The 57,315-nt window shown below is 71.6% G+C and carries 54 protein-coding genes and 1 pseudogene; 22 read left to right on the top strand and 33 right to left on the bottom strand.

What is annotated here, in order from left to right; genetic code table 11:
• The first annotated feature begins 22 nt into the window (after positions 1-22).
• Positions 23-1,597, top strand: coding sequence for a DUF2142 domain-containing protein (locus tag M3666_RS14080; RefSeq protein WP_251155544.1), 1,575 nt, complete (start codon positions 23-25; stop codon positions 1,595-1,597).
• A gap of 102 nt (positions 1,598-1,699) precedes the next feature.
• On the opposite strand, the gene M3666_RS14075 is transcribed toward M3666_RS14080, so the two are convergent.
• Positions 1,700-2,656, bottom strand: coding sequence for a lysylphosphatidylglycerol synthase domain-containing protein (locus M3666_RS14075; protein ID WP_209685161.1), 957 nt, complete (start codon positions 2,654-2,656; stop codon positions 1,700-1,702).
• Between the two features lie 147 nt (positions 2,657-2,803).
• Between M3666_RS14075 and M3666_RS14070 the strand changes: the two genes are divergently transcribed.
• Positions 2,804-3,862, top strand: coding sequence for a hypothetical protein (locus M3666_RS14070; protein ID WP_209685159.1), 1,059 nt, complete (start codon positions 2,804-2,806; stop codon positions 3,860-3,862).
• Positions 3,859-5,064: a glycosyltransferase gene (locus tag M3666_RS14065; protein WP_251155543.1), complete on the top strand. Its 1,206-nt coding sequence runs from the start codon at positions 3,859-3,861 to the stop codon at positions 5,062-5,064. The genes M3666_RS14070 and M3666_RS14065 overlap by 4 nt, the downstream gene beginning before the upstream one ends.
• A 90-nt stretch (positions 5,065-5,154) precedes the next feature.
• On the opposite strand, the gene M3666_RS14060 is transcribed toward M3666_RS14065, so the two are convergent.
• Genes M3666_RS14060 through M3666_RS14050 form a run of 3 tightly spaced genes read right to left on the bottom strand, consistent with a single transcriptional unit; the run spans position 5,155 to position 7,932 of the window.
• A complete protein-coding gene (locus M3666_RS14060) occupies positions 5,155-6,462 on the bottom strand; it encodes a UDP-glucose/GDP-mannose dehydrogenase family protein (RefSeq protein WP_251155542.1) in 1,308 nt (435 codons plus the stop codon).
• A 53-nt stretch (positions 6,463-6,515) separates the two neighbouring features.
• Positions 6,516-7,064: a PH domain-containing protein gene (locus M3666_RS14055; protein ID WP_251155541.1), complete on the bottom strand. Its 549-nt coding sequence runs from the start codon at positions 7,062-7,064 to the stop codon at positions 6,516-6,518.
• A gap of 4 nt (positions 7,065-7,068) precedes the next feature.
• Positions 7,069-7,932, bottom strand: a complete 864-nt coding sequence (locus tag M3666_RS14050) for a biotin--[acetyl-CoA-carboxylase] ligase (RefSeq protein WP_251155540.1) — start codon at positions 7,930-7,932, stop codon at positions 7,069-7,071.
• A 74-nt stretch (positions 7,933-8,006) separates the two neighbouring features.
• Between M3666_RS14050 and M3666_RS14045 the strand changes: the two genes are divergently transcribed.
• Together M3666_RS14045 and M3666_RS14040 are read left to right on the top strand one after the other, a co-directional pair.
• Positions 8,007-9,602, top strand: a complete 1,596-nt coding sequence (locus tag M3666_RS14045) for an acyl-CoA carboxylase subunit beta (protein ID WP_066655068.1) — start codon at positions 8,007-8,009, stop codon at positions 9,600-9,602.
• The gene (locus M3666_RS14040; RefSeq protein WP_251155539.1) at positions 9,602-9,877 is read left to right on the top strand and encodes an acyl-CoA carboxylase subunit epsilon; all 276 of its coding nucleotides are present in this window, start codon (positions 9,602-9,604) and stop codon (positions 9,875-9,877) included. The genes M3666_RS14045 and M3666_RS14040 overlap by 1 nt, the downstream gene beginning before the upstream one ends.
• Positions 9,878-10,348: 471 nt before the next feature.
• Here the strand turns inward: M3666_RS14040 and M3666_RS14035 are convergent, their stop codons facing one another.
• The 4 genes from M3666_RS14035 to M3666_RS14020 all read right to left on the bottom strand — a co-directional run bounded on the left by M3666_RS14035 (position 10,349) and on the right by M3666_RS14020 (position 14,797).
• Positions 10,349-11,395 (bottom strand): hypothetical protein, encoded by a 1,047-nt coding sequence (locus M3666_RS14035; protein ID WP_251155538.1) that lies wholly within the window; start codon positions 11,393-11,395, stop codon positions 10,349-10,351.
• Positions 11,392-12,693, bottom strand: a complete 1,302-nt coding sequence (locus tag M3666_RS14030) for a sensor histidine kinase (protein ID WP_251155537.1) — start codon at positions 12,691-12,693, stop codon at positions 11,392-11,394. Before M3666_RS14030 ends, M3666_RS14035 begins: the two co-directional genes overlap by 4 nt.
• A 5-nt stretch (positions 12,694-12,698) precedes the next feature.
• Positions 12,699-13,415, bottom strand: coding sequence for a response regulator transcription factor (locus tag M3666_RS14025; protein WP_251155536.1), 717 nt, complete (start codon positions 13,413-13,415; stop codon positions 12,699-12,701).
• 122 nt (positions 13,416-13,537) lie between these two features.
• A complete protein-coding gene (locus M3666_RS14020; RefSeq protein WP_251155535.1) occupies positions 13,538-14,797 on the bottom strand; it encodes a class I SAM-dependent RNA methyltransferase in 1,260 nt (419 codons plus the stop codon).
• 14 nt (positions 14,798-14,811) lie between these two features.
• Between M3666_RS14020 and M3666_RS14015 the strand changes: the two genes are divergently transcribed.
• Together M3666_RS14015 and M3666_RS14010 are read left to right on the top strand one after the other, a co-directional pair.
• Entirely contained in the window at positions 14,812-15,621 is an 810-nt protein-coding gene (locus tag M3666_RS14015; protein WP_251155534.1) for a nucleoside triphosphate pyrophosphatase, read from the top strand.
• A gap of 79 nt (positions 15,622-15,700) precedes the next feature.
• Entirely contained in the window at positions 15,701-17,479 is a 1,779-nt protein-coding gene (locus M3666_RS14010) for a biotin carboxylase N-terminal domain-containing protein (RefSeq protein ID WP_251155533.1), read from the top strand.
• Positions 17,480-17,563: 84 nt separating this feature from the next.
• Here the strand turns inward: M3666_RS14010 and M3666_RS14005 are convergent, their stop codons facing one another.
• The 17 genes from M3666_RS14005 to M3666_RS13925 all read right to left on the bottom strand — a co-directional run bounded on the left by M3666_RS14005 (position 17,564) and on the right by M3666_RS13925 (position 34,361).
• Entirely contained in the window at positions 17,564-18,499 is a 936-nt protein-coding gene (locus M3666_RS14005) for a hypothetical protein (RefSeq protein ID WP_251155532.1), read from the bottom strand.
• Positions 18,500-18,771: 272 nt separating this feature from the next.
• Positions 18,772-20,418, bottom strand: coding sequence for a phospho-sugar mutase (locus M3666_RS14000; RefSeq protein WP_251155582.1), 1,647 nt, complete (start codon positions 20,416-20,418; stop codon positions 18,772-18,774).
• Between the two features lie 71 nt (positions 20,419-20,489).
• Complete coding sequence (locus tag M3666_RS13995) at positions 20,490-21,317, bottom strand: purine-nucleoside phosphorylase (protein ID WP_066655080.1); 828 nt, start codon at positions 21,315-21,317, stop codon at positions 20,490-20,492.
• Positions 21,318-21,349: 32 nt separating this feature from the next.
• Positions 21,350-21,628, bottom strand: a complete 279-nt coding sequence (locus M3666_RS13990; protein WP_066655082.1) for a PTS sugar transporter subunit IIB — start codon at positions 21,626-21,628, stop codon at positions 21,350-21,352.
• Complete coding sequence (locus M3666_RS13985) at positions 21,625-22,071, bottom strand: PTS sugar transporter subunit IIA (protein ID WP_066655083.1); 447 nt, start codon at positions 22,069-22,071, stop codon at positions 21,625-21,627. Before M3666_RS13985 ends, M3666_RS13990 begins: the two co-directional genes overlap by 4 nt.
• A 2-nt stretch (positions 22,072-22,073) precedes the next feature.
• On the bottom strand, positions 22,074-23,186 hold the full coding sequence (locus tag M3666_RS13980) for an adenosine deaminase (protein ID WP_066655085.1): 1,113 nt from the start codon (positions 23,184-23,186) through the stop codon (positions 22,074-22,076).
• Positions 23,187-23,317: 131 nt separating this feature from the next.
• Positions 23,318-24,607 carry a thymidine phosphorylase gene (locus tag M3666_RS13975; protein ID WP_066655087.1) on the bottom strand — a complete coding sequence of 430 codons (1,290 nt, stop codon included), beginning with the start codon at positions 24,605-24,607 and terminating at the stop codon, positions 23,318-23,320.
• Position 24,608: 1 nt separating this feature from the next.
• Positions 24,609-25,028 (bottom strand): cytidine deaminase, encoded by a 420-nt coding sequence (locus M3666_RS13970; protein WP_066658412.1) that lies wholly within the window; start codon positions 25,026-25,028, stop codon positions 24,609-24,611.
• A gap of 127 nt (positions 25,029-25,155) precedes the next feature.
• Complete coding sequence (locus tag M3666_RS13965; protein ID WP_066655089.1) at positions 25,156-26,442, bottom strand: ABC transporter permease; 1,287 nt, start codon at positions 26,440-26,442, stop codon at positions 25,156-25,158.
• Positions 26,439-27,785, bottom strand: a complete 1,347-nt coding sequence (locus M3666_RS13960) for an ABC transporter permease (protein WP_235426344.1) — start codon at positions 27,783-27,785, stop codon at positions 26,439-26,441. The genes M3666_RS13965 and M3666_RS13960 overlap by 4 nt, the downstream gene beginning before the upstream one ends.
• A complete protein-coding gene (locus M3666_RS13955) occupies positions 27,782-29,302 on the bottom strand; it encodes an ABC transporter ATP-binding protein (protein ID WP_066655091.1) in 1,521 nt (506 codons plus the stop codon). The genes M3666_RS13960 and M3666_RS13955 overlap by 4 nt, the downstream gene beginning before the upstream one ends.
• A gap of 95 nt (positions 29,303-29,397) precedes the next feature.
• Positions 29,398-30,468, bottom strand: coding sequence for a BMP family protein (locus M3666_RS13950; RefSeq protein WP_066655092.1), 1,071 nt, complete (start codon positions 30,466-30,468; stop codon positions 29,398-29,400).
• Positions 30,469-30,736: 268 nt separating this feature from the next.
• Positions 30,737-31,096: a hypothetical protein gene (locus M3666_RS13945; RefSeq protein WP_251155531.1), complete on the bottom strand. Its 360-nt coding sequence runs from the start codon at positions 31,094-31,096 to the stop codon at positions 30,737-30,739.
• A gap of 286 nt (positions 31,097-31,382) precedes the next feature.
• Positions 31,383-31,904 (bottom strand): hypothetical protein, encoded by a 522-nt coding sequence (locus M3666_RS13940; RefSeq protein WP_144411331.1) that lies wholly within the window; start codon positions 31,902-31,904, stop codon positions 31,383-31,385.
• 60 nt (positions 31,905-31,964) lie between these two features.
• Positions 31,965-32,360: a hypothetical protein gene (locus M3666_RS13935; RefSeq protein WP_209685131.1), complete on the bottom strand. Its 396-nt coding sequence runs from the start codon at positions 32,358-32,360 to the stop codon at positions 31,965-31,967.
• A gap of 161 nt (positions 32,361-32,521) precedes the next feature.
• Positions 32,522-32,893 (bottom strand): hypothetical protein, encoded by a 372-nt coding sequence (locus M3666_RS13930; RefSeq protein WP_066655099.1) that lies wholly within the window; start codon positions 32,891-32,893, stop codon positions 32,522-32,524.
• A gap of 181 nt (positions 32,894-33,074) precedes the next feature.
• Complete coding sequence (locus M3666_RS13925; RefSeq protein WP_251155530.1) at positions 33,075-34,361, bottom strand: alpha/beta hydrolase; 1,287 nt, start codon at positions 34,359-34,361, stop codon at positions 33,075-33,077.
• Positions 34,362-34,401: 40 nt separating this feature from the next.
• Between M3666_RS13925 and M3666_RS13920 the strand changes: the two genes are divergently transcribed.
• A complete protein-coding gene (locus M3666_RS13920) occupies positions 34,402-34,560 on the top strand; it encodes a hypothetical protein (RefSeq protein ID WP_209685128.1) in 159 nt (52 codons plus the stop codon).
• Between the two features lie 527 nt (positions 34,561-35,087).
• On the opposite strand, the gene M3666_RS13915 is transcribed toward M3666_RS13920, so the two are convergent.
• Complete coding sequence (locus M3666_RS13915) at positions 35,088-36,203, bottom strand: mannose-1-phosphate guanylyltransferase (protein ID WP_066655104.1); 1,116 nt, start codon at positions 36,201-36,203, stop codon at positions 35,088-35,090.
• Between the two features lie 238 nt (positions 36,204-36,441).
• On the opposite strand from M3666_RS13915, the gene M3666_RS13910 reads away from it, so the two are divergent.
• From M3666_RS13910 to M3666_RS13885, 6 genes are all read left to right on the top strand, one after another.
• Entirely contained in the window at positions 36,442-37,680 is a 1,239-nt protein-coding gene (locus tag M3666_RS13910; RefSeq protein ID WP_251155529.1) for a glycosyltransferase family 1 protein, read from the top strand.
• A gap of 78 nt (positions 37,681-37,758) precedes the next feature.
• Positions 37,759-38,208, top strand: coding sequence for a succinate dehydrogenase, cytochrome b556 subunit (gene sdhC / locus M3666_RS13905; protein WP_209685124.1), 450 nt, complete (start codon positions 37,759-37,761; stop codon positions 38,206-38,208).
• Positions 38,209-38,226: 18 nt separating this feature from the next.
• Positions 38,227-38,673, top strand: a complete 447-nt coding sequence (gene sdhD / locus M3666_RS13900; protein WP_251155528.1) for a succinate dehydrogenase, hydrophobic membrane anchor protein — start codon at positions 38,227-38,229, stop codon at positions 38,671-38,673.
• Positions 38,674-38,764: 91 nt separating this feature from the next.
• A complete protein-coding gene (gene sdhA / locus M3666_RS13895) occupies positions 38,765-40,558 on the top strand; it encodes a succinate dehydrogenase flavoprotein subunit (RefSeq protein WP_066655109.1) in 1,794 nt (597 codons plus the stop codon).
• Complete coding sequence (locus tag M3666_RS13890) at positions 40,558-41,331, top strand: succinate dehydrogenase iron-sulfur subunit (RefSeq protein WP_066655113.1); 774 nt, start codon at positions 40,558-40,560, stop codon at positions 41,329-41,331. Before sdhA ends, M3666_RS13890 begins: the two co-directional genes overlap by 1 nt.
• Positions 41,332-41,401: 70 nt before the next feature.
• The gene (locus M3666_RS13885) at positions 41,402-42,046 is read left to right on the top strand and encodes a glycohydrolase toxin TNT-related protein (RefSeq protein ID WP_251155527.1); all 645 of its coding nucleotides are present in this window, start codon (positions 41,402-41,404) and stop codon (positions 42,044-42,046) included.
• Positions 42,047-42,121: 75 nt separating this feature from the next.
• On the opposite strand, the gene M3666_RS13880 is transcribed toward M3666_RS13885, so the two are convergent.
• The 7 genes from M3666_RS13880 to ptsP all read right to left on the bottom strand — a co-directional run bounded on the left by M3666_RS13880 (position 42,122) and on the right by ptsP (position 49,634).
• On the bottom strand, positions 42,122-42,811 hold the full coding sequence (locus M3666_RS13880) for a DUF805 domain-containing protein (RefSeq protein WP_251155526.1): 690 nt from the start codon (positions 42,809-42,811) through the stop codon (positions 42,122-42,124).
• Positions 42,808-43,422, bottom strand: coding sequence for a DUF805 domain-containing protein (locus M3666_RS13875; RefSeq protein ID WP_081984944.1), 615 nt, complete (start codon positions 43,420-43,422; stop codon positions 42,808-42,810). The genes M3666_RS13880 and M3666_RS13875 overlap by 4 nt, the downstream gene beginning before the upstream one ends.
• Positions 43,423-43,486: 64 nt before the next feature.
• Positions 43,487-44,419, bottom strand: coding sequence for an NADP-dependent oxidoreductase (locus tag M3666_RS13870; protein WP_251155525.1), 933 nt, complete (start codon positions 44,417-44,419; stop codon positions 43,487-43,489).
• Positions 44,420-44,638: 219 nt separating this feature from the next.
• A complete protein-coding gene (locus M3666_RS13865) occupies positions 44,639-45,793 on the bottom strand; it encodes a mannitol-1-phosphate 5-dehydrogenase (RefSeq protein ID WP_251155524.1) in 1,155 nt (384 codons plus the stop codon).
• A complete protein-coding gene (locus M3666_RS13860; protein WP_022907882.1) occupies positions 45,790-46,227 on the bottom strand; it encodes a PTS sugar transporter subunit IIA in 438 nt (145 codons plus the stop codon). Before M3666_RS13860 ends, M3666_RS13865 begins: the two co-directional genes overlap by 4 nt.
• 75 nt (positions 46,228-46,302) lie before the next feature.
• Complete coding sequence (locus tag M3666_RS13855) at positions 46,303-47,859, bottom strand: PTS mannitol transporter subunit IICB (protein ID WP_251155523.1); 1,557 nt, start codon at positions 47,857-47,859, stop codon at positions 46,303-46,305.
• A 119-nt stretch (positions 47,860-47,978) separates the two neighbouring features.
• Positions 47,979-49,634, bottom strand: coding sequence for a phosphoenolpyruvate--protein phosphotransferase (gene ptsP, locus M3666_RS13850; protein WP_251155522.1), 1,656 nt, complete (start codon positions 49,632-49,634; stop codon positions 47,979-47,981).
• Between the two features lie 261 nt (positions 49,635-49,895).
• Between ptsP and M3666_RS13845 the strand changes: the two genes are divergently transcribed.
• The 8 genes and pseudogenes from M3666_RS13845 to M3666_RS13810 all read left to right on the top strand — a co-directional run bounded on the left by M3666_RS13845 (position 49,896) and on the right by M3666_RS13810 (position 57,126).
• Entirely contained in the window at positions 49,896-50,666 is a 771-nt protein-coding gene (locus M3666_RS13845; RefSeq protein ID WP_058728882.1) for a DeoR/GlpR family DNA-binding transcription regulator, read from the top strand.
• A gap of 75 nt (positions 50,667-50,741) precedes the next feature.
• Positions 50,742-51,014 (top strand): HPr family phosphocarrier protein, encoded by a 273-nt coding sequence (locus M3666_RS13840; RefSeq protein WP_066655121.1) that lies wholly within the window; start codon positions 50,742-50,744, stop codon positions 51,012-51,014.
• 139 nt (positions 51,015-51,153) lie between these two features.
• A complete protein-coding gene (locus tag M3666_RS13835) occupies positions 51,154-51,996 on the top strand; it encodes an exodeoxyribonuclease III (protein WP_209685117.1) in 843 nt (280 codons plus the stop codon).
• A 34-nt stretch (positions 51,997-52,030) separates the two neighbouring features.
• Positions 52,031-53,041 carry a tryptophan--tRNA ligase gene (gene trpS / locus M3666_RS13830; RefSeq protein WP_251155521.1) on the top strand — a complete coding sequence of 337 codons (1,011 nt, stop codon included), beginning with the start codon at positions 52,031-52,033 and terminating at the stop codon, positions 53,039-53,041.
• An 11-nt stretch (positions 53,042-53,052) separates the two neighbouring features.
• Positions 53,053-53,649: a GNAT family N-acetyltransferase gene (locus tag M3666_RS13825; protein ID WP_251155520.1), complete on the top strand. Its 597-nt coding sequence runs from the start codon at positions 53,053-53,055 to the stop codon at positions 53,647-53,649.
• Between the two features lie 12 nt (positions 53,650-53,661).
• Positions 53,662-54,783: a bifunctional diaminohydroxyphosphoribosylaminopyrimidine deaminase/5-amino-6-(5-phosphoribosylamino)uracil reductase RibD gene (gene ribD, locus M3666_RS13820; protein WP_081984948.1), complete on the top strand. Its 1,122-nt coding sequence runs from the start codon at positions 53,662-53,664 to the stop codon at positions 54,781-54,783.
• A gap of 29 nt (positions 54,784-54,812) precedes the next feature.
• Positions 54,813-55,436, top strand: a pseudogene (gene ribA / locus M3666_RS13815) (GTP cyclohydrolase II); the annotation flags it as partial.
• Between the two features lie 268 nt (positions 55,437-55,704).
• Positions 55,705-57,126: an MFS transporter gene (locus M3666_RS13810; RefSeq protein ID WP_251155519.1), complete on the top strand. Its 1,422-nt coding sequence runs from the start codon at positions 55,705-55,707 to the stop codon at positions 57,124-57,126.
• Positions 57,127-57,315 lie beyond the last annotated feature (189 nt).

Genomic DNA, 57,315 nt, shown 5'->3' with positions numbered 1-57,315 from the left:
CACCGCCCCGTAGGATCGACCGGTGTCGACCGGAACGGAACGCCGAGCAGTGACCGACGGGGCCGTCCCGCCCGTGTCCCGCCGCGAGCTGGTCGCGGTGGCGGTCGTCACGACCGCCTTCGCACTCTGGCTCGGCGTCTGGGCGATGGTGGTCCCCGCCTTCCAGGCCCCGGACGAGACCGCGCACGTCGACGCCGCCGTGCACCTCGCACTGGGCGAACCGTGGGTCGATCCCGGAGACCTGCGTGTGCTGAACGCCGTGCAGGCCGCGGTGGCACAGCAGGACGGAGTCCCGCACGACGAACGGTCGACCTTCTCCGAGCTGTTGGCGGGAGCGCCCGGGGCCTCGGGGACCGTCAACCAGATGACCCAGCACCCGCCCACGGCCTACGCGGCGTACGCGCTCGTCCTGCGTGCGGTGGACTACGGCGACCTGCGCTGGGACCAGGCCCTCCTCGTGCTGCGCCTGGTCGACGCCGCAGTCGTCGCGCCGCTCGCGGTGCTGGCCTGGGCCACCGTCCGACGGTTGACACGGTCTCCCCGGGCCGGGCTGGTGGGCGCTCTGGCACTCTTCGCCACGCCACAGCTCGCGTCCATCGCATCCTCCGTGTCCAACGACGCGCCGGTCCTGCTGCTCTCCGGGGTCGTGGTCTGGATCGTGACACGGGTCCTCACCGGGGACGTGCGCTTGCGGACGCTCGTGTCGCTCGGCCTCGTGCTCAGCCTGCTGGTCTGGACGAAGGGCACCGGTCTGCCCGCGGTGCCCTTCGTCGGACTCGCCGCGTTCATCGGAGGAGCCGGCGCTGCCACGCTCCGGACGCGTGTGGTCCGCGCCGCGGTACCGCTCGTGATCTGCGCGGCGCTCGGGTCCTGGTGGTGGCTGCACAACCTCGTGGCCTACGGTCGGGTCCAGCCGAACGGCTACTCCGCGATCCGGGGGCCGCAGGACTTCCCGCCCGGCGAGGGGCCGTCCGTCCTCCACTTCCTCGACGTCAGCTGGGGGACGCTCACCAGGACGTTCTGGGGCAGCCCCGGCATGCGTGCCCAGGTGAGCATCGGTGACCTCCTGACCGCGCTCCTCACGGTCGTCACCGTGGCGGTCGTCGCGCTCTTCGCCTTCCGAGCGGGTCCGCTCCGACGTCCGGCCGTCGTCCTCGCGGTGTTCCCCGCGCTCCTCGTGGTCGTGCAGACGGCGACGAGCGCCCGCGGGTACCTCACGACGACCGAGGTCGCAGCGACGCAGGGACGGTACTACTTCCCCGCACTGCTCTGCCTCGTCGCCCTGAGCGCGGTCGCGTGGCGACGGCTCGCACGGCGGGTCCACGGGCGCGCCCTCGTCACCGGTCTCGCGGTCGGCCTCCCCGCTGTCGGTGCGTACGGGCTCGTGGTCGTCGGCAACTGGTTCTGGAACGCGGCCGAGCTCCTGCCGACGGCGGCCGGGTCCGAGCGCTTCCGCACCTTCGCGCCGGTGCCGCCCGTCGTCGTCGGCATCGTCGTCGCGTGCGTCGCGGTCGGCGTCGTCGTGACCGTCCTCGCGATCAGCCGGCAGAGGTACCTCGCCGCGTCGTCCCCCGACGTCGGCGGTGCCACGACCTGACCCGCCGATCGGCCCCACGCGACCCGCGGGGCCGACGTGTGACCCGACCGCCGGTCCGGCCCGCCCTGTCGCCCGGGTGCCGTGCGGTGCCGTGCCGGTCCGTCAGACCTGTTCGGGTGTCTCCGCGTCGGGACCCACGGTGACGACCTTCCGTCGGCCGGAGCCGAACCAGGTCGGGATCGCTGCGGTCAGCAGGAACAGCGCGTCCACCGCGAGGCTCCAGATGCGTGTGACGACGACGACGACCAGGGCGACCGGGCCCGGCATCACGATCGCGAGCAGGAGCCCCTGGACGCCCTCGCGGACGCCGAGTCCGCCAGGAGCGAAGACGGCGAGCATGCTGATCGCGGACGCCATGCTCGCCGCGCCGATCACGAACGCGGCGTCCTGGACCCGCAGCGCCGGGTACACCGCGAGTGCGATGAAGTAGTAGGCGGTCCCGGAGATCACGGCGCCGAGGACGTACAGCCCGGCGCCGACCACCACCGTACCGAGCGCCGGCCTGACGTCGTCGTCGAGCGGTCGGCGTCGGAGGATCCGCAGTGCGAGCTGGATCAACCCGAAGAACACCCGCGGGACGAGGCAGACGACGCACCCCACGAACGCCACCACCATGAGGACCACGAGCCAGACGTCGAGGGAGTGCGTCCTGGGGTCGACCAGCAGGAGGACCAGGGCGAGCGCCAGGGTCGCCGCGATCTGCAACGCACCCTCGAGCAGTCCACTGACACCCAGACGCGCCTTCGACACGCCGTGCCGCGAGGCGAAGTAGACCTTGCCGACGATCCAGGTCGCTGCGCCCGGGATGTACCGCCCCATCCACGACTTCGCGTACACGAACGTGAGCGTCGTACCGCTGCCACGCAGGTCGCGGGCGCCGAGCCTGCGGAGGAGGAAGAACCAGATGCCGACGCCCCAGTACCGGAAACCGAGGCTGATGGCCGTCGCGAGTGCGACCCACCACCAGTTCCACTCGACGCCGGCCAGCTGCGCCCAGTCCACGCTCCGGACGTAGAGGAACACGAAGACGGCGAGGGCGACGTAGAAGACGATCGGCACGGCCCGCGTCAGGATCCGCTTCGCCCGAGCGCGCCGTCCTGCACCTGTCTGTTCCACAACACCCTCCACGATGACGCCCCAGTCTAGGTGACGTGCTCTCGGGGTCCGGTTCGTCCGGGGCAGGGCCCTGCAGTAACATCCAGCGGGATGGCCACCACCTACAGCTTCTACGGCATTCTCGACGTCAACCTCCAGACCGAGCACCGGGGATGGCGACGCTACTTCGACAACGAGTACGCGCGCATCGCCCGGCCGAGTGCCGACGCCCCCGCCGCACCGCTCACGGTGGACGTCCGCATCGCCGACCGCGCACCGAGCCGTGAGCCCGGTGACGTCCGTGGCACCGAGCGCTTCAAGGGGCTCTTCAGGTTCTCGTACGTCATCCGGGGCCTGGACACCGACCACGTGACGATCTGGTTCCGCAGCCACTGGCTCGACCGGGTCTACATGAACGCCATCGGCGTCTACCTGCAGGCCCAGGTCCTCGAGCCGATCATCTACGCGAAGCTCCTCGAGCGCGACGTCCTGCTCATGCACGCCGGCGGTGTCGCGTCCGACACGAAGGGGTTCCTGCTCCCCGCGTACGGCGGGACCGGCAAGACGACGCTCAGCATGTCCCTGATGGCCGCCGGGTACAAGCTCCTCGGGGACGACCTGCAGTTCGTCGACCTGCGCCGCGGTGTGGTGCACCCGTACCCGCGCCCGCTCCACATCTTCACGTACAACGTGCAGAACCTCGTCGGCGCGAAGGTGCCGTTGAAGTACTCGTCGGCGGTCTACACGAAGAACGTCATCCGGTGGTTCCTCGAACGCCTCCTGCGCCGCGAGTTCCTCATCTCGACCCGGATCCACGCGGACGAGCTCTACCCGGGCGAGGTGTTCGCGGACTCGGTGCCGTACACGGCGATCGGCTTCCTGCGGAAGACCGGACCCGGTGTCGAGTCCGTCCGGATCACCGACGAGAACGTCGACGAGCTCGCCGACGGCATCGCCGCGTCGGCGGACCTCAACGACAGCCTGGCGTCGATCCTGGAGCGCGACCCGCGGCTGGCTCCGATGCTCGAGCGGGAGCACCGGGTCCTCGTCACGCTGCTGCGGCAGTTCGACCGGCTGCTCTACGTCAACACGCGACAGATGGACCTCTCGTCGCCGGACGAACTCGTCCGCGAGCTCGAGGCGGGCACGCTCCGGCCGTCGGACGCATGACCCGCACCGCCGGGTCTGCCCGGCCCCGCCTGCTCGTGCTCGCGTCCACCTTCCCCGCCCACCCGGACGACGGCGTCCCCGCCTTCGTGCTGGACCTGGCTCGCCAGGAGGCGGTCGAGTTCGACACCGCGGTGCTGACACCGCGGGTCGCCGGCGCCGCCCGCTCGGAGACGATCGACGGCGTCCGGGTGCGTCGGTTCGCCTACTTCCCGCGGCGCTTCGAGGACCTGGCCGACGGCGCGATCCTGGACAACCTCAAGGCCGACCGGAAGCGTCTGCTCCAGGTCCCGGCACTCCTCGCGGCACAGTTCCTCGCGGTGCGTCGGGCCGTCCGCGCCGCACGTCCCGACGTGATCCACGCGCACTGGGCGATCCCCCAGGGGCTCGTCGCGGCACTGGCGGCACCCGGGGTGCCCCTCGTCGTCACGACGCACGGCGGCGACGTCTACGCGCTCCGCGCCGCGCCGCTGGTCCGGCTGAAGCGCTGGGTGTTCGGGCGTTCGGCGCACGTCACCACCGTCAACGACGAGATGCGGGCCCGCCTGACGGAGTGGGGTGTCGACCCGGCGCGGTCGAGCGTCGTCCCGATGGGGGTCGACCTCGCGCCCACGATCGCGGCCAGGGAGACCACCGTCCGGCGACCCGGGCACGTGGTGGCCGTCGGCCGGCTGGTGGAGAAGAAGGGCTTCGGCAACCTCGTCGAGGCACTCCGCGGTCTCGAGGGCGTCGACTGGTCGCTGACCGTCGTCGGCGACGGCCCGTGGCGCGAGCGCCTCGAACGACAGGCCGCGGGGATGCCGGTCACCTTCCTCGGGCAGCGCGGCAAGCGCGAGGTGCTCGCCACCCTGGCGTCCGCCACCGTCGTGGCCCTGCCGTCCGTACCGGCCGCGAACGGGGACCAGGAAGGACTCCCGGTGACGCTCCTCGAGGCGGCGGCGGTCGGCGCGGCGATCGTGGCCAGCGACCTCCCCGGCATCCGGGACGTCGTCCGCGACGACGTCTCGGGCCTGCTCGTGGAGCCCGGCGACGTCGACGCGCTGCGCGCCGCCCTCGAGCGAGCGCTCACGGACGCCGACGCCCGGGAGCGCCACCAGGCCGGAGCGACCGCCGCTGCGGCCGAGTACGCGACCGAGCGCATCGGCTCCCGCTACCGGGACGTCCTCCGCGCGGCCGTCGAGCGCCGCACCCCGCTCCGGGGCTGAACGCTCCCGGCCGGGTCCGCCCGTCCGGAAACGACCGACGGCCGCTCCCGGTGCGGGGAACGGCCGCCCGTCGTCAGCGGGGTCGGACCGCTAGCGGCCCATGCCCCGGTAGGTGAAGCCGGCGGCGGTCCAGGCCTCGCGGTCGAGGCAGTTGCGCCCGTCGACCACGACCGGCGACGCGACGAGCGAGGCGACCTCGGCCGCGTCGAGCGCACGGAACACCGACCACTCGGTCAGCACGAGCACGATGTCCGCGCCGGTGACCGCCTCGGTCGGCGATCCGACGTACTCGAGCTCCGGGTGCAGCCGACGGGCGGTCTCGATCGCCTCCGGGTCGTACGCCGCCACCGACGCGCCGAGCTCGTGCAGGCGTGCCGCGATGTCGAGCGCCGGGGAGTCGCGTACGTCGTCCGAGTTCGGCTTGAAGGCCAGGCCCAGCACGGCGACGCGCTTCCCGGTGACCGTCCCACCGAGCATCTCCGTGGCGAGGTCGACCGCGTGCGCGCGTCGACGGAGGTTGGTGGCGTCCACGTCGGCCAGGAAGGCGAGGGACTCCCCCACGCCCAGCTCGTCGGCGCGGGCCTGGAACGCGCGGATGTCCTTCGGCAGGCAGCCGCCGCCGAAGCCGAGACCGGCGTTGAGGAACTTCCGACCGATCCGGTCGTCGTGCCCGATCGCGTCGGCGAGCGCCGTGACGTCGGCGCCGGCGACCTCGGCGATCTCGGCCATCGAGTTGATGAACGAGATCTTCGTCGCGAGGAACGCGTTCGCGCTGATCTTCACGAGCTCCGCCGTGGGCAGGTTCACCACGAGGCGGGGCGTCCCCGCGGCGAGCGCCTGCGCGTACACCTCGTCGAGGGCCGCGACGGCACGCTCGCCGGCCTCGCCCTCCGGGACGCCGTAGACGAAGCGGTCGGGCGAGATGGTGTCCTGCACGGCGAAGCCCTCGCGCAGGAACTCCGGGTTCCACACCAGGGTCGCACCGGGGACCGCCGCCTCGACCTCGGCGGCCAGACGCGCGGCGGTGCCGACCGGGACGGTCGACTTGCCCACGACGAACGCACCGGCCGACAGGTGCGGCGTGAGCGAGGCGACCGCGGCGTCGACGTACCGCATGTCCGCGGCACCGGTGGGACCCTGCGGGGTGCCGACCGCGAGGAAGTGCACGGCGGACCCGGCGACCTCGGCCATGTCGGTGGTGAAGCGGATGCGACCGGACGCCAGGGCCTCGGTCAGGATCTCGGGCAGCCCGGGCTCGAAGAAGGGGGCCTCGCCGGCGGCGAGACGCTCGATCTTGGTCGGGTCGACGTCGACCGCGACGACCTCGTGTCCGAGCTTGGCCATGGAAGCGGCGTGCACGGCACCGAGGTACCCGCAGCCGATGACGGAGATACGCACGGGACGACGCTACCGGGTAACGAGGAAGACTCCCACTCCGGGCGCTCGGCACCTCACCGACCGGGGTCGCCCCAGGCGGGTCGCGAGGGTCCCCCGACGATCTCGTCCCAGTCCGGCTCGCGGTGCCGTCGGCGGGCCTCGTGCGCCTCGACCAGGTCGTGCAGCACGGCCACCACGAGGTCGGCGTGCGGGACGTCGGCGAGCACCACGGGCGTGTCCTCGCCGGGGAAGACGAGCACGTCACCGGACCGCCACACCCCCTGCAGGCCGCGGCGCCGCACCGTGACGTCGTACCCGCGGGAGTGCAGGAGCTCGCGACGGGTCCGGGTGCCGAGACCACGGACCACCACGAGCCGCCGGGTCGTCACCACGTACCGCTCGGACATCCACCGCAGCAGCGGGACGAGGCCGCCGAGCACGACGAGCAGGACCGTCAGTCCGGCGACGACCGCGTTCAGCCACGCGAGCTGTGCGCGGAACACGCCGAAGCCGAAGCCCCCTGCCAGTGCGACGACCACGACGAAGACGGCCGGACGGACGAGTCGGCGCGCGTGCGGCCGCAGCCGCGCGACCACGCGTTCGGGCGGCGGCTCGGCGGTCATGCCGTCATGCATAGCGCAGGTGGGTGAGGTCCCCCACCGCGACGCCCCTGGTTCGGCCGTCCCGATCCCGGATCGTGATGCGACCGTCGTCGTCGATGCCGGTGGCGTCGACCTCGTCGACGGTGCCGTCGGGCAGTTCCAGACGGACCCGGCGACCGATCGTGCCGCACGCTGCGCGGACGAGTGACCGGACGGCTCCGGCGGCCGCACCCCCGTCCACCAGCGCACGGACCGCCTCCAGGACGGCCGTCGTCCAGGCGGACAGCACCGCGTCCGCCAGGCCGTCGGCGTCACCGGTCGCACCGGCGACCGCCAACGACGTCGCGGTGGGCGTCGGCAGGGCGTCCTCCGGGATCGTCAGGTTCACGCCGGCGCCGACGACGACGCTGCCGTCGGCGGCGACCTGGCAGAGGATGCCGCACACCTTGCGTCCGTCGACGAGCACGTCGTTCGGCCACTTCACCAGGACACGCGGCTCCGGCGCGGGCGTCGCGTCGTCGGCGTCGGCGGCCGGACGGGAGGCCCTGGTCGCCGCGTCGACGTCGCCCAGCACGGCGGACACCGCGTCGCGCATCGCGGCGCCGGCGACCAGGGGCAGCCACCCGCGGTCGCGGTCGGCCAGGTCGGCGCGGACGAGCAGGCTCACCGCGAGCGTCTGCCCGGTCGGCGCGCTCCACGACCGGTCGAGCCGCCCGCGCCCCGCCGTCTGGTCGAGCGTGACCACGGCGCTGCCGTGCGCCCGACCGGGAGCGACGTCCAGCAGGTCGGCGTTCGTGGAGCCGGTGCGCCCGACGGCGTCGAACACTCCACCGGCGGCCTGGACGACGGCACGGGCACGCGGCAGGACCGGCGGGACGGGTGTGGACATGCACGCAAATCTACGGGCAGGAACCGTGGGGGTCCTCCAACCGGCCCCGCCGTGGCCGCCGGTAGGGTGAGCGGGTGACCACAGGAGACACCCCCGACCTCTCGACCACGGCCGGTCGCCTCGCGGACCTGCGCGACCGCTACCACGAGGCCGTGACCGCCGCGGGCGAGGCCGCCATCGCGAAGCAGCACGCGAAGGGCAAGGGCACCGCCCGCGAGCGCATCGAGCAGCTCCTCGACGAGAACTCGTTCGTCGAGTTCGACGAGTTCGTGCGCCACCGCACGACGTCGTTCGGCATGGACGCCAAGCGCCCCTACGGCGACGCCGTCGTGACCGGCGTCGGCACGATCCACGGCCGCAACGTCGCGGTCTACGCGCAGGACTTCACGGTCTTCGGTGGCTCCCTCGGCGAGGTCGCCGGCGAGAAGATCGTCAAGGTGATGCAGCACGCGCTGAAGACGGGTGTGCCGATCATCGGCATCCTCGACTCCGGCGGCGCCCGGATCCAGGAGGGCGTCGTCGCCCTCGGCAAGTACGGCGAGATCTTCCGCCTGAACACCCAGGCCTCCGGGGTCATCCCGCAGATCTCCATCGTCATGGGGCCGGCAGCCGGTGGTGCGGTGTACTCCCCCGCGCTCACCGACTTCGTCATCATGGTGGACAAGACGAGCCACATGTTCGTCACCGGTCCGGACGTCATCAAGACCGTCACCGGCGAGGACGTCGGCTTCGAGGAGCTGGGCGGCGCACAGACGCACAACGCCGTCTCGGGCGTCGCGCACTACCTGGCCGAGGACGAGACCGACGCGCTCGACTACGCGCGCTCCCTCGTCGGCTTCCTGCCGGACAACAACCTGTCCGACCCGCCGGCCTACGACGTCGCCCCGGAACTCGAGACGACCGACGCCGACCACGAGCTCGACGTCGTCATCCCCGACTCGACGAACCAGCCGTACGACGTCACGACGATCGTCGAGCACATCGTCGACGACGGTGAGTTCCTCGAGGTCCAGCCGCTCTTCGCCCCGAACATCATGGTCGGCTTCGGCCGCGTCGAGGGCCGCACCGTCGGCATCATCGCGAACCAGCCGCAGGCGATGGCCGGGACGCTGAACATCGACGCCGGCGAGAAGGCAGCCCGCTTCGTCCGGTTCTGCGACGCGTTCGGCATCCCGATCCTGACCCTCGTCGACGTCCCCGGCTACCTGCCCGGCACCGACCAGGAGTGGACCGGCGTGATCCGCCGCGGCGCGAAGCTGCTGTACGCGTACGCCGAGGCCACCGTGCCGCTCGTCACCGTCATCACGCGGAAGGCCTACGGCGGCGCGTACATCGTGATGGGCTCGAAGCAGCTCGGTGCGGACATCAACCTGGCGTGGCCGACCGCCGAGATCGCGGTGATGGGCGGCCAGGGTGCGGTCAACATCCTGTACCGGGCCGAGATCAAGCGCGCGGAGGAGGCGGGCGAGGACGTCGCCGCGGTGCGCACCAGGCTCGCGAACGAGTACACCTACAACGTGGCGTCGCCGTACCTGGCGGCCGAGCGCGGCGAGCTCGACGGCATCATCCAGCCGCACGCGACCCGGGTCTCGGTGATCAAGGCGCTGCGGGCACTGCGCGGGAAGCGCGCGTCGCTGCCGCCGAAGAAGCACGGGAACATCCCGCTCTGATGGGACGACACGCAGCTCACCTCCCGGCGGACTCCCCGGTGCCGGGCGGCGCCGACACCACGGTCGGCGCCGACGTCCGGCTCGTCGCTGGCGACCCATCGCCGGAGGAACTGGCGGCCGTCGTCGCCGTGCTCCAGCGACAGGCCGACGAGGTCGCCGCCACCGGTCGCGCCGAGGTCACCGAGTCACCACGGACCGGGTGGGACGCGTCCGCCCGTGGCCTCCGCCGGCCGCTCGAGCACGGCTCCGGCGCCTGGGGCCGCTCGTTGCGCTGACCGACGGTCTGCCAGCGGCACGCCGCACGTCCAACCACGGACCCCCGCCGTTCCCCGGCGGGGGTCTTGCGCATCCGGGGGTACCGGCGGCACGATGTACCCCTGTCGCACCGCGCGACCCGGTCGTCGACCTCGGGTTGCGGGGTGCACTTCCCGGTCGGTCTCCCCTCGGCCGAGGGACACCTCGACCGCGGAACCACCGGGAGGGCGTGGTTTGTCCCCCATAATGACGACTGACACGGCTTCGGGCAGCGGGCATAGTTGTCTGTGTTCGGTGTCCTTCCCAGAAGAACATCGTTGGTCGGTGGCCGACTAGGGTACGACGCCTCCGACCAGCTGCGAGCCAGGGCGACATTCGGGTTGTCGCTCAGGCTCGGGTCGTGAACGGGCCGGCCCCTCGGGACCGGCCCGTTCCCCGTTCCCAGGGGTCTTCCGCGCGCGTCTCGCTGGACGGCGGCTGTCGGTGCTGCCTCAGACCGTCGCGCGGCGCGGGATCTCGGTCCAGAGCACCACCGAGTCGTCCTCGTCGCCGTCGTCGTCCGATCCGACGCCGAGCGCCGCGGACTCGCTCGCCGCGGTGTCCAGTCGCAGCCCGACGATGGTGACCGCCGCCTCCGACCCCTCGGCCACCGTCCGGACGATCACGTTGTCCGCCTCGCGGGCTCGGCGCAGCGCACCGGCGATCTCGGCGTGCACCCGGCGGAGCTCGTCGATCTCCAGGTCGTCGAGGCCGCCGTCGTCGTGCAGCTGCACCGTGGCCCCACGCCGCCGCAGGCGCATGACCTCGTCACGGACGTCGTCGGACAACAGCGACCGTCCGCGGATCTCGTCGCGGATCGCCTGCTCGAGGTGCAGGCACTCGGCCCGTTCGGCGTCGGTCAGGTCCCCGCCCCGGTCGATCACCTGCTGCAGCATCGGCAGCGCCATCCGGGTGGTCTGGCTCAGGCGGAACTGCCGCTCGAACACGTGGGCGTCCTGCGCGGCCTGCCAGTCCGCCGTCTCCTGCTCGGCACGGATGAAGTCGCGCGTGGTGCGGGTCGCCCGGTCCATCGCGACGGCGAAGCCGGTGGCGACGGCGACCCACGTCAGGTTGCCGACCAGTCCGAGCGCCCCGAAGGCCCCCGGTCCTGCCCAGACCACACCGAAGACCGTGACGAAGCCGACGCCGACCCACGCGAAGGCGCGGCGGCCCCGCACGACGAGCACGACCATGAGCGTGCCGACCGCGGCGACCCACCACGTGATCGAGTCGTCCTTCACCGTCAGGTCGACGACCGGGGCGGCGATGACCGGCATGACCAGCGCGGTGGCGAGCGAGAAGCACGCCGCCCAGACCGGGAGTGTCCGACCGGGCAGGAAGATCGCGACGGCGCTCGCGGCGGCGTAGAGCGCCATGCACGCGACCACCGGACCGACGTCACGGACGAACGGGAACGACGCCACGCCCAGCACGAGGTGGAAGACGGAGAACAGCGCGGCGAGCCCGATGGCGATCCTCGCCGGCAGGGACACCCTCATGCCGACACCTCCGGGTGCCACTCCAGGCGGACCCGCGTGCCCGCCCCGGGGTTGCTCGCGACCACCGCAGTGCCGCCCACGGCCTGCACCCGCTCGATGATCGAGCGGCGGACGCCGAGCCGCGCGGCAGGGACGGCAGCGAGGTCGAACCCGGCGCCGTCGTCACCGACCTCGACGTGCACGGCGCCACCACGCTGCTCGACACGGACCCAGCGCACGACCCCTGCCCCGCCGGCGTGCTGCACACTGTTGACGCACGCCTGCACCGCCGCGGACGCGAGCGCGTCCGCGATCGTCGCCGGGATGCGCAGCCCGCCGACCGGGGCGTCCCGCAGCCGGACGGGAGCGGCGAGCGCTCCGACGGCGTCGGTGATGCGGACACGGAGGTCGTGCACCGTCACGGGCGGGGCCTCCCCCGGCAGGTCGGCTGCAGCGGCGCCGAGGTGGTCGATGGCGTTGCGCGCCATGCGGGCGGCGAGGGCCTTCGCCTCGGGTGTGTCCGCGCGTGCGGCCGAGAGCAGCGTGGTCAGGACGCTGTCGTGGACGATCGCGTCGACCTGCACCCGCTCGACCTCGGTCGCGTGCTCGCGGATCGCGAGCGAGTAGCGCCGCACCGCGGTGGCCTGCGCCGCGTCCACCGCGGCGGCGGCCCGACGGAGGAGCACGGCGATGACGAGGACCGCTCCGCTGAGGAGCGCCGAGTACACGCCCTGGAGCACCGCGCTGGCCCCGGCGTCGCCACCGAGCGGCGTGAGGCGCACGACGACGTAGACGGCGGGGACGAGCGCGGTGTAGACGGTCGCGCGCCACGGGGCGAAGCCCATCGCCGCCGCCGTCGACCCCACGGTGAGGAACCACCACGGCCAGGGGTACTGACTGTCCGGGATCGGCTCGCGGACGGTGAGCGGCCACGTGACGAGCACGACGAGGAACAGCAGCGCGCACACGATCTGGGCGACCTGCGCGAACCGCTGCGCGAACGCGGACACCCCGACCGCCACGAACGACGCGCCGAGGACCGCCGCGGCGACCGGGCCCCACACGGGATCGAGCCACGGCAGCTGCCGCACGACGGCGGGCGCGTAGACCGCGCCGTACCCGACCGCGGCGACCGCGATGAGGATCGCGAAGAGTCGTTCGACCGATGCCTGCGTCAGCGCGGGTCGCACACCGCGCAGCGGGTCGACGCCGAACGGTGCCGCCTCGGTCGGCGCGACGTCGTCCGTCGCGGAGCCCGACCCGTCGGGCGCCCCGGCCGGGACACCTGCCGACCGTGCCGGTCCGGCCGTGGTGGCCATCGGGGTCAGCGGCCGTCGGCGTCGGGGTCGATGCCCGAGTCGAGCCCGGGCAGGATGCCGTCCTCGACCGCGCGGCGCAGCAGGTCGACCTTCGTCGGCGCCGGACGCCCCACCTCGACGTACTTCACACGGATGCGGTCGAGGTACTCGCGCGCCGTCGAGTACCCGATGCCGAGCTGCTGCGCCGCGAGCTTGAGCGGCAGCCCGGAGGCGTAGAGGTGCAGGATCTCGCGCTCGCGGCGTCCGAGCTGCGCCTTGGCGAAGTCGCGGTCGGCGTCGATGGCGCTCGCCCACTCGAGGTTGTTGAGCACGTCGCCGCGGGCGACGGTCGCCACGGCCGCCATCACGGTCTTGGTCGCGGACGACTTGGGGATGACGCCGGCCGCCCCTGCGGCCAGTGCCTCGCGCACGCTCGCGACGCGGTCGGCGATCGAGTGGACGAGCACCGCGGAGCCGGTGCCCTGCACACCCTTGACGTTCGCGGTCACGGTCGAGCCGTCGCCGAGCGACAGGTCGAGCACGACGACGTCGACCTCACGCCCGCCGAGCTGGGCCACGTACTCGGGCACGCTCGCGGCGGTGAGCACCACCTCGAACCCCTCGTTCTGGCACGCCGCCTGGATGCCGAGCCGCACGGACTCGTGGTCGTCGACGATCGCGACGCGGACGGGCCTGGTGGCCAGTCCGGTCGTCCCGCTGCTGGTGTTCGTGTCTGCTGCCACGGTGACCTCTCGTTCCGATGCGCGCCCGGCCCCTGTCGCCGGGAGCGATCACCGACCAAGGATACCCAGGTCGGACCCAGGCTCCGAGTTGTGGGACACCGCGTCACACTGCGGACCCGGGGTCAGGCGATCGGGACCAGCCGCGCGACCGCCTCGAGGTGGTGGGTGTGCGGGAACAGGTCGAACGCACGCAGCGCCTCGAGCCGGTACCCGAGGTCGGCGAAGGTCGCGACGTCGCGCGCCAGGGCGACCGGGTCGCAGGCGACGTAGACGACCTGCGCGGGCTGGAGCGCGGCGACCTGCACGACGACCTCGCGGCCCGCGCCGGACCGCGGCGGGTCGAGCACGACGGTGCCGGCGCGGAAGCGCTGCAGCTCCGGTCGGGACGCGTCGGCGGCCGTCCGGGCGAGCCAGCGGTCCACGCGGCCGGTCTCGGCACGCGCGCCGATCCACTCCGCCAGGTTCTCCTGCGCGTGCTCGGTGGCCCGGGCCGCGCTCTCGACGCTCGTGATGCGGGCCTTCGGGCCGACGACGTCGCCGAGTGCCGCCGCGAGCAGTCCGACGCCGCCGTAGAGGTCGAGGTGCTGCCCCTCCGGGTCGAGCCGGTCACGGTCGACCAGGTCCTGCACGGCCGCGGTGAGCACGGCCGGCGCCTGGCGGTGGACCTGCCAGAAGCCGTTGTCGTCGACGGTGAACGAACGCTCCCCCACGAGCTCGGTCACGACGGTGGGCTTCTGCTCGTCGATGACGAGCCGGGCCCCCTCGGCGCCGCTCGGCGCGAGGACGTCGACGACCGACGCGCCCGGCATCGCACCGCGCCCGAGCGGCGCACTCTCCTGCACGCGCGCGGAGGCGAGCGGGAGCGAGGCCACCGGCACCACCGTGTGGGAGCGCGAGGCGAACGGGCCCGCCGTGCCGTCCTCGTCGACGTGCAGCCGGACGCGCGTGCGCCAGCCGAGGCCGTTCGACTCCTCGTCGCCGGGGGCGGCCTCGACCATGACGTCGTGTCCGAGCACCTCGGTGAGTTCCGTTCGGGCGAACCGCGCGAAGGCGTCGACCAGGACGTCGTGCTTGAGGGTGCGCTGGTGCGGCAGGGCGATGTGCCCGAACTCCGCACCGCCGGCGCGCACGGCGGGGTCGCGGTCGAGGGCGGCCTCGGGCCAGACGTGGTCGACCCGGTGCTCGCTCGGCGACAGGACGGACACGGTGTCGGCACGCCAGAACGACTTCTTGCGGTCCTCGGTCACGCGCGCGACGACGCGCTCGCCCGGCACCGCGTCCGAGACGAAGACCACACGCCCCTCGTGCCGTGCCACCGAGATGCCGCCGTGGGCGATCCCGGTGACGTCGAGTTCGAGCAGCGTTCCGACGGATTCACCCATGGTTCGATGTTCCCATGCGTCTGTACCTCGCGAGTACCTCCCCCGCCCGCCGTGCGCTCCTGGCGCAGACCGGCATCGAGCCGGTGCTCGTCGCGCCGGGCGTGGACGAGGACGCCGCCGTCGTCGCCGCGCGGGCCGCGCTCGGCCGGGAGCTCACCGGTCCGGAGCTCGTCGGGCTCCTCGCGGTCGCCAAGGCGGACGCCGTCGCGGACGCCCGCGTCGCCGGGTCCGCCGTGGACGGCTTCGTGTTCGGCGGCGACTCCGCCTTCGAGGTGGACGGCGTCCTGCACGGCAAGCCCCACGACCCGGAGGTCGCGAAGGAGCGGTGGCGGCAGATGCTCGCCGCGGGCGGCGGCACCCTGTGGAGCGGCCACTGCGTCGTGGACCGGCGCCTCGACCGCGGTCTCGACACGGCCCCCGACGCGACCGGGGACCGGCCTGGAGGCGCGGAGGGGACCGGCACCGTGCCTCCCGTCCGACACGTGGACGCGGCAGACGGCGGGCCGCTGGGCATCGCGGGTCACCTCGGTGACGTCGCGCCGGGCGGGTCCACGCTGGTCACCGCCGGCGACCACGTCGTCGCCGTGGACAGCGCCGTGCTGACCTTCGCCGAGGACGTGTCGATCGAGGAGATCGACGCGTACGTCGCGACGGGCGAGCCCCTCGAGGTCGCGGGCGCCTTCACGATCGACGGACGGGCCGCGGCGTACATCACGCGCATCGACGGAGCACCGTCGGCCGTGGTCGGGCTGTCGCTGCCGGTCCTGCGGTCGATGCTGCTCCGTGGCTTCGGCGTCGCCTGGCACGATCTGTGGGCGCTGTAGACATCCACACTGCTGGACGCTGTTTCTTTGTACGTGCCGGTCAAAACCGGCCGCCGCTGCACGAATACGCTGACGTACCATGCCCCGTATCAGCAAGGTCCTCATCGCGAACCGCGGCGAGATCGCCGTCCGCATCATCCGCGCGGCCCGCGACGCTGGCAAGGCCTCGGTCGCGGTGTACGCCGACCAGGACCGCGACGCCCTCCACGCCCGCCTCGCCGACGAGGCCTACGCGCTGAACGGCACCACGAGCGCGGACACCTACCTCGTGATCGACAAGATCATCTCGGTGGCCCGCCGGTCCGGCGCCGACGCCGTGCACCCCGGCTACGGGTTCCTCGCAGAGAACGCCGACTTCGCCCGTGCCGTCATCGACGCCGGGCTCACCTGGATCGGCCCCTCGCCGGAGTCGATCGAGCAGCTCGGGGACAAGGTCTCCGCGCGCCACGTGGCCGAGAAGGTCGGCGCGCCGCTCGCGCCGGGCACCATCGAGCCCGTCGCGGACGCTGCCGAGGTCATTGCGTTCGCGGACGAGGTCGGTCTGCCGGTCGCCATCAAGGCGGCCTTCGGCGGCGGCGGCCGTGGCCTGAAGGTCGCACGCACGCGCGACGAGGTCGCCTCGCAGTTCGAATCGGCGACGCGCGAGGCCATCGCCGCGTTCGGTCGCGGTGAGTGCTTCGTCGAGAAGTACCTCGACAAGCCGCGCCACGTCGAGACCCAGTGCCTGGCCGACGAGCACGGCAACGTCGTCATCGTCTCCACGCGCGACTGCTCGCTGCAGCGTCGGCACCAGAAGCTCGTCGAGGAGGCCCCGGCGCCGTACCTGACGCCCGAGCAGCAGACGCGCCTGTACGAGTCGTCGAAGGCGATCCTGCGCGAGGTGGGCTACGTCGGCGCCGGCACGTGCGAGTTCCTCATCGGCGCGGACGGCACGGTCTCGTTCCTCGAGGTGAACACCCGCCTGCAGGTCGAGCACTGCGTCTCCGAGGAGGTCACGGGCATCGACCTCGTCCGCGAGCAGTTCCGGATCGCCGAGGGCGGCACGCTCGACTACGAGGACCCCACCCCGCGCGGTCACTCGTTCGAGTTCCGCATCAACGGCGAGGACCCGGGCCGGAACTTCTTCCCGGCACCCGGTCCGGTGCACGCGTTCACCGCACCGTCGGGCCCCGGCGTCCGCGTCGACTCCGGTGTGGTCTCCGGCGACGTCGTCTCCGGCTCGTTCGACTCCATGCTCGCGAAGCTCGTCGTCACCGGCGCCACCCGCGAAGAGGCACTCGAGCGGTCGCGCCGCGCCCTGGCCGAGTTCGAGGTCACCGGACTGCCGACCGTGCTGCCCTTCCACCGTGCGGTCGTGTCGGACCCGGCGTTCGCGACGGACGACGAGACGCCGTTCAGCGTGTACACGCAGTGGATCGAGACGGACTTCCAGAACGACATCCCGGCCTGGAGCGGTTCCCCCGAGGAGCTCCCCGCACCGGCCGCCCGCGAGAGCGTCGTCGTCGAGGTCCAGGGCAAGCGCATCGAGGTCACCATGCCCTCGATCGTCGGCGGTGGCGCTGCCGGTGCCGCCGGTCGGCGTCCGGCCGGTCCCTCCGCTCCCCCGAAGCGCCGGTCGTCCGGCGTGAAGGGCGGACTCGTGTCCTCGGGCTCGGTGACGTCCCCGATGCAGGCCACCGTCGTGAAGCTCGCGGTCGCCGAGGGTGACACCGTCGTGAAGGGCGACCTGCTCGTCGTCCTCGAGGCCATGAAGATGGAGCAGCCCGTCCAGGCCCCGCGCGACGGGGTCGTGACCGGCCTGAACGCCCCCGTCGGCCAGACGATCTCGTCCGGCCACGTGCTGCTCGAGCTCGCGTAGCGCGCCGCGCCGCTTCGAACCACGAAAGCGACGTCGAACCACGGCCCGACCCCGGTTCGACGTCGCTTTCGTGGTTCGTCGCGCTCACCACTCTGGCGTCACGCGGAGCCCACGACGCACCGGGACGCCGGCATCGGCCAGCATCGCGGGGAAGCGTCCTCCCGGAACGACGTCACGCCAGACCGGGCGGATGACGCCGCGCACCTCCGGGAGCGCTCGGAGGCGGTCCTCGCGGAGCTTCTCCGCGATGACGATCTCGTCCGCGGAACGCCCGCCGCGCAGATCGGGATCGCGGTACTTCGCGAGCCCGTCGAACTCGACGACGAAGCCCTCGTCAGGCAGCCAGAAGTCGACCCGGCCGATCAGACCGGTAGCGTCCTGGAACACCTGCTGCTGGACTGGCGGCGGGCAGCCGACGTCGTGCATGACCAGGTGCGTGACGCTCTCCCCCGCCGACTCGGACAGCCCGGACGCGAGCCCGAGCACCTGTCGCGCGCGTCGGTGCGCGCGGACCGGGAGCCGTCGCGTGAGCATCTCCTGGAGGTCCGACTGCTCCACGCCCCGACGGACGGCCGCGTCCGCGACCGCGAGCGCACGGCCACGGTCGTACCGCAGGAGGACGTCGATCGCCGTCTCGGGGACGTCGGTGACGACCAGTCCGTCGACGACCGCGGTGCGCACCCGACGGCCGGCACCCGGCACCTTGTCGACGTGCCGGGTCCGCTGCGTCGTCGTCCGGCGGGGATCGGTCAGCGTCACCCGGTCGGGCACGGGCAGGATCCACGGCAGACGATGGAGCACGACAGCGGATGCGTGGGACACCGCGGTCCCGGGTGCTCGCTCGTGCGCTGCCCTCGTCCGAGCGATGTGCCGCTCCCACTCGGTCGCCACGTCCCACTCGGCCTGGACGGCGAACGCCCCGTAGCCGATCACGACCAGCGCCCCACGCTCGACCATGCGCTGCTGGCGACGTGCCGCGGCCGGATCTGGGTGTTCTCGGACGACGTTCGGAACGGTCATCTCGTCAGGATGCCGATCATCGAGCTCTCCGACAGTGCTCGACGGCCGCGCAGTGAAGGACGCCTCCCTTCCACAGCGCCGTGACGACGAGTGACGAACCACGAATCCGACATCGAACCAGGCGCAGGGCGTGGTTCGATGTCGGATCCGTGGTTCGACAGCGCGGCGGCGAGCGGAGCGGAGCGGAGCGGAGCGGAGCGGCGGCGGCGGCGAGCGGAGCGGAGCGGCGGCGGCGGCGAGCGGAGCGGAGCGGCGCCGGCGCCGGCGCCGGGCTACGACACCAGCGGGCGCACGTCGGCGGCGAGGGCGTCGACGAGCGCCTGCGCCTCGGCCGGCGAAGCCGCCACCGTGTCGATGTAGACCTTCACCTTGGGCTCGGTGCCGCTCGGGCGGACGATGACCCGCGCGCCGCCCTCGAGGTCGTAGCGCAGGATGTCGGACGGGGGGAAGCCCTCCACCCCGTCCGAGTAGTCCGTCACCCCGGTGACCGTACGGCCGCCGAGCGACGAGGGCGCGGACGACCGCAGCGACGCCATGATCTCCCCGATCCGCGACAGGTCGTCCACGCGGGTCGACACCTGCCCGGAGGCGAACGCCCCGAACTCGGCCGCGAAGGCGTCGAGCTGGTCGGCGACGGTCCGGCCCTCGGCTGCGAGCGAGACGGCGAGGTCGAGCAGCGCCAGGGCCGCCGAGATGCCGTCCTTGTCGCGGACGACGCCGGGGTCGACGAGGTAGCCGAGCGCCTCCTCGTACCCGAACACCAGGTCGGGCACGCGGGAGACCCACTTGAACCCGGTCAGGGTGTCCCGGTACCCGAGCCCGTACCGCTCCGCGACGCGGGCGAGCGCGGGCGAGGACACGATCGACGCCGCAAGCACACCCGACCCGTCCGACGAGCCCGCGGCCTGCGCACGAGCGGCGGCCCGCCAGCCGAGCAACCAACCGACCTCGTTGCCGGACAGGCGACGGAACGAGCCGGCACCGTCGGGGATCGCCAGGGCGAGGCGATCGGCGTCGGGGTCGTTCGCGATGACCAGGTCGGCCCCGACCGCGACACCACGCGCGATCGACAGGTCCATCGCACCCGGCTCCTCCGGGTTCGGGAACGACACCGTCGGGAACGCGCCGTCCGGCTCGATCTGCTCCGGTACGACGGCGGGCTCGGCGAACCCCGCCGCGGCGAACACGGCTCGCGCGGTCTCCCACCCGACGCCGTGCATCGCCGTGTAGACGACCTTCGGTTGCGCGTCGATCGGGAGGGTCGGGGCCGGCACCGTCGCGGCGGTCGCGTCGACGTAGGCCCGGGCGAGCTCCGGACCGGCGACCGTGTAGTCGGTGGAGCGCACGAGGTCGCGGACGTCCCCCGCGGCGACCGCGTCGATCGCCGCGGCGATCTCGCCGTCGACCGGCGGGACGATCTGCGAGCCGTCGTCCTCGCCCCCGAGGTACACCTTGTAGCCGTTGTCCCGCGGCGGGTTGTGGCTCGCGGTCACCATGACGCCCGCGCCGACACCGAGGTGGCGCACCGCGAACGCGAGCACCGGCGTCGGGAGCGCGGACGGCAGGAGGGTGACCTCGAGCCCGAGGCCGCGCATGACCTCGGCGGAGTCGCGGGCGAAGACGTCGGAGTTGACCCGGCCGTCGTAGCCGATCACGACGCTGCGGTCACGACCGGTGTCGATCAGGAAGCGCGCGAGCCCCGCCGCGGCCTGCGTGACGACGACGCGGTTCATGCGCTGCGGCCCGGCGCCGAGCTCGGCACGGAGGCCGGCGGTGCCGAACTGCAGGCGACCGGCGAACCGCGCGGCGAGCTCCTCGGCGTCGCCGCGGTCGATCAGCTGCTGGAGTTCCGCACGGGTCTCGTCGTCCGGGTCCTGCTCCACCCACGCGCGGGCGCGGGACAGGACGTCCTCGTCCACGGCGGCGAGGGCACCGCCGTCACCGAGGTCGCCGTCCGCGATGGCGCCGTCCGAGGCACCCTCGTGCCGGGTCACAGCGCCGCCACCACGCGGGCGAGGAGGTCCGCGATGACCGGCTCGGCCTCGCGCCCGGCCTCGAGCACCTCGGCGTGCGAGAGCGGGGTCTTCTGGATGCCCGCGGCGAGGTTCGTGATGAGCGAGAAGCCGAGGACCTCCATGCCCGCCTGACGGGCGGCGATCGCCTCGAGCGCGGTCGACATGCCGACGATGTGCCCGCCGATGGTCTTCGCCATCTGCACCTCGGCCGGGGTCTCGTAGTGCGGGCCGCGGAACTGCGTGTAGACGCCCTCGTCGAGGGTGGGGTCGATCGACTTCGCGACCTCGCGCAGCCGTGCCGAGTACAGGTCGGTCAGGTCGACGAACGTGGCGCCCTCGAGCGGGCTGTCCGCCGTCAGGTTGATGTGGTCGCTGATGAGGACAGGAGTGCCGGGCGTCCAGTGCTCCTTGATGCCGCCGGCGCCGTTGGTCAGCACCATGACCGACGCCCCGGTCGCCGCGGCGGTGCGGACGCTGTGCACCACGCGACGGACGCCGTGGTTCTCGTAGTAGTGGGTCCGTGCACCGATGACGAGTGCGTGCCGGCCGTCCTGCAGACGGATCGACCGGACCGTGCCGGAGTGTCCGGGCACCGCAGAGGCGCTGAAGCCGGGGACCTCGGCCGCGGGGATCTCGGACACCGTCTCGCCGATGATGTCGGCGGCCTTGCCCCAGCCGGAGCCCAGGGTCAGGGCGATGTCGTGCCGCTCGATGCCGGACCGGTCGGCGATGACGGCGGCGGCGTCGCGGGCGACCTCGAACGGGTCGGCGGCGGGGTCGTTCAGCGGGTTCTCCGTGCTCATGCCCCAACTCTAGAGGCAGCGTCGGGAGCTGCTCAGTGCTCCCCGAGCGCCCGGTCGACCGCGGCCGTGATCTCGCCCTGGTCGAAGTGGTTCCGGATCACGATGACCTCGGCGTAGGTCTCCCCGATCGCCTCGACGAACTCCTGGCTGGTCAGGATCACGTTGGCGTCCTCGGCCACGGCGCGCACCGAGGCGACGTCCGCCGCGACGACCGACGCCGACAGCCCGAGCGTGGCGAGGGCCTTCTCCGCGTTCACCTTGAGGATCCCGCTGGACCCGATCCCCGCACCGCAGATCGTCACGATCTTCACGCCGACACCCCCATGATCGTCCGGACCTCGTCCGCCGAGCCCGCCGCCGCGAGCCGCGCGGTCACGGTGGCGTCGTTGAACGTGTTCGCGATGTCGCCGATCGACTCGAGGTGCGTCCCGACCTCGGCGACCGCGAGCCCGAGGACGACCGACACCGGGTCGTTGTGCGGGTGCCCGAACGACACCGGTTCGCGCAGGGTCACGACGGCCAGCCCGTCCCGCAGCACCGCCGGCCCCGGCCGGGCGTGCGCGAACGCGAGGCCGGGTGAGATGACGATGTACGGGCCGTGCTCCTCGACCAGGTCGATCATCGCGTCGGTGTACGGCGGCGTCGCCGACCCCGAGGTGACGAGCGCGGCACCGGCGAGCCGGAGCGCGTCGCGCCACGAGGACGCGCTCGCTCCGAGCACGACGGCGTCGTCCGGCAGCGGCGGCAGGGACATCGCTAGGCCTCCTGGTGTCCGGCCGTGATGGTCGCGATGATCTCCTCGCGGTCCTCGAGCGGCAGGAACGAGCCGAGCGCGGCGTTGATCTGGAACGCGGCGAGGTCGTCGAGGTCGTAGCCGAAGGTGCCGGCGAGCAGGGCGAGCTCGCGCGACAGCGACGTGCCGCTCATCAGGCGGTTGTCGGTGTTCACCGTCACGCGGAAGCCGAGCTGGTACAGCACGTCGAACGGGTGGTCGGCGAGGTCGTCGCCCCACGCGGCGATCGCACCGGTCTGCAGGTTCGACTGCGGCGCGACCTCGAGGGGGATCTCGCGGTCGCGGACCCACGACGCGATCTCGCCCAGCGACGCCAGCGTGGAGCCGTCACCGGCGTCCGACAGGGTGATGTCCTCGAAGATCCGGACGCCGTGGCCGAGGCGGAGCGCCCGACCGTCCACCAGCGCGGAGCGGATCGACGCCAGCCCGTCGGCCTCGCCGGCGTGGACCGTCACCGGGAACAGCTCGGATGCCAGGTACTCGAACGCCGCACGGTGGTTCGCGGGCGGGAAGCCTGCCTCGGCCCCCGCGATGTCGAAGCCGACCACGCCGCGGTCCCGGTGCCGGACGGCGAGCTCGGCGATCTCGAGCGACCGGTCCGCATGACGCATCGCGGTGACCAGCTGGCCGATCCGGATCGCGCCACCCGCGGCGTCGACCGCCTCCTCGATGCCGGCCTGCACCGCCTCGACCGTCTCGTCGAGCGTCAGCCCACCCCGCAGGTGCTGCTCCGGTGCCCACCTGATCTCGCCGTAGACCACCCCGTCGGCCACGAGGTCCTCGACGAACTCCTTCGCCACACGGTGCAGCTGCGGCGCGGTCTGCATCACCGACGTCGTGACGTCGAAGGTCTTCAGGTACTCGACGAGCGAGCCGCTGTTCGACTGCTCGGCGAACCACGCGCCGAGTGCCTCGGGGTCGGTCGTCGGCAGCTCGATGCCCGCCTCGTCCGCCAGGTCGACGATGGTCGCCGGGCGCAGACCCCCGTCGAGGTGGTCGTGCAGCGAGACCTTGGGCAGGTCGTCGATGACCGCTCCGGCGTCGGGCAGGCGGTAGGTCGGGGCGTCGGCGCTCATGCTCCCAGGCTAGCGGTGGTCGCCGACGCCGCGTCGGCACCTGTGCACAACAGACGGACGGACCGACTGGAGGCTCCCCACAGACGAGTGGGGAGCCTCCGGTCGGTGGGGCCGGGTGGCGGCCGCGGCGCTCAGCCGGTGATGCGCTCCCGCACGATGGGGCCGCGCTCGGGCGCGGACGACCCGATCGCCCACGCACCCTCGAGCGACTCCAGCGCGCGGTCGAAGCGCGCCGGCTCGTCGGTGTGGAGCGTCCAGAGCGGCTGGCCCGCGGTGACGGTGTCGCCGGGCTTGACGTGCAGCTCGATGCCGGCTCCCGCCTGCACCGGGTCCTGCGCGCGGGCCCGGCCGGCGCCGAGACGCCACGCGGCGATGCCGAACGGCAGGGCGTCCTGCTGGACGAGCACACCCGACTCCGTCGCCGTGACCACGTGTCGCTCGCGGGCGACCGGCAGGTCCGCAGCGGGGTCGCCGCCCTGAGCCTCGATCATCCGGCGCCACGTGTCCATCGCCCGACCGTCGGCCAGCGCTGCCGCCGGATCGGCGTCCGGCAGCCCGGCGAGCCGCAGCATCTCCGACGCGAGCTCGACCGTCAGCGAGACCACGTCGGACGGGCCGCCGCCGGCGAGGACCTCGACCGACTCCCGGACCTCGAGCGCGTTCCCGATCGTCAGGCCGAGCGGGACCTCCATGTCGGTGAGCAGCGCCGAGGTCGCCACGCCCGCGTCGTTGCCGAGGTCGACCATCGTCTGCGCGAGCTCCTTCGACGCCTCGTACGTCGGCATGAACGCACCGGAGCCGAACTTGACGTCGAGCACGAGCGCACCCGTGCCCTCGGCGATCTTCTTCGACATGATGCTCGACGCGATGAGCGGGATGCACTCGACGGTGCCGGTGATGTCACGGAGCGCGTAGAGCTTCTTGTCCGCCGGTGCCAGTCCCGAGCCGGCCGCGCAGATGACCGCCCCGACGTCGCGGAGCACCTCCATCATGCGGTCGTTCGAGATCGACGCCTGCCATCCGGCGATCGACTCGAGCTTGTCGAGCGTGCCACCGGTGTGGCCGAGTCCGCGGCCGGAGAGCTGCGGCACCGCCACCCCGAACGACGCGACGAGCGGCGCGAGCGGCAGCGTGATCTTGTCCCCGACGCCTCCGGTGGAGTGCTTGTCCACCGTGGTCTTGCCGAGGGCGTCGAACGACATCCGCTCCCCCGACGCGATCATCGCGAGCGTCAGGTCCTTGATCTCCCGCCGTTCCATGCCGTTGAGGAAGATCGCCATCGCCAGGGCCGCCATCTGCGGGTCCTCGACGTACCCGCGCGTGTACGCGTCGACGAGCCAGTCGATCTCGGCGGTGGCCAGGGCCTCGCCGGAGCGCTTGGTGCGGATGAGGTCGACGGTGTCGAAGGGCTCGACTGCCATGTCAGTGCTCCTGCTGGTAGGTCGCGAGGGTGCGGGGCCCGAACGCGTCGGGGAGCACCTGGTCGATCGTGCGGATGCCCGAGACCGTCTCGAGGAGCATGCCCTCGGTCGAGTGCTCGAACAGCAGCTGCCGGCACCGGCCGCACGGCATGAGCGTCGCACCGTCGCCGTCCACGCAGGTGAACGCGACGAGCTTGCCGCCGCCGGTCATGTGCAGCTGCGAGACGAGCGAGCACTCGGCGCACAGGGTGACCCCGTACGACGCGTTCTCGATGTTGCAGCCCGAGACGATCCGTCCGTCGTCGGTGAGCGCAGCAGCGCCGACCGGGAACGACGAGTACGGCGCGTAGGCCCGCCGCATCGCGGCGGTCGCAGCGTCCCGCAGGGCGCTCCAGTCGACGTCGACGCTCGCGTCGATCACGGTGTCAGGGTCGGACGGGAGGCTCGTGGCCGGGTCCGTCCAGGACGGCTCGCCGGTCGCGGGGCCGGTGGTGACCTCCTGGTCACCGGAAGGGTTCGTGTCGGTCATGTGCCGCGCCTCCAGGCCGTCAGCTCTTGGTGTACGGCTTGCCGGCGGCCGCCGGTCCGCGCGACTGCCCGACCAGGCCGGCGACCGCGAAGATCGTGACCACGTAGGGCAGCATGAGCAGGAACTCGCTCGGCACCGGCGAGTCGATCGCGCCGAGGATGTTCTGCAGGTTCGACGCGAAGCCGAACAGCAGCGCCGCGAGCGTCGCGCGGATCGGGTCCCAGCGACCGAAGATGACGGCGGCCAGGGCGATGTAGCCCGCGCCCGCGGTCATGTCCTTCGTGAACGGGCCGACCGCGTCGAGCGTGAAGTACGCGCCGCCGAGACCGGCGATCGCGCCGGCGAGCGAGACGTTCCAGAAGCGCGTCCGCGCGACGTTGATGCCCACCGTGTCCGCGGCCTGCGGGTGCTCGCCGACCGCGCGGAGGCGCAGGCCCCAGCGGGTCTTGAACAGCGCGAAGGTGACGACCGCGACCGCGACGTAGGCGAGGTAGACGACGACCGTCTGCTCGAAGAACACCGGGCCGATGACCGGGATCTGGTGCAGGACCGGGATCTCGAGCTTCGGGAAGCGCACGCCGATGTTGAGCGTCTGCTCGTTCGGCGAGAGCACCTGCGAGTAGAGGAAGCCCGTCAGGCCCGAGATGAACGCGTTGATGACGACACCGACGATGACCTGGTCGACCAGGTACTTGATGCTGAACGCCGCCAGGAGGAACGAGACGAGCACGCCGGCGACGAGCGCACCGACGAGGCCGACCCACGCGGACCCGGTCAACGAGGCGATCATCGCCGAGGTGAACGCACCGGCGAGGAACTGGCCCTCGATGGCGATGTTCACGACGCCGACACGCTCCGAGATGACGCCGCCGAGGGCACCGAACACGAGCGGGACGCTGAGGCCCAGGGCGCCCAGGAGCAGGCCCGGCACGGGGATGGTGTCCCCGGCGGCCGACCAGGCGAGGAAGCCGACGACGAAGACGACCGCGAAGACCGCGGTCAGCCAGAGCGGGATCCGGCGGTTCGCGCGGACCTCGACGACGGCGTACACGGTGGCGAGCGCCAGCAGGACGATGACGACGATGCCGGTACCGGTCGCGGGGAGCGGCACGTTCGGCAGCGCGAAGAAGTCACCGCCGTTCGCGAGCCGGAACGTGGTGTCGCCGGCACGGTGGAGCACGCCGAAGAACAGCAGCGCGAGCAGGGTGAAGACGCCGAAGCCGATCGGGGCCTTCCAGCTCCGGGTCGTCTCGATCGGGCGGTCGGACAGCGCCGGTGCGGGCGCCGCGGTGGTGGTGGTGCTCATGCGGCGACCGCCTTCCGGGAGTTCTTCGCGGCACGACCGCGACGACGCGCACCCGGCTGCGGGATGCGGAAGATCGCGCGGACGAGCGGCGGTGCGGCGATGAACAGGACGATGAGCGCCTGGATCACGCCGACGATGTCGATCGGGATGTCGTTCGCGGCCTGCATGGCGTAGCCGCCGTTCTTGAGGACGCCGAACAGGATCGCGGCCCAGAACACGCCCCACGGCTTCGAACGGCCGAGGAGGGCGACCGTGATCGCGTCGAAGCCGATGCCGGCGTCGATGCCCGAGGTGAAGCCCGAGGTCACGGCGCCCTGCACCTGGTAGGCGCCGGCGATGCCGACGAGCGCACCGGAGATGACCATCACCCAGATGGTGAGCGCGGGGACGCTCATGCCGGCGACGCGGGCGGCGCGCGGGTTCTCACCGATCGTGCGGAAGCGGAAGCCGAGCGACGACTTGTTGACGAGCCACCACACCACGACCACGGCGATGAGCGCGACGACGAAGCCGAGGTCGATGCCGTACCGGGGACCGAACAGCGCCGGGAAGACCGCGCTCTCCTTCGTGGCGGGCGAGATCGGGTTCGAGCTGCCCGGCGCCTGCAGCAGCCCCGGCGTGCGGAGCAGGTAGCTGACGAGGTAGAGCGCGACGTAGTTGAGCATGATCGTCAGGACGACCTCGTTGGCACCGGTGCGGGCCTTGAGGATCCCGACCAGGCCACCCCAGACCGCACCGCCGACGATGCCGGCGACGACGGTGAGCGGGATGTGGATCGCGGCGGGGCCGTCGAACGAGAAGCCGACCCAGCCGGCGGCGGCGGCACCGATGAGGATCTGACCCTGGCCGCCGATGTTGAAGAGGCCGGCCCGGAAGGACAGCGCGATGCCGAGGCCCGCGGCGATCAGTGGTACGGCGTAGTCGACCGAGCGCGTGATCGGCGCGATGGCCTGCGCGAAGGAGCTCGCGCCGAAGTTCACGACCGAGCCCTGGAAGAGCGACCGGTACGCGCCACCGACCGCGGTGCCGACGGCCTGGAAGGTGTCGGTGGGGCGGGCGAAGAAGTACCCGGCTGCCGCGCGGACGTTCTCGTCGGTGACGGCGATCAGGATGCCGCAGGCGACGAGGGCGAGGACGACGGCGAGGACGGTCACGAGCACGGAGCCGTTGACGATGCTCTGCAGCGCCGTGCTCCAGCGGTCACCGCCGGCAGCCCGACGCTCGGTGTCGTCCGCCGAGTCCGTCATGAGGTGTGTGGTGCCCTCGACGTCCTGCATGCGGTCGTCGGTGGGTGCCTCGGCCGGGGTCGCCGGCTGCGTGTTGTCTGGCGTGGGGGTGCTCACGCTGCCAGCTCCGTTCCTTCTGGGATCTCCCCGGCCATCATGAGGCCGAGGACGTCGCGCGGGGTGTCCGCGGGGACGATGCCGACGATGCCGCCGCGGTACATGACCGCGATCCGGTCGGCGAGCGCCACGACCTCGTCGAGCTCCGTGGAGACGACGATGACCGGGACGCCGGTGTCGCGGGTGGCGACGATGCGCTTGTGCACGAACTCGATCGAGCCGACGTCGATGCCGCGCGTGGGCTGCGCGGCCACGAACAGCCGCAGCTCGCGGCTCAGTTCGCGGGCGAGGACGATCTTCTGCTGGTTGCCGCCCGACAGCCGACCGGCCGCCGTGGTGCGGGACGGCGTGCGGATGTCGAACTCCGCGATCTTCTCGTCGGCGAACGCGTCGCGCTCGGCGGCGCGGATCGTGCCGGCCCGCACGAACTCGTCGTGGTCGGCGCGGTCGAGCATGAGGTTCTCGGCGATCGTGAACTCCCCGACCAGGCCGTCCTCCTTGCGGTCCTCGGGCACGAAGCCCACCCCCGCGTCGAGGACCTGCTTCACCGTGCGACCGGTGAGCTCCTTGCCGTCGAGCGTGATGCGACCCGCGTGCACGGGCTCGAGGCCGATGATCGCCTCGGTCAGCTCGGTCTGCCCGTTGCCCTGCACGCCGGCGATGGCGAGGACCTCGCCGCGGCGGACGGTGAACGAGACGTCGTCGACGAGCACGACGCCCGACGGGTCGGTGACGGTCACGCCCTCGACCACGAGCGCGTCCTCGCCGCCGGACGCGGGCGTCTTGTCGACGACGAGCGAGACGGCCCGGCCGACCATGAGCGCAGCGAGCTCGTTGTTCGTCGCGGTCGGCGAGGCCTCGCCGACGACCTTGCCGAGGCGGATCACCGTGATCCGGTCGGCGACCTCGCGCACCTCGCGCAGCTTGTGCGTGATGAAGACGATCGCGGTGCCGGCCTCGCGGAGCTGGCGCATGATGCCCATCAGCTCGTCGGTCTCCTGCGGCGTCAGGACCGCCGTCGGCTCGTCGAAGACGAGGACCTTCGCGTCGCGGGACAGCGCCTTGATGATCTCGACGCGCTGCTGCACGCCGACGGGCAGGTCCTCGATGCGGGCGTCGGGGTCGACGTCGAAGCCGAAGCGGTCGCTGATCTCGCGGACGCGCTTGCGGGCCCCGGCGAGGTCGAGGCGACCACCGAAGGTCGTCTGCTCCTGACCGAGCATGACGTTCTCGGCGACGGTGAACACCGGCACGAGCATGAAGTGCTGGTGCACCATGCCGATGCCGGAGCGCATGGCGTCGCCGGGGCCGTCGAAGTCCTGGACGACGTCGTCCAGGAGGATCTCGCCCTCGTCCGCCTGGTACAGGCCGTAGAGCACGTTCATCAGGGTGGACTTGCCCGCACCGTTCTCGCCCAGGAGGCAGTGCACCTCACCGGGTTCGACCGTGAGGGAGATGTGGTCGTTCGCGACCAGGGGGCCGAACCGCTTGGTGATTCCGCGGAGCTCGAGCTTCATGTTGTCTACTGCGTTCCTGTTGGTCAGCGCGTCACCCATCGGTGGACGCGCGGAAACGCGGGCGGAGGATCGATCCCCCGCCCGCGTTCACCCGACTACTTGTCCGACTGCGTCTCGACCGTGATCGAGCCGTCGATGATGCCCGACTTGATCTTGTCGAGCTCGTCCTGCAGACCCGAGTCCACCTTGGACTCGTAGTCGTGGAACGGCGCGATGCCGACGCCGTCGTTCTTCAGGGTGCCGACGTACGGCTCCTTCGAGAACTTGTCGTCCGCCGCCTGCTCGACGACGTCCTTGACCGCCGGGCGCATGCCCTTCATCACCGAGGTGAAGGCGATGTCCTTGTAGCGGGGGTCGGCCTCGTAGAGGTCGCTGTCCGCGCCGATCAGGACCGAACCGTTGTTCGCGTCCTTGATCGCCTCGGCGGCCGACTGGTAGATCGGGCCACCGACGGGCAGGATCACGTCGGCGTCCTGGTCGAGCAGGGTCTGCGCGACCGACTTGGCCTGCGTGCCCGCCTCGAAGCCACCGGTGAAGGAGCCCTTGCCGGTCTCGACGTTCCAGCCGACGACCTTGACGTCCTTCTTCTTCTGCTCGTTGTAGTACTTCACGCCGTCCGCGAAACCGTCCATGAAGATGGTGACGGTCGGGATCTGCATGCCGCCGAAGGTGCCGACGACGCCGGTCTTCGAGTAGGACGCCGCCGCGTAGCCGGCCAGGAAGGCGGCCTGCGAGGTGTCGAACGTGATCGGCTTGACGTTCTTCGCGTCGATCGAGTTGTCGTCGATGATCGCGAACTCGGTGTCGGGGTTCGCAGCTGCCTGCTTCTTCGTGGCGTCTGCGAGGTTGAAGCCGACCGTGATGATCATGTTGCAGTTCTGGTTGACGAGCTGCTCGATGTTCGAGTCGTAGACCGTGGCGTCCTTGGACTCGGCCTTGTTGTAGTCGGCGCCGAGCTCCTTCGCCGCGTCGACCATGCCGTCGAAGCCGAGCTGGTTGAAGGACTTGTCGTCGAAGCCACCGGCGTCGGAGACCATGCAGGGGCGGAAGTCGGTCTTCTTCGCCGAGGTGGTGTCGGACGGGGCAGCCGAGCAGCCGGCCAGGACGGCCATGGTGCCGGCGAGCGCGAGGCCGCTGAGCAGGACCTTGCGGGTACGAGATGTCACGGGTTGGTTCCTCCGGGGGGCGGTGCCCGGACCACGTGCGTTCCGGGCGATCGTGGCGACAGTACACGACCGTCGGGCCGGTACAGAACGCCCCTGAGGGACTCCTGGGATCAGTTACGGGATCGCGACCCCGCCGAAACGCGCCCGTAACGCCCACGTCCCCCGGGGGCCCGCGCCGGGGGACGATCCGGGGATTTCGTGGTGGAGCGCTACAGCAGGCGGGGCCCGCCGTCGATCGTGCACGGAAGCACCAGTCGACGGTCGCGCATCACTCGTCGGCCTGCTGCTCCGCGATGCGGTCGGCGTCGCCGGGGAAGCACAGGGACACTGCCTGGACCGTGGAGTTGCCGGGGTAGGCGTACGCACTGATCGAAGCGATCTGTTCACCGCCGCGCCCGAGCACCGCCGGTCCGTCGTCTGAATCACGGACGATGACCCGCAGCCCCTGCCCACGCCAGTGCTCCGCAATCCGGGCGCCGTCCTCGGACGGGTCACCCGCCAGCGTGCTCCCCGAGAGGTACCGCCACTGCGCACCCTGCTCGCCGTCGGACAGGACGCAGTCCTCGGGGTGGTCAGGTCCGGCTCGCGCCTTCCAGTGCCCGCCGAGGAGTCGGGTTGCATCGTCCACGGCGTCGATCATCTGCTGTTTCGCGGTCGCTGCATCCGGGTAGGACTCCGTTCGTCGGTCCGTCGCTGTGTCGGTCGCGCTGGGGACACAGCCGCGCAGCAGACCCGCGAGCGCGAAGACGACGGCGGAGCTCGCGACGATCCGCTCGCTGCTCCGGCGAACGGAGACCGCCGTGAACGATGCTCCGTGCGTCACCCGTCGGCCTGCTGCTCCTCGACCCGTGGTCGTGGTCAGACGACGCGCGGGCCGTCCTGCGTGCATGCGCATCCTCCTTCGACGGAGCGGATCAGGACCCGCTGCTCTGCTCCTCTTCGATCTCGTCGGCACTCCCCGCGAAGCAGAGCGATTCGGCCTCCAGCGTGTACTTGCCCGGGAACGCGTACAGATCGATCAGCGCGGTCGAGGCTCCACCCCGTCCGACGACGACCGGGCCGTCAGGATCCGCGACTCGTCCGACGGTCATGCCCGCGGACTGCCAGGTCTTCGTGACCGCCGCAGCATCGTCGTCCGGATTGCCCCCTCCGTCCGTCCTGGTGGTCAGGTAGACCCAGTTGGCTCCTTGTCCACCGTCGGGGAGCGTGCAGCTGTCGACGTAGTCCGGACCCTGCGTGGTGACCCATTCGCCCCCGAGCGCCGCAGCGGTCCTGTCGACGAGCTCGGTCATCTTCCGCTGAGCAGTCTCGGGGTCCACCTGGGCCGTCCTTCCATCGTCGGACAGCGTCTCGCCGACCGGAGGGTGTTGCGTGCAACCGCTGATGACGATCAGCAATGCGAGGGGTGTGAGGGCAACGCTCGTCAGGCGCCGCATGGTCAGCTCGGCAGACATTCGTCTCCTCTCGAGACGCTCCGGCGTCTCGTCCTCGGAGGCTCACTCGACCTCGTCGGCGTCGTCCTCGGCCATGCGGTCGGCGTCGCCGGGGAAGCACAGCGAGACGGCCTGGACGGTGTAGTTGCCGGAGACCGCGTAGAAGCTGATGGACGCGATGTCCCCGCCTCCCCCACCGAAGACCACCGGCCCGGTGCTCGTGTCCCGCGCGGTCACGCGCTTGCCCTGCGCACGCCAGTGGTCGGCCATCGCCGAGCCGTCTTCCTCCGGCCGCCCCTCGATCGCGCTCCCCGTCAGGTACCGCCAGTGTGCTCCGCGCTCCCCGTCCGGCAACGAGCACCGCTCCGCTGCGTCCGGTCCGGTCCGCGCCGTCCACACTCCGCCGAGGAGCTCGGTGGCGTCGTCCACAGCGGCGATCATCTGTTGCTTCGCGGTCACTGCGTCCACGATCGGATCCGTTGCGCTGGCCGTCCTCGTCTCGACCGCTCGGGACGCACACCCGGTGCTCAGTCCCGCGAGCGCGAGGACGACGATGAGGCTTGCGAGGTCGCGCGCGCTGATCCGGCACGGCCAGGACACCACGAACCCGGGATCGCGGGTCATTCGTCGGCCTGCTGCTCCTCGATCTCGTCTGCGTCGCCAGCGAAGCACATCGAGAGCGCTTGGATGCTGTAGTTGCCGGGGAAAGCGAAGAAACGGATCATCTCGACGCGATCGCCGCCGCGAGCGACCACCGCCGGCCCCTTGGAGTCAGCGAGTCGGTCCACGGTCAGACCGGCGGACCTCCAGACATCGGAGGCAGCAGCAGCGTCCGCCTCGACGTCGGCGGACTCTGCTCGAGCAACTCGGTACACCCACCGAGCTCCTTCCTCGTCGCTCGACAGCTGGCAGCTCTCGACGTAATCGGGAGACGTCCGCGTCTCCCATTCGCCGCCGAGCGCGGCCGTTGTCTGATCGACGATGTCGATCATGTTTCGCTTCGCAGTGTCTGCGTCCACGGAGGACGTCCTCTCAGTCGGTCGGGTTGCATCATGCTGCTGCCCGGCACATCCGGCGGTCACGACGACGACTGCCAGTAGCGCCGCCGTCGCCGCGAGTGCGCGACGAGCACGGTGTCGTGCGTTCATGTGCCTCCTCCTTCGTCGGACCGGGTCATCGATCTCGCGCCCCGGTCAGCAACTCGTCCTGACCTGTGGTGGCGAGTGCCACGTTGTGCAGTGACTCGGTACCACGGTCCAGGTAACCTCGGTGGTCCTTGAACACCGGGGCGTGATGCAGGACCGACGCAAGGGTCTGCCCCTCGCTCCCAGTCCCGCCGTCGGCGCCGAACACGGTCGCTCCGAAACCCTGCGCGGTCGGGTCGACGCGATGGGCGAGGCTCTTCTCCCGGCCGAACGTCGCCCATTCGTCACCCTGTCCGGACTCGCCGGTGGGGCCGTCCTTCGCCTGAGCCGCGAAGACCTGGTCTGCGTGCAGCTGCTGCGCATCGTCGAGACCATCGGGCAGCCCGGCAGAACCCAGTGCGACGAACCGATCAACGTGGACACCCCGCTCGGCCAGAGCCACAGCGCCCGCGGTCGTGCCGTAGGAGTGCGCCACGACGTTCGTCTGCACGTCATCAGTTCCGCGGACGGCTGAGAACCCGCGGATCGAATCTGCGAGACGCTTGCCGCCCTCCTTCGCCTTGGCCATGAGGAGCACATCCTGTGGTCCCGGGGTGGTGTAGCCGACCCAAGCGACGACTGCTCGATCCGAAGGGTCTGCGACGTCTGTGGTGTCCGCAACGTCCGTTTGCTCATCGGCGATGTTCTGAGCGGCCCTCGCCCACGTCGTCATGTCCGCTGTCGTGGTGTCCATACCAGGGACAGCCCAGGTCGCTGACTTCGCACGGTCCAGATCGCCGATCGAGACGGCAGCGAGCGGCGGTCGATCGTCGGTGAGTGCGATGAGGAAGCGCTTGCCGTCGGAGCCCTTCTTCGTCAACGCAGCATTGACGTTCCGGAGGGCCTTGCGGTCCGCGTACCGCGCCGTCAGTTCCCGCGCCAACACCCGTGAGCCGTCACCCGCCGATGCGACCGTCCGCTCCAGCTGCTCGATCTGGCGCTCCACGTCGACCAGTCGCTGGTTCAGCACGAGGGCGTTCGCCGTACTCCGCGCCCAGTACGGGACACCCTCGAGGTTCCCGAGTCGCGCGAGCACGTCCGTCGGGAAACCGTCGAACACGCTGGCGTCGGCCGTCGTCAGCCCGAGCGCAGCCCAGCGCTCCGCGACCTCCGTCGGCGTCAGGTGCTCCGCGAACAGCCGTTGGAGGGCAGGCGCCGCCTGTCCGGTCGCCGCGATGTCGAGAGCCGCGTTCGACAGCGACCCACTGCCGCCGGCGGCCTCGAAGGCGTCGGCGATCCTGCCGATCCAGCTCCGATCCTCGTCGTTCTCGCGCACGTAGCGCGCGAAACCCGCCGGCATGCTCGCGCGGTCGACCGTGACCCAGGCGCAGGAGGACCGGAAGGAGGACCACGCCGATCGCACGCGCTCGGACTCGGCCGACGCGGTCGTGTCCGGTCCCGAGGTCGTCGTCACGAAGGCCCGGAGCGCGCTCGGATCGGCAGAACTCCTGCCACGGCTCGCTCCGTCGCCGTAGCGCGCACGCTCCCGACCGCGGAACTCGGCGTCGACCTCCGGCCTCGGCTCGGGTTCGGTCGCCGGCTCGGGATCGGTGAAGCGCTCCAGTGCGTCGACGACCGATCGTCCTGCGGACCGGCGAAGGCCTCGGCCACGGACGCCGCCCGTTTCCGGTCGGCGTCACGCGCCTTCCAGTCGGCGTGGTCACGCTGGCGCTCCCGTTCGCGCTCCGCAGCAGCGACCGCGGCGTCGATCTGGTCGGCGAGGTCGACCAGCACGCCCGCCAGTCGTGCCCGGTCCTCGGCCTCGACCACGGCCGCCTCACGGAACCGGTCGGCGTACGAGCCAGCAGCGTCGTCGAGCGCGGATGCGACGGCGCCCGACCGCGGACCGGCCTGCCCTCGCAACGTGTCAGCGGCTCGTCGCGCGACACGTGCGAGCGCACTCGCGTCCGAAGTCTCGAACTGGATGTCCCCCATCAGCACTCCCCCGAGTCAGCCCGGCCCCCGCGACCGGAACATCACCGTACACCAGGTCGGCGGACCGTCAGAGCACGTCCCCCCGACCGCTCAGCTTCAGTGCGTCCACCACACCCTTGACCCGCTGCGCGTTCGCGCTCGTGGTGACGAGCAGCGCGTCCGGGGTGTCGACGACGACGATGTCCTCGACCCCGATGAGCGAGATGAGCCGCTGGCTGTGCGCCACGACGATGCCGCTCGACGAGTCGGCGAGGATCCGCGCGCCGTCGCCGAGCACGGCGAGGTTGTTCGCCCGCCCGCCGGACTGCAGCTTCGCGAGCGAGGCGAAGTCGCCGACGTCGTCCCAGTCGAAGTCGCCGGGCACGACGGCCATGCGCCCCGCGGCGGCGGCAGGCTCGGCCACGGTGTAGTCGATGGCGATCTTCTCGAGCCCCGGCCAGATCGCGTCGACGACCGCGCCGCGCGAGGAGGTGTCCCACGCCGCGGCGAGCTCCTCGATGCCGGCGAGCAGCTCGGGCTTCGTGCGACCGATCTCGGCGAGCAGCACGTCGGCCCGCGCGATGAACATGCCAGCGTTCCAGAGGTACGAGCCGTCCTCCAGGTAGCCGCGGGCGGTGTCGAGGTCGGGCTTCTCGACGAACGACTTCACCGCGTGCACCGTCGACGCACCCTCGACCGGGAGCGCGGCGCCGTCGGCGTGGATGTAGCCGAAGCCGATCGCCGGCTCGGTCGGGGTGATGCCGATGGTCGTCACGTACCCGGCGCGTGCGGCGGCGACGGCTTCGCGCACCGAGCGGCGGAAGCCCCGGGCGTCACCGATGACGTGGTCCGCCGCGAACGAGCCGATGACCACGTCCGGCTCACGGCGGCGCAGGATGGCGGCGGCGAGCCCGATGGCCGCGGTCGAGTCCTTCGGCTCGCTCTCGAGCACGACGTTGTGGTCGGCCACGCCGGGCAGCTGTGCCTCGACGGCTGCTCGGTGCGCCCGCCCGGTCACGACCATGATCCGCTGCTCGCCGGCGAGCGGCGCGAGCCGGTCCCAGGTCTGCCGCAGGAGCGACGCGCCGGAGCCGGTCAGGTCGTGCAGGAACTTGGGCGCGTCGGCGCGCGAGAGCGGCCAGAGGCGGGAACCGATGCCGCCGGCCGGGATGATCGCGTAGAAGTCCTCGAGTGCGTCTGCCACCCGCTCACCGTACCGGTGTCGCCGGACGTGACCTGGACGCCACCCGGACGACCGCCGCACCGCTCCTGCGGGTGCCCGCAGCGGCCGCTCGCACCGGGACGGGCCGCAGCCGACGGGACCACCGTGCCCCGCGCCTCCCGACCGGCTCGCAGCGCAGCGCGAGTTCACCGGCTGCGCGCCGCCCGTTCACCCGCACCGCCCCGGCCGGTCACGGCGCGCGCGGACCATGGACAGCACCATGAGCGCACGCAGCGTGGAGCGCGGCACGTCCCAGCGGACCGTCGCCGTCGTGACCGAGAGCTTCCTGCCCACCCTGAACGGCGTCACCACCAGCGTCCTGGCGGTCCTCGACCACCTGGAGCGCCGCGGCCACCGCGCGGTGGTGATCGCCCCGGACACCCCCGGTCTCGCTCGGTTCCGCTCGGGGACCCGGGTCGAGCGCTACCGGTCATTCGACGTGCACCGGGTGCCCGCCGTGGCATACCGGCAGTTCCCGGTCGCGCTCCCCCACCCCGTGCTCGACACGATCCTCGCCGCCTCCGGCGCCGACGTGCTGCACGCGGCGAGCCCGTTCCTGCTGGGCGGTCGCGCGATCACGGCGGCCGGGAGGCTCGGCATCCCCTCCGTCGCCGTCTTCCAGACCGACGTGGCCGGGTTCGCCCGCCGCAACGGGCTGACCGCGACCGTCCCGTTGGTCAGGAGGATCCTGGGCCGCATCCACGCGGGGGCGTCGCTGACGCTCGCCCCGTCCAGTGCGACCGCGGCGATGCTCGCCGAGGACGGCGTGCCCCGCGTCGCCCGCTGGGGCCGCGGTGTCGACACCGACCTGTTCCACCCGGACCGACGCCGTTCGGCGGCGGTCCGCGCAGCCCGACGTCGGATCGCTCCCGACGGCGAGACGATCGTCGGCTACGTCGGTCGGCTCGCACCCGAGAAGGAGGTCGACCGGCTCGCGGAGCTCGGCGGTGTGCCGGGGGTCCGGATCGTGGTCGCCGGCGGCGGTCCGTCGCGGCCGTACCTCGAGCGTCGGCTGCGACACCTCGACGTCACCTTCACGGGACCCCTGCGCGGCGACGCCCTGGCCGACGCCTACGCGCTGCTCGACGTCTTCGTGCACACGGGTCCGGCCGAGACCTTCGGGCAGACCCTGCAGGAGGCCCACGCGAGCGGCCTGCCGGTCGTCGCGCCGGCGTCGGGCGGCCCGATCGACCTCGTCGCGCCCGGCCTCGACGGCGAGCTGTACGACCCGGACGTGCCCCAGGCACTCCGTCACGCCGTGCTCGGGCTCGTGACGGACCCGGCGGCGGCCGCACGGATGGGCTCGGCCGGGCGTCTCCGGGTCGAGGGCACCACATGGGAGGCCGTCGGCGACCAACTCCTCGCACACCACGACACCGCCCGCACGATCGGTGCCCCGCCGACCCTGTCCCGGACCCTCCGTGTCGGGTGGGACGAGAGTGTCAGCGCACGCGCATAGGATGGGACGTGTTCCACACGAACACGAACGGCAAGGGCTCGCCGATCGGACGAGCCCGTCCTATGGGAGGACTCGCTCATGGCCGAGCAGACCGCAGGCGGGACGACGATCGTCGAACCGAGAGTGACGATCGAGGCGCCCCGTGCGTCCCGGAAGCTCGAAGGAACGCTGTACCGCGGGTCCACGGGGATGTGGTCCTGGGTGCTGCACCGCATCACCGGTGTCGCGATCTACTTCTTCCTGCTCGTGCACATCCTCGACACCGCGCTGGTGCGCCTGTCCCCCGAGGCGTACAACGCCGTGATCGGCACCTACAAGACGCCGATCATGAACATCGGTGAGATCGCGCTCGTGATGGCGATCGTCTTCCACGCGCTGAACGGGCTGCGGATCATCCTGGTCGACTTCTGGTCGAAGGGGCCGAAGTACCAGCGCGCCATGTTCTGGATCGTCCTGGTCGTGTGGGCCGTCCTGATCGCGGGCTTCCTGCCCCGTCAGCTCATGAACCTCGTCGCGGACTTCCAGTAGGCGAAGGGACCCACGGACATGACCACGCAGATCGTCGCGCCGCCTCGTTCGGCCGCAGCAGCCCGCCGCACCACCAACTGGGAGAAGTGGGGGTGGATCTACATGCGCGCCTCGGGCGTCCTGCTCGTCGTGCTGATCTTCGGCCACCTCTTCGTCAACATGGTCGCCGGCGAAGGCGTCAAGCAGATCGACTTCGCCTTCGTCGCCGGCAAGTGGGCGAACCCCTTCTGGCAGGTCTGGGACTCCCTGATGCTCGTCCTCGCCCTCGTGCACGGCTCGAACGGCATGCGGACGATCATCAACGACTACGTCGCGAAGCCCGGCATCCGGAAGACCCTGCTGCTCGCGGTGCTCATCGCGTGCGTCGCGCTGGTCGTGCTCGGCCTGCTCGTCTGCTGGACGTTCGACCCGTGCCCGGCCGGCGCCGCCGCTGCCGACCTGCCGTCGTTCTGCCCCGCGCAGTAGCAGCACGGCTCGGCCACGAGCACCGCGCCGTAGACCCACGCGAACGCCGCGACCACCCCGCCGGCGCGCTGACCCACCCCGAAAGGCCCCAGTGAGCGAGACCACCGTCCACCACCACCAGCACGACATCGTCATCATCGGCGCGGGCGGTGCCGGCATGCGTGCCGCCATCGAAGCCGGCCCGAAGGCGAAGACGGCCGTCATCTCGAAGCTCTACCCGACGCGCTCGCACACCGGTGCGGCCCAGGGCGGCATGGCTGCGGCCCTGGCCAACGTCGAGGAGGACTCGTGGGAGTGGCACACCTTCGACACGATCAAGGGCGGTGACTACCTGGTCGACCAGGACGCCGCCGAGATCCTGGCGAAGGAGGCGATCGACGCCGTCATCGACCTCGAGAACATGGGCCTGCCGTTCAACCGCACGCCCGAGGGCAAGATCGACCAGCGGCGCTTCGGCGGGCACACGCGTGACCACGGCAAGGCCCCCGTCCGCCGGGCCTGCTACGCGGCCGACCGCACGGGCCACATGATCCTGCAGACGCTGTTCCAGAACTGCGTGAAGCTCGGCGTCGAGTTCCACAACGAGTTCTACGCGCTGGACCTCGTCATGGTCGACGTCGTCGGCGACGACGGGGTCACCCGTCAGCAGCCTGCCGGCGTCGTCGCGTTCGAGCTCGCGACCGGTGAACTGCACGTCTTCCACGCCAAGGCCGTGATCTTCGCGACCGGCGGCTTCGGCAAGATGTACAAGACGACCTCGAACGCCCACACCCTGACCGGTGACGGCGTCGGCATCGTCTGGCGCCAGGGTCTGCCGCTCGAGGACATGGAGTTCTTCCAGTTCCACCCGACCGGCCTCGCCGGCCTCGGCATCCTGCTCACCGAGGGTGCCCGCGGCGAGGGCGCGATCCTCCGCAACGCCTCGGGCGAGCGCTTCATGGAGCGGTACGCCCCGACCATCAAGGACCTCGCGCCCCGCGACATCGTCGCCCGGTGCATGGTGCAGGAGGTCGCCGAGGGGCGCGGTGCCGGTCCGAACAAGGACTACGTCCTCCTCGACTGCACCCACCTCGGTGCCGAGGTGCTCGAGACGAAGCTGCCGGACATCACCGAGTTCGCCCGCACCTACCTCGGTGTCGACCCGGTCGTCGAGCCGGTACCGGTCATGCCGACCGCGCACTACGCGATGGGCGGCATCCCGACGAACACCAACGCCGAGGTGCTCTACGACAACACCACGGTCGTGCCCGGCCTGTACGCCGCCGGCGAGTGCGCCTGCGTGTCCGTGCACGGCTCGAACCGCCTCGGCACCAACTCGCTGCTCGACATCAACGTCTTCGGCAAGCGCTCGGGCAACAACGCGGCCGAGTGGGTGCAGACCGCCGAGTTCCTCCCCCTGCCCGAGGACCCGGCCGCCGGCGTCCGCGGGATGCTCGATCAGCTCCGCGCCTCGACCGGGACCGAGCGCATCGCCGTCCTCCGCAAGGAGCTGCAGGACGAGATGGACAAGAACGCGCAGGTGTTCCGCACCGACGAGTCGCTCGGCAAGATGACCGAGACGATCCACCAGCTCCGCGAGCGGTACCTGAACATCGCCGTGCAGGACAAGGGCAAGCGCTTCAACACCGACCTGCTCGAAGCCGTCGAACTCGGGTTCCTGCTCGACCTGGCCGAGGTGGTCGTGTTCTCCGCGCGGAACCGCAAGGAGAGCCGCGGCGGCCACATGCGCGACGACTACCCGAAGCGCGACGACGAGAACTACATGCAGCACACCATGGCGTACCTGACGGGCGACCCGCACTCGTCACTCGCCGACGACCACATCACACTCGACTGGAAGCCCGTCGTCGTGACGCGGTACGAGCCGATGGAGAGGAAGTACTGATGACCGACACCCTGGTCTCCGACAGCCCGCGCACCGACACCGTGCAGAGCGCTCCTCCCGGATCGTTCCCCGTCACGATCATCGTCCGCCGGTTCGACCCGGACGTCGACGACGAGCCGCGCTGGCAGGACTTCGACGTGATGATGCTGCCGACGGACCGCATCCTCGACGCCCTGCACCAGATCAAGTGGGAGCAGGACGGCTCGCTCACGTTCCGTCGGTCCTGCGCGCACGGCGTGTGCGGCTCGGACGCGATGCGCATCAACGGGCGCAACCGGCTCGCGTGCAAGACCCTGATCAAGGACCTCGACGTGTCGAAGCCGATCTACGTCGAGGCGATCAAGGGCCTGCCCCTCGAGAAGGACCTGGTCGTGGACATGGAGCCGTTCTTCCAGTCCTACCGCGAGGTCCAGCCGTTCCTGCAGGCCTCGAGCAAGCCGGAGAAGGGCAAGGAGCGCGTGCAGTCCGTCGCCGACCGCGCCCGGTTCGACGACACCACGAAGTGTATCCTCTGCGCCGCGTGCACCTCGTCGTGCCCCGTGTTCTGGACCGACGGGCAGTACTTCGGCCCGGCGGCGATCGTCAACGCACACCGCTTCATCTTCGACTCGCGCGACGACTCGGCGAACGTGCGCCTCGACATCCTCAACGACAAGGAGGGCGTGTGGCGGTGCCGCACCACCTTCAACTGCACCGACGCCTGCCCGCGCGGCATCCAGGTGACCAAGGCGATCTCCGAGGTCAAGCAGGCGATCATGCGCGGCGGCGTGTGAGACGTCGACCCACCGGGGGGACGGCGGTGTCTCGGCGAACGGCATGGAAGCGGCCGGTAGGCTCGCGCCCATGACGTTCGCGGAGACCCGCCCCATCCTGGACCAGCTCGGCTACACGATCCGCTACGTGCAGCTCCCCGGTGAGACGCTCGGCGAGCCCCCGGTCGAGGGTGCACTCCGGGTCGTCCCGGCCGAGGCGCACGGCGACTTCGCGCTCGAGGTCGTCGACTACGGCACCGCTCGCCGACTCGCCACCGCGCGTGGTGAGGACGACGCCGTCGAGATGCTCCGCCGCTTCCTGAACCGCGCCTTCCCGGCACCGCGGGACATCCCCCGGCACGAGGTCGACGGGCTGCGTGACCGTGCTGCGTCGACGTACCCGCAGCTCGCGCAGCAGGTCGGCCAGGCCGGTCCGCAGGGGCTCACCATCCAGATCCCGGCCGGCGTCCCCGTCGACCGCGTCGGCGGCCCCGACGGCTACCTGCTGCACCCACTCGACACCCCGCTCCCCCAGCGGTCACTGCCGCCGCACGTCGCGGCGGCACCCGAGGTGCACCGCTACGTCGTCGACCGGCCCTTCATGGTCACGGTCACGTTCGTGCAGCCCTGGTTCGACCAGCCGGGAGGCGCGCTCCGGTTCGCGACGGCCGACCCGTCCGTCACGGTGCGCGACCTCGTCGTGGACGGTTCGCTGGTCCGTCTCCGGGTGGTCTGAGCCTCCGCCCATCTCCCTGACCTGACGAAGCGGCCCACCCCTGCCGGGGTGGGCCGCTTCGTCGTGTCCGGGTGCTCAGACCTGCGGGCCGGGTGCCTCCGGTCGGTCGTACTGCGCCCCGGCGGGGCTCGACTCCAGGCACCCGAAGACGATGCCGGCGACCCCAGCCGCGAAGGAGACCAGCCAGAAGGGGCCGGCGAGACCGGCGTCGTGCACGCGGCGCCAGCCGAGCGCGAGGGACGGGACGAACGTCGCGAGTCCCCACAGCCCGAGCAGCCCGGCGAACAGGAGCGCGACCGCCGGGAAGCCGCCGGTCGAGGTCGTGGTGCCGTACTCGTCCGTCGTGGTGGCCCCGGCCGCCCAGACGAGGATCGAGGCGATGTACGCGCTGAACAGGACCGTCACCACGATCGCGTTCGCCAGGTACCACCACCAGAACTCACTGCGGCTCGCGCGCCCGTCGAACCGGGCGTACTTCTTCCAGAACCGGACGAAGGCGTCGAGGAACCCGGCGCCGTACCAGGGCGCCCAGAGCGGCGGGGCGCCGCTGGCGTCCGTCGGGATCGGCGCCTGCTGCTGGTACTGCGGGTACGGCTGGCCGTACGGCTGGTGCTGCTGGGGGTAGAGCTGGCCGTACGGCTGCTGCTGGCCGTACGGCTGCTGCTGGCCGTACGGCTGCTGCTGGCCGTACGGCTGCTGCTGCTGAGGCGGCTGCTGCGGCTGCGGCTGCTCAGGGTTCCGGTCGTGCTGCTCGCCGTTGGTCATCGCGATCCCTCCGGTCGGTCGAAGCGGGCGCCTGCGGGCTTGGAGTCGAGCAGGGTGAAGACGAGGAGCGCGATCCCGCCGAAGAACGGGACCAGGCCGAGGAAGAAGAACGGGCCCGCCAGGTTCGCGTCGTGCAGGCGTCGCCACGCCAGGGCGATCGAGGGCAGGACGATCACGAGCATCCACAGGGACCCCACGTACCCCATGATGAAGAACAGCGCGGACGGCTCGCTGACGACCGTCTCGACCCCGGACGGCGTCACGTACGTCTCACGGCCGGACTGCGCGAAGCCGATGCCCCAGATCGCGCCCAGCACGACGGAGATCGCGACGTTCCAGAGGTACACCCACCAGAACTCGCTGCGGCTCGCGCGCCCGTCGAAGCGGACGTACTTCCTCCAGTAGCGCGCGTACGCCTGGACGAAGCCGATGCCGTACCAGGGTGCCCAGAGCGGAGGGCGCCCGTCCGGTCCCACCGGCGCCGAACGCTCGAACAGCGCCTGGCCCTGCGGTCGGAACTGCGGCGGCTGGTCGTACTGCGTCTGCTGGTACTGCGGTGCCGACGGTGGGCCCGTCGGTCCCGGTCGATCGGACGGTCGTTGGTCGCTCACGTGATCCCCCTCGTGGTGTTCGGTCGTGCGACGTACCCGTCGAGTCAACCAGAACCGAGTGCGCTCACGGGATCAGTGCGAGCTTGCCGCCCGGGTGCTGCGACTCGAGCACCTCGGCGGCGTCCTTCGCGTCGGCGAGCGGGAACGTGCGCGCCACGGGCACCTCGAGCTCCCCCGCCGCGGCGAGGTCGACCAGCCGCTGCCGCACGGAGTCCCGGAAGGCCTGGCTCTCCGGCTGCGCACCGCCCACCGCGGGGAAGCCGTCCTGCTGCGCGCGGCCGAAGGCCGCGATGGTCACGATACGGGAGCGGTCGGCGACGAGTGCCAGCGACACGTCGACCGCCTCGTCCGTCCCGACGCAGTCCAGCGCCACGTCGACACCGGAGGGTGCGAGGTCCCGGACGCGCGCCTCCAGGCCGTCACCGTACGCGACCCACTCACCCCCGAAGCGGCGGACGGTCTCGGCGTTGCGTTCCGAGGCGGTGCCGATGACGCGTGTGCCGAGCTGGCGGAGGAGCTGCAGGACGGCGACCCCGACCGCACCGGAGGCGCCGTGCACCAGGACCGTGTCGCGCCCCTCGGCACGGGTGACCCGGATCATGTCGGCGGCGGTGGTCCCGGCGAGCAGCAGGTTCGCGGCCTGCGGGTGGTCGAGCGACGCGGGCTTGGCGAAGACGTCCGCGGCCGGGACGGTGATGCGCTCGGCCCAGCCGCCCTCGACCCGGAAGGCGAGGACCTCGTCGCCGACCGCTCCCCCGCCCGAGGCGATCTCGGTGCCGGGGCCGACCGCGCTGATCACGCCGGACACCTCGTACCCGACCGCGATCGGCAGGTCGGACCGGTCGCCCTGCCGGGTGTGCTTCGTGTCGGCGGGGTTCATGCCGGCGGCACGGACGTCGATCGTGACCTCGCCGGTGCCGGGGGCGGGCACCTCGACGTCGACGTACTCGAGGACCTCGCTGCCGCCGAACTCGGGGGCGACCCAGTGCTTCGTCATGGGGTGGACGCTACGCTCCGGGACCGGCCTGCCCTCAGGTCCGGGCGGCGCCGCAGCGGACGGCGGCGTCTCGTCGAGATGCCGCCGGGTCGGCGAGACACCGTCGGATCCGGCGGCGTCTCGCGGGCAGCGCGGCGTCTCGCGGGCGGCGCGGTACCCGGACGCACGGGAGGCGCGGTGCCGGCCGGCACCGCGCCTCCAGAGCGTCGTGTCGTCGCGTCAGCCGCGCGCCGACCGCACCCGGTCGGTGAACGCCGCGTGCAACGGGTGCTGCGCGTCGAGGCCGGTGATCTCCGTCGCCACGTCGGCGTCCGAGCGGTCCGAACGCAGCAGCTGCTGCAGCTCGACGCTCTGCTCGTCGTCGGCGACGTCGAAGCGCAGCGCGGCGCCCATCGCGTCGAGCAGCGCGGTCGGCTCGGTACCGTCCTCGGCGAGGGCGGCCGCGGGCGAGACGAAGCGCTCGTCACGCGACAGCTTGCGGAGCGGCTGCCGACCGACGCGGGTGACCGTGTCGGGCAGGTGCGGGTTCTCGAAGCGGCCGATGATCGCCTGCACGTACGAGCGGTGCACCTCGGGGTCCAGCTCGTGACGACGCACCAGCAGGTCGCTCGTCTCGGCGAGCACCGACTCGAGCTCCGACCGCACGGCCGGGATCGCGATCGCGTCCGAGATCTTGTCGGCGCCGGCGAGGAAGCCGTGGTACGCGACCGTGGCGTGTCCGGTGTTCACCGTGAAGAGCTTGCGCTCGATCGACGCGGCGAGCCCGTCGACGTAGTGCGCACCGGGGATCTCCGGCTCGTGCCCGCCGAAGGGCGTGCGGTCGATGGCCCACTCGAAGTACGTCTCGACCGTGACGTCGAGGCCGGCGCCCTCGGGCTGGGCCGGGACGATCCGGTCGACGGCGGTGTTCGCGAACACGGCCTTGGCCAGGGCCTCGTCGCGCGACTCGGCCGGGAGCGCCTCGACGATGAACTCGCGCAGGCGGTCGGTCGCGTTGATCGCGTTCTCGCACGCCATGACGGCGAGGGGCGCGGCACCCGCGTCGCGCTGCTGGAGCGCCTTCGCGATGACCGGGGCGATGAACTTCAGGACGGTCGGCCCGACGGCGCAGGTCACGATGTCGGCGGCGGCGACCTCGGCGACCACGCCGGCCTCGTCCTGCGCGCTGTTCACGGCACGGAAGCCGGTGACCTCGTGGTCCTGTGCGCCCTGGCCGACCTCGTGCACGGTGTACGAGTCGGCGGCGGCGAGGGCGTCGATGAGCGGCGCGGCGACGTCCGCGAAGACGACCTCGTAGCCAGCTTCGTGGAGCAGGAGCCCGACGAAGCCGCGCCCGATGTTGCCGGCGCCGAAGTGGACGGCGGTCCCGGTCACTCGTTGACCTCACCGAGGATCGACAGGATCGCGGCGGTGTCCGGCGCGTCGGTGAGCTTCTGGACCTCGTCCTCGTCCGAGAACACGATCGCGATCTTCGACAGGATGTCGAGGTGCTCGTTGTTCACGCCGGCGATGCCGACGACGAAGCGCACGGGGTTGCCGTCCCAGTCGATCGGGGTGGCGTAGCGGATGAACGACAGGGCCGAGGACTTGATGGCGTCCTTGGCGTCGTTCGTGCCGTGCGGGATGGCGAGGAAGTTCCCCATGTACGTCGAGACGCTCTTCTCACGCTCGAGCATCGCCGGGTAGTAGTCCGCCGTGACCGCGCCCGCAGCCTCGAGGATCTCGGCCGCCTCCTTCATCGCCTCCGACTTGGTCGGGGCGGTGTCCTCGGTGTGGATGCGGATCTGGCTCTCCTGCAGGACGGGCATCGGGGTTCTCCTTGTTCTCGACGGACGTGGTGGAGGGGACGGGTTCGCACCCGTCCCCTCCGATACTGCACTTCGTTACTGGTTCTTGAGCTGGTCGACGACCTGGTCGTACTGCGGCGCGTTCATGAAGTTGCCGACCGACACGTGCTGTGCGTTCGGGTTCTTCTGCTTCGCACGGTCGGTCAGTTCCTCCTGCGTGATGATCAGGTCCTCGGTGCCGTCGAGGTTCGCGATCGCCTTGTTGACGACCGTGACGTCCTCGATGCCCGCCTTCTTGACCTTGTTGCGCAGGACGCTGGCGCCCATGGCGCTCGAGCCCATGCCCGCATCGCAGGCGAACACGACGCTCTCGACCCGGGTCGCCGTCGCGGTGGACGCCGAACCGACGCCACCGAGCGCGGCCTCGGCCTCCTCGTCGTTGGCCGGCGCGTTGTTGCCGAGCAGGCCCGAGGTCGCGGCGTTGACGTCGCGGCCCTTGTTGGCCTGGAGCTTCGCCATCGCGGCGCTCATGTCGCCACCGTTGTTCGCCAGGTCACGCTTGCGGCTGGCGAGCAGGAAGAACGAGGCCACCGCGAACGAGACCGCCGCGGACAGGATCACCGAGAGGATGACGCCGACGTAGCTGTCCTTCGCCGTGGCCGTGAGGACGGCGATGATCGAACCGGGCGAAGCCGGGGCGACCAGGCCGGACTGGAACGCGACGTTGGTCGCGACACCGGTCGCACCGCCGAGGATGACGGCGAGGAACAGGACCGGCTTCTGCAGCACGTACGGGAAGTAGATCTCGTGGATGCCGCCGAAGAACTGGATGAGGATCGCACCGGGAGCGGTCGAGCGGGCGATGCCGACACCGAAGAAGGTGAAGGCGAGCAGGATGCCGAGACCCGGGCCGGGGTTCGCCTCGAGCAGGAACAGGATGCTCTTGCCCGACTCCTGGACCTGCTGCGCACCGAGCTGGTCGAGCACGCCGTGGTTGATCGCGTTGTTGAGGAAGAAGACCTTGGCGGGCTCGATGATGACGCTGGCGAGCGGCAGGAGCGAGCTGTCGACCAGGAACTTCACCGCGGCACCGAGGCCCTCGGCGATGAGCTTGAACAGCGGCGCGAGCCAGAAGAAGCCGACGAGCGCGAGCACGAAGCCGAGGATGCCGGCCGCGTAGTTGTTCACGAGCATCTCGAAGCCGGGCTTGATCTTGCCGTCCCAGATCTTGTCGATCTGCTTGATGAGCCACGCGCCGAGCGGGCCGCAGATCATCGCGCCGAGGATCATGATCGTGCCGTTGGCGCCGATGATGACACCCATCGCCATGATCGAGCCGACGACGGCGCCGCGGGTCTCGTAGATCATCCGGCCGCCCTGGAAGGCGATCGCGAGCGGGATGAGGTAGGTCAGGATCGGGCCGACGAGACCGATGTTGGCCACGCCGTCGGTCTCACCGAAACCGCCGAGGACGCCCACGGGCGTCCACCCGGTCTCGATGAAGAAGGCGGTGATGAGGCCCCACGCGATGAAGATCGCGATGTTCGGCATCACCATGCCGGAGAGGAACGTGCCGAACTTCTGGACGGCGACGCGTGCGCCGCCCCGCGACTTCGCGGGTGCGTCGGGCGCTGCAACGGACGACGTTGTCATGTGCCTGGCTTTCTGTGATGGGTGCTGCTGCGGTGTGAAGGGGTGCTGGGTGGTGCTGGTGCTGCGGTGGTGCTGGTGCTGCGGTGGTGCGGGTGCTGCGTGGGGTGGAGCTGGTCGGGTCAGACGGCGTGCGCGGCAGCCGCGGCGGACTTGGCCGCCGCCGCGGTGCTCGCGGCGAGTGCCGCCTTCGCCATCTCGCGGGCCTGCTCGAGCGAGTGCTTGCCGAGTTCGGCGCGCACGTCGGCCAGGGCCGCGGGGGTCATGGACAGGGTGGTGGCGCCGAGGCCGACGAGCACGACGGCGAGCAGCGGGTCGGCCGCGGCCTCGCCGCAGATGCCCACGGCCTTGCCCGCGTCGGCGCCGGCCGCACCGAGCTGTGCGACGAGGCGCAGCACGGCGGGGTGCCACGGGTCCTGGTAGGACGCGACGGTGCCGAGCATGCGGTCGGCGGCCATCGTGTACTGGGTCAGGTCGTTCGTGCCGATCGACACGAAGTCGGCGTTCGTGAAGACCTGCTCGGCCATGAGTGCGAGCGAGGGCACCTCGGCCATGACACCGGCGGTGCGGATGCCGAGCTCGCGGGCCAGGTCGACGAAGTACTCGGTCTCCTCGGCGTCGGCGACCATCGGTGCCATCACCCAGAGGTCGGCCTCGGTCGCCGCGTCGGCCTGGGCGAGCGCGGTGAGCTGGTCGCGGAGGACCTCCTCGTGGTTCCGCAGCGCGCGCAGTCCGCGACGGCCGAGCGCCGGGTTCTCCTCGTCCTTGTCGGTGAGGAAGGGCAGCGGCTTGTCCGCGCCGGCGTCGAGCGCGCGGACGACGACCTTCTTGCCGGGGAACGCCTCGAGCAGCTGGCGGTAGGACTCGGTCTGCTGCTCGACGGTCGGTGCCTTCGGCGAGTCGAGGAAGAGGAACTCGGTGCGGAAGAGCCCCACGCCCTCCGCACCGAGAGCAACGGCGCCGGCGGCGTCGGCGGGGCTGCCGAGGTTCGCGAGCAGCGGGACGGTGTGGCCGTCGGCGAGTGCACCGGCGGTCAGCGGTGCGGCGGCGGCGGCGAGGCGGTCCGCGATGCGCTGGTCGACGTCGGCCACGAGCTCGGTGGACGGGTCGGTGACGACGGTGCCGGCCGCGGCGTCCACGACGACGTGGGTGCCGTCGGACAGGTCGTCGGCGCCGGTGACGCCGACGATCGCGGTGATGCCCTTGGCACGGGCGAGGATCGCGGTGTGGGAGGTCGGGCCGCCGTCACGGGTGACGAGGGCGAGCACCTTGTCGAGGTCGAGCAGCGCGGTGTCGGCCGGCGCCAGGTCACGGGCGACGAGGACGAAGGGGGTGTCCGACTCGGGGACGCCCGGGGCGGGGACACCGCGGAGCTTCGCGATGATGCGCTGCGCCACGTCGTCGAGGTCGGCCGCGCGCTCCCCCATGTAGCCGCCCATGCTGACGAGGAGGTCACGGAACTGGCCGAACGCCTCGAACACCGCACGCTCGGCGTTGGTGCCGCCGTCGATGCGGGCGTGCACGTCGTCGAGGAGCGTCGGGTCCTGCGCCATGAGCGCCTGCGCCTCGAGCACGGCCTGGGCGTCGCCGCCGGCGAGCTGTCCGCGCTTGTTGAGGTCCTCGGCCACGGCCGCGAGCGCCTCGGCGACGGCGTGCTTCGCGTCGTCCGCCGTGCCGGCCAGCGCGTCCTTCGAGGGTTCGCCGAGCGGGTCCGCCATGCGGAGCACGGGGCCGTGGGCGACGCCACGGCCGACGCCGGTGCCGAGCAGTTCGGACATTCGAGACTCCTTCATCTCCACGCGCTCACGGTGGGGGTGGTTCGTTCGGTGCGCAGCGACACGAACGGACCACGCCCGTGCGGCTTGGCAGCACACTACCCCGATCCGCGTTGACAAACAAACACATCCGGGGATAAAAATGCAGAAACAGATGCCCGTTTGCGTCTGGCGGACGAAGCGATCCGGACGGATCCGGCGCCGATCTGCCCGAGCATGCCCGTTCTGTTCCGAGCAGGCCGATCGACCGAGACGACGAGGTCCATGTACGCACCAGAGCGCCACCAGCGCATCGTCGAACGCGCCAGGTCGCAGGGACGGGTCGACGTGAAGGACCTCGCCGAGCTGCTCGAGGTCACGCCCGAGACCATCCGTCGTGACCTCACCAGCCTGGAGCGCCGTGGGCTCGTCCGTCGTGCACACGGTGGCGCGATCCCCGTCGAGCGGATCACCCTGCACCCGGGCGTCGGCGACCGCGGCGGCATCAACCAGGCCGAGAAGATGGTCATCGCCGAGGCGGCCCTCGCCGAGCTGCCGGAGAACGGCTCGGTGATGATCGACGCCGGGACCTCGACGATCTGCCTGGCCGAGATGCTTCCCACCGACCGCGGGCTCACCGTCGTGACCCACTCGCTGCCGGTCGCCATGGCCGTCGCGAACCGGTCCGGCATCGACCTGCACCTGCTCGGTGGCAACATCCGCAGCGACTCGCTCGCCGGCGTCGGCACGTGGACGCACCAGCTCATCGGCATGGTCAGCGTCGACGTCGCCTTCATCAGCATCAACGGCATCACGCCCGAGCGCGGGCTGACGACCCACAACATGGCCGAGGCCGCCGTGAAGAGCGCGATGATCAAGTCCGCCCGCCGGAGCATCCTGCTCGCGGACCACACCAAGTTCGGCCGCGAGGAGTTCGGTCGCGTCGCGCCGCTCGCCGCGATCGACACGATCATCACCGACCCCGGCGTGAACGCCGACCTCGTGCGCGAGGTCGAGGCCGCCGGCACCGAGGTCCTCTGGCCCGGTCGCGACTGACCGGCGCCGGTCCCCGGGACCGCCCACCACGCGCTCGCTAGCATGAGCGCACCACCCGTCGACAGGAGTCCATCGATGTCCGAAGCCACCCGCACCGTCACCGTCGCCAGCGCGTCCGGCCTGCACGCCCGCCCCGCGTCCCTCTTCGTCCAGACCGTCACCGCGTCCGGTCACCAGGTGACGATCGCCAAGGGCGACAAGTCCGGCAACGCGGGCAGCATCCTCGCGCTCCTCGGCCTGGGCATCGAGAACGGCGACGAGGTCACCCTCACGGTGACCGGCGACGACGCCGAGACGACGGCCGACAGCCTGGTCGAGTTCCTGCAGACGGACCACGACGCGGCCTGAGCAGGTCGGTCGCGCGACGCGACCACGTGACGGTCGGGAGGCACGGTGCCAGCTGGCACCGTGCCTCCCGTCCGTCTGTCGCGACCCACGGCGACGGGCTGCGACGGAGCCGTCGGCCCGCGTCGGTAGGGTGGTCGGCATGACACGCCTGCGCCTCGCATCCGTCAACGTGAACGGCGTCCGCGCCGCGTTCCGGAAGGGCATGGGCGACTGGCTCGCCACCCGCGACGTCGACGTGCTCGCCCTGCAGGAGGTCCGTGCCTCGACCGACGACCTGGCGGGGCTGCTCGGCGACGAGTGGGACATCGTGCACGACCCCGCGACGGCGAAGGGCCGCGCGGGGGTGGCGATCGCCTCGCGGCACCGGGCGCACGTCCACCGCGTCGAGCTCGGGCCGTCCGACTTCGACTCCGCCGGGCGCTGGATCGAGGCCGACTACGAGCTCGACGGCACCACGGTCACGGTGGTGTCCTGCTACGTCCACTCGGGCGAGGTCGACACCCCCAAGCAGGACGAGAAGTGGAAGTTCCTCGACGGGATGACCGAGCGGCTCCCCGCGCTGCGCGAGCACAACCCGCTCGCGGTCGTCGTCGGCGACCTCAACGTCGGGCACGACCAGCGCGACATCAAGAACTGGAAGGGCAACGTCAAGCGCGCCGGCTTCCTGCCGCGGGAGCGCGCCTACTTCTCGCGGTTCTTCGGCGCCGAGGGCGAGCAGGTCGAGGGCGCCGACGGGTCCACCGCGCCGGGTCTCGGTTGGGTCGACGTCGGCCGTGAGCAGGCCGGCGACGTCGACGGTCCCTACACGTGGTGGTCGTGGCGCGGGCAGGCGTTCGACAACGACTCCGGATGGCGCATCGACTACCAGGTGGCCACCCCCGACCTCGCCGCGAAGGTCACGAGCTCCACGGTCGACCGCGCTGCGGCCTACGACCAGCGATGGTCCGACCACGCCCCCGTGGTCGTCGACTACGAGCTCTGATCCCTTCCCCTCCACGCAGTACAGGAACACCCTCATGACCAAGACGCGCATCTTCTCGGGCATCCAGCCGTCGGCCGGATCCCTCCACCTCGGCAACTACGTCGGGGCACTCATGCAGTGGCGCGACCTGCAGGACGACCACGACGCCATCTACTGCGTGGTCGACATGCACGCGATCACCTCCCCGCAGGACCCCGCGGAGCTCCGTGCGAGCACCCGGGCGACCGCGGCGCAGTACATCGCCTCCGGCATCGACCCGACGAAGTCGACCCTGTTCGTGCAGTCGCACGTGCCGGCGCACGCCGAACTCGCCTGGGTGCTGAACACCCTGACGGGGTTCGGCGAGGCGAGCCGGATGACCCAGTTCAAGGACAAGTCGGCACGGCAGGGCACCGAAGCGGCCTCGGTCGGGCTCTTCACGTACCCGATCCTCATGGCGGCGGACATCCTGCTCTACGACACCGCCGTCGTGCCGGTCGGCGACGACCAGCGGCAGCACGTCGAGCTGACGCGGGACCTGGCGACCCGGTTCAACTCCCGCTTCGGCGACACCTTCGTCGTCCCGAAGGCGCAGATCGGCACCGAGACCGCACGCATCTACGACCTGCAGGACCCGACGAGCAAGATGAGCAAGTCCGCCGCGTCGGACAACGGCCTCATCCGCCTGCTCGACGACCCGAAGCGCACCGCGAAGAAGATCCGCTCCGCCGTCACCGACACCGAGCGCGAGATCCGGGCGGACCGCCAGGAGAAGCCCGGCGTGACCAATCTGCTCGCGATCCTGTCGGCGTTCACGCGGACCCCGGTCGCGTCGCTCGAGGAACAGTTCGTCGGCAAGGGCTACGGCGACCTCAAGGGTGCCGTGGCCGACGCCGTCGTCGCCGAGCTCGAGCCCGTGCGCGCCCGGACGCTCGAACTGCTCGACGACCCTGCGGAGCTCGACCGGCTGCTCGCCGTCGGCGCCGAGCGTGCCGAGTCCATCGCGCAGGCCACGCTCGCCCGCGTGTACGACCGCATCGGCTTCGTGCGCCGCTCGCGCGGCTGACGATGCTCCCCGTGACGCTGTCGTCGGACCGGGTGCACCTCACGGTGCCGACCCGGTCCGACACCGCAGCCATCACGCGGGGCTGCCAGGACCCGTCGGTCGTGCGGTGGACGACCGTCCCGACGCCGTACACGGACCGCGACGCGCAGACCTTCGTCGACGCGCTGGTCGGTCCGGGGTGGGCGTCCGACCGCGAGTACACCTGGGGCATCCGGCGCCCGGGGTCGACGTGGCTCGAGGGTGTGGTGTCGTTCCGCACCGAGCACCGCGACCTCGGCTTCTGGCTCGCACCGACGGCCCGTGGCGAGGGGCTGATGCACGCGGCGGTGGAGCTCGTCGTCGCGTGGGCGTTCTCCCAGGGGGCGCCCGACGTGTACTGGGAGTGCTACGAGGGCAACGTCGGCTCCGCCTCGGTGGCCCGCGCCGGCGGCTTCTCGTTCACCGGCACCGGGACCGCCCGGATCCCGGACCGGGACGGCGGGCCGACGACCGCGTGGACCGGCCTCCGTCGCGCGGACGGCGTCCCTGCGTCCGACCTGCCCTGGCCCGCGGCGTCGTTCGCTGACAGGGGACAGCAAGGTGACGCGTCATCGACGCCTCGTCGGTAGTGTCGGAGCGTGATGTCGCCGTCCGACCCGCGCGCCCGCCCCGAGGAACTCCGGGCGATGCGCCGCGCCCTCGAGCTCGCCGCGCTCGGACCGGTCGTCGGTGACCACGCCCGCGTCGGTGCCGTGCTCCTCTCCCCCGCCGGGGACGTCCTCGCCGAGGGCTGGCACAAGGGCGCGGGGACCCCGCACGCCGAGGTCGACGCGATGGCGAAGGTGCCCGCCGAACAGCTGCGGGGCGCCACCGCCGTCGTGACGCTCGAGCCGTGCAACCACGTCGGTCGCACCGGCCCCTGCGCGCTCGCCCTGATCGAGGCCGGCGTCGGCCGCGTCGTCTACGCCGTCGACGACCCGGGTGAGCAGGCGAGCGGCGGGGCCGAGCGACTGCGGACGTCCGGCGTCGAGGTCGTCAGCGGCGTCCTCGCCGACGAGGCCGAGGCGTTCCTCGAGCGCTGGCTGCTGTCCGTCCGCACCGGGCGCCCGTGGGTGACCGTGAAGTGGGCGTCGAGCCTCGACGGTCGCGCGGCCGCCGCCGACGGCACGAGCAAGTGGATCACCGGCGCGGCAGCCCGACAGCACGTGCACGAGCAGCGTGCCGCCCACGACGCGATCCTGGTCGGCACCGGCACCGTGCTCGCCGACGACCCGAGCCTCACCGCACGCGGCGACGCCGGCGAACTGCTCGCCGACCAGCCGCTCCCCGTCGTCGTCGGCGACCGCCCGGTACCCGACGACGCGGCCGTCCGACGCCACCCACGCGGCCTGCTCGCCCTGCCGGGGCACGACCTCGCCGCCGCGCTGCGCACCCTGCGTGACCACGGCGTGCACAGCGTCCTCGTCGAGGGCGGTCCCACCGTGGCCTCGGCGCTCGTCGCCGCGGGCCTCGTCGACGAGCTGCTCGTGTACCTCGCGCCCGTGCTGCTCGGTGGCCCGCGCGTCGCGATCGGTGACGTCGGCGTGGGAAGCATCGGCGACCGCCACCCGTTGGACATCACATCGACCACCAGCCTGGGACCCGACCTCCTGGTCCGCGCTCGACCCCACCGCGCCCGGACCGCCCGTGCCGACGACGCGACGTCGACGGCCGCGACGACCAGGACCGCCGACCAGGCACAGAACGACCGGAGCACCCCATGACCGACGCCCTCACCTCCCCCACCCCGGGCAGCCCGGTGCAGTTCGAGGTCGCGACCACCGTCCCGACCACCCACGGCACGTTCGAGATGCGGGCCTACCGCGACCTCGTCACGAGCGCCGAGCACGTCGCGATCATCGCCGCGCTGCCCGACGGATCGGCCCCCGGGGACGACGCCCTGGTCCGCGTGCACTCGGAGTGCCTGACCGGCGAGGCGTTCGGGTCGCTGAAGTGCGAGTGCGGGCCGCAGCTCGACGCCGCGCTCGACACCATCGCCACCGAGGGCGGGGTCGTGATCTACCTGCGCGGGCAGGAGGGACGCGGCATCGGGCTGATCAACAAGCTCAAGGCCTACCGCCTGCAGGAGGACGGTCTCGACACGCTCGACGCGAACCTCGCGCTCGGACTGCCGGCCGACTCCCGCGAGTACGGCGGCGCGGCGGGCATCCTCACCGACCTCGGCATCGCCCGCGTCCGACTGCTCTCGAACAACCCCGAGAAGCGTCGGCAGCTCGAGGAGCACGGCATCGCGGTGTCGTCGCTGGTCCCGCTCGTGGTCGGCGTCGTCGCGCAGAACGCCGGGTACCTCGACACCAAGCGCGACCGCATGGGCCACCAGCTTCCCGCGCACCTGGAGACCGGCGCGACCAGCTGACGGGGATGGCCGGCTGACGGCGGTGGCCGGCTGACGGCGGTGGCGGCGGCTGACGGACGCTCCGCGACGCGCGGACGCTGCCACGGGCCTCCCGGCCGATTTCCAGCTGCGCGACGGGTGTCGTAAGGTGAGGGTTCCGTCACGAGCGGTCCACCACCCACCGAACGCACCCGGTCCGAGCCCGCGCCACCCCGCGCGACCGACCGGTGTCCGCAGCCTCGGTACACCGCCGCGCTCCTCGTGAGTGCTCCCCTCGGAGTCCCCGTACATGACCGCCGCCCCGGCACCCGCCGCCACGACCGACACGAAGGCCACCGGCAACCCGCGCTCCCGCGTGATCATCGCCAGCCTCGTCGGAACCTCCATCGAGTTCTACGACTTCTACGTCTACGCGACCGCCGCCGTCCTCGTCTTCCCCACGCTGTTCTTCCCCAACGAGGACCCGACGGCCTCGCAGCTGTCGTCCTTCGTCACGTTCGCCCTGGCGTTCTTCGCCCGCCCGGTGGGGTCGATCGTCTTCGGCCACTTCGGCGACCGTGTCGGTCGCAAGGCCACCCTCGTCGCGTCGCTGCTCGTGATGGGGACCGCCACGTTCCTGATCGGCTGCCTGCCGACCTTCGCGTCGATCGGCATCTGGGCACCGGTCCTGCTCGCCGTGATGCGCTTCGCCCAGGGCGTCGGGCTCGGCGGCGAGTGGTCCGGCGCGGCGCTGCTCGCGACCGAGAACGCGCCGAAGGGCAAGCGCGGTGTGTTCGGGTCGATGCCGCAGCTCGGCGCCCCGATCGGCTTCCTGCTCGCGAACGGCCTGTTCATCGCGATCAACGCCGCGATGCCCGCCGGTGCGGACGGCACCCCGAACGCCGACTTCCAGGCGTGGGGCTGGCGCATCCCGTTCCTGCTCTCGACCGTCCTCGTGATCGTCGGCCTCTACGTCCGGTTCAAGCTCGTCGAGTCCACGGTGTTCCGCGGCGTGCAGGAGTCCGGCTCGGTCGCCAAGGTGCCGCTCGGACGGGTGTTCCGCACCTCGTGGAAGGCCCTGATCGTCGGCACCTTCGGCATGGTCGCGACCTACGTGCTCTTCTACTTCATGACGACGTTCACGCTGTCCTACGGCACCACCGCCGCCGAGGCCGGCCCGCTGGTGCCGAAGGTCGGCCTCGGGTACAGCCGGGGCGAGTTCCTCACGCTGCTCATGATCGGCGTCGTGTTCTTCGGCGTCTTCACCCCGATCGCCGGGTGGCTCGCCGACAGGTACGGCCGCCGACGCACGCTGATCCCCACCACGATCGGCATCGCCCTGTTCGGCCTGACGTTCCAGTTCTGGTTCGCCGCGTCGACCGGGCCGATCACCGTCGTCACGTTCCTGGTCGTGGGGCTCTCGCTCATGGGCCTGACGTTCGGTCCGATGGGGGCCCTGCTGCCGGAGCTCTTCCCGACGAACGTCCGCTACACCGGGTCGGCGATCGCCTACAACGTGGCGTCGATCCTCGGGGCGTCGCTCGCACCGACGATCGCCCTGGCGCTGTGGCAGCCGGACGGCACGATCGTCTGGGTCGGGCTCTACCTGACGCTCGCCGCCGTGGTGACCGTGGTCGCGCTCTTCTTCGTCCGTGAGACGAAGGGTGCGGGGCTCGACGAGGCCGACGCCGCCGGCTCGCCGGACGCTGCTCCGGCAGACGTGCGGGCGTGACCGGCGCGTCCTGACGCGACCACCCGACGGACGGGAGGCGCGGTGCCGGTCCGGCACCCCGCCTCCCGTCCGTCACCCGGTCGCGTCGGGCGGGACTGCCGGACCCGGCCCGACGGGCACCGGCAGGGCCTGTCTGCGCGCGGCGAGCTGCTGGCAGGATCGAGCGCGTGAAGACACAGGAGTTGCCAC

It is taken from the genome of Curtobacterium sp. ODYSSEY 48 V2 (assembly GCF_023712625.1).
Classification (GTDB): Bacteria; Actinomycetota; Actinomycetes; order Actinomycetales; family Microbacteriaceae; genus Curtobacterium.
Note: the sequence above shows the minus strand (reverse complement) of the source record. Positions and strands in the feature narration are given on the sequence as shown.

Coding starts and splice junctions, on each gene's coding strand:
- M3666_RS14070 (WP_209685159.1), top strand. CDS start 2,804: ATGGCCACCACCTACAGCTTCTACGGCATTCTCGACGTCAACCTCCAG.
- M3666_RS14065 (WP_251155543.1), top strand. CDS start 3,859: ATGACCCGCACCGCCGGGTCTGCCCGGCCCCGCCTGCTCGTGCTCGCG.
- M3666_RS14055 (WP_251155541.1), bottom strand. CDS start 7,064: ATGACCGCCGAGCCGCCGCCCGAACGCGTGGTCGCGCGGCTGCGGCCG.
- M3666_RS14050 (WP_251155540.1), bottom strand. CDS start 7,932: ATGTCCACACCCGTCCCGCCGGTCCTGCCGCGTGCCCGTGCCGTCGTC.
- M3666_RS14040 (WP_251155539.1), top strand. CDS start 9,602: ATGGGACGACACGCAGCTCACCTCCCGGCGGACTCCCCGGTGCCGGGC.
- M3666_RS14035 (WP_251155538.1), bottom strand. CDS start 11,395: ATGAGGGTGTCCCTGCCGGCGAGGATCGCCATCGGGCTCGCCGCGCTG.
- M3666_RS14030 (WP_251155537.1), bottom strand. CDS start 12,693: ATGGCCACCACGGCCGGACCGGCACGGTCGGCAGGTGTCCCGGCCGGG.
- M3666_RS14020 (WP_251155535.1), bottom strand. CDS start 14,797: ATGGGTGAATCCGTCGGAACGCTGCTCGAACTCGACGTCACCGGGATC.
- M3666_RS14015 (WP_251155534.1), top strand. CDS start 14,812: ATGCGTCTGTACCTCGCGAGTACCTCCCCCGCCCGCCGTGCGCTCCTG.
- M3666_RS14010 (WP_251155533.1), top strand. CDS start 15,701: ATGCCCCGTATCAGCAAGGTCCTCATCGCGAACCGCGGCGAGATCGCC.
- M3666_RS14005 (WP_251155532.1), bottom strand. CDS start 18,499: ATGACCGTTCCGAACGTCGTCCGAGAACACCCAGATCCGGCCGCGGCA.
- M3666_RS13995 (WP_066655080.1), bottom strand. CDS start 21,317: ATGAGCACGGAGAACCCGCTGAACGACCCCGCCGCCGACCCGTTCGAG.
- M3666_RS13985 (WP_066655083.1), bottom strand. CDS start 22,071: ATGTCCCTGCCGCCGCTGCCGGACGACGCCGTCGTGCTCGGAGCGAGC.
- M3666_RS13980 (WP_066655085.1), bottom strand. CDS start 23,186: ATGAGCGCCGACGCCCCGACCTACCGCCTGCCCGACGCCGGAGCGGTC.
- M3666_RS13975 (WP_066655087.1), bottom strand. CDS start 24,607: ATGGCAGTCGAGCCCTTCGACACCGTCGACCTCATCCGCACCAAGCGC.
- M3666_RS13965 (WP_066655089.1), bottom strand. CDS start 26,442: ATGAGCACCACCACCACCGCGGCGCCCGCACCGGCGCTGTCCGACCGC.
- M3666_RS13955 (WP_066655091.1), bottom strand. CDS start 29,302: ATGAAGCTCGAGCTCCGCGGAATCACCAAGCGGTTCGGCCCCCTGGTC.
- M3666_RS13940 (WP_144411331.1), bottom strand. CDS start 31,904: ATGCGGCGCCTGACGAGCGTTGCCCTCACACCCCTCGCATTGCTGATC.
- M3666_RS13930 (WP_066655099.1), bottom strand. CDS start 32,893: ATGATCGACATCGTCGATCAGACAACGGCCGCGCTCGGCGGCGAATGG.
- M3666_RS13910 (WP_251155529.1), top strand. CDS start 36,442: ATGAGCGCACGCAGCGTGGAGCGCGGCACGTCCCAGCGGACCGTCGCC.
- sdhC (WP_209685124.1), top strand. CDS start 37,759: ATGGCCGAGCAGACCGCAGGCGGGACGACGATCGTCGAACCGAGAGTG.
- sdhD (WP_251155528.1), top strand. CDS start 38,227: ATGACCACGCAGATCGTCGCGCCGCCTCGTTCGGCCGCAGCAGCCCGC.
- M3666_RS13890 (WP_066655113.1), top strand. CDS start 40,558: ATGACCGACACCCTGGTCTCCGACAGCCCGCGCACCGACACCGTGCAG.
- M3666_RS13885 (WP_251155527.1), top strand. CDS start 41,402: ATGACGTTCGCGGAGACCCGCCCCATCCTGGACCAGCTCGGCTACACG.
- M3666_RS13880 (WP_251155526.1), bottom strand. CDS start 42,811: ATGACCAACGGCGAGCAGCACGACCGGAACCCTGAGCAGCCGCAGCCG.
- M3666_RS13870 (WP_251155525.1), bottom strand. CDS start 44,419: ATGACGAAGCACTGGGTCGCCCCCGAGTTCGGCGGCAGCGAGGTCCTC.
- M3666_RS13860 (WP_022907882.1), bottom strand. CDS start 46,227: ATGCCCGTCCTGCAGGAGAGCCAGATCCGCATCCACACCGAGGACACC.
- M3666_RS13855 (WP_251155523.1), bottom strand. CDS start 47,859: ATGACAACGTCGTCCGTTGCAGCGCCCGACGCACCCGCGAAGTCGCGG.
- ptsP (WP_251155522.1), bottom strand. CDS start 49,634: ATGTCCGAACTGCTCGGCACCGGCGTCGGCCGTGGCGTCGCCCACGGC.
- M3666_RS13845 (WP_058728882.1), top strand. CDS start 49,896: ATGTACGCACCAGAGCGCCACCAGCGCATCGTCGAACGCGCCAGGTCG.
- M3666_RS13840 (WP_066655121.1), top strand. CDS start 50,742: ATGTCCGAAGCCACCCGCACCGTCACCGTCGCCAGCGCGTCCGGCCTG.
- M3666_RS13835 (WP_209685117.1), top strand. CDS start 51,154: ATGACACGCCTGCGCCTCGCATCCGTCAACGTGAACGGCGTCCGCGCC.
- trpS (WP_251155521.1), top strand. CDS start 52,031: ATGACCAAGACGCGCATCTTCTCGGGCATCCAGCCGTCGGCCGGATCC.
- ribD (WP_081984948.1), top strand. CDS start 53,662: ATGTCGCCGTCCGACCCGCGCGCCCGCCCCGAGGAACTCCGGGCGATG.
- M3666_RS13810 (WP_251155519.1), top strand. CDS start 55,705: ATGACCGCCGCCCCGGCACCCGCCGCCACGACCGACACGAAGGCCACC.